The organism is Paraburkholderia sp. BL17N1, from assembly GCF_003634175.1.
In the GTDB taxonomy this organism is placed as follows: domain Bacteria; phylum Pseudomonadota; class Gammaproteobacteria; order Burkholderiales; family Burkholderiaceae; genus Paraburkholderia.
In genome coordinates this window covers 1553256-1609885 of sequence record NZ_RBIW01000001.1, presented here as the reverse complement: position 1 = coordinate 1609885, position 56630 = coordinate 1553256, and the positions used below count along the sequence as shown (strand labels likewise).

55 protein-coding genes and 1 riboswitch (2 of these 56 cut by a window edge) are annotated in these 56630 nt (G+C 64.0%); of the genes, 24 read left to right on the top strand and 31 right to left on the bottom strand.

Translation table 11 applies throughout. The annotated features are described in order from the left end of the window. Both B0G82_RS07025 and B0G82_RS07020 read right to left on the bottom strand, forming a co-directional pair. Window positions 1-858, bottom strand: partial view of an ABC transporter substrate-binding protein gene (locus B0G82_RS07025; protein ID WP_121307039.1) — the 5' portion only. The gene continues 771 nt to the left of window position 1, outside the view; 858 of the gene's 1629 nt are visible here — the first part of the coding sequence; the start codon lies at window positions 856-858; its stop codon lies beyond the left edge, outside the window. 240 nt (window positions 859-1098) lie between these two features. Further along, window positions 1099-2742: an ABC transporter substrate-binding protein gene (locus B0G82_RS07020; protein ID WP_116143748.1), complete on the bottom strand. Its 1644-nt coding sequence runs from the start codon at window positions 2740-2742 to the stop codon at window positions 1099-1101. 35 nt (window positions 2743-2777) lie between these two features. Here B0G82_RS07020 and B0G82_RS39365 point away from each other — a divergent pair, with 35 nt between their 5' ends. Continuing rightward, window positions 2778-3044: a hypothetical protein gene (locus B0G82_RS39365; RefSeq protein WP_147439461.1), complete on the top strand. Its 267-nt coding sequence runs from the start codon at window positions 2778-2780 to the stop codon at window positions 3042-3044. Here B0G82_RS39365 and metF read toward each other — a convergent pair. The 4 genes from metF to B0G82_RS06995 form a co-directional block, all read right to left on the bottom strand. After that, window positions 3041-3871 carry a methylenetetrahydrofolate reductase [NAD(P)H] gene (gene metF / locus B0G82_RS07010; RefSeq protein ID WP_121307037.1) on the bottom strand — a complete coding sequence of 277 codons (831 nt, stop codon included), beginning with the start codon at window positions 3869-3871 and terminating at the stop codon, window positions 3041-3043. The genes B0G82_RS39365 and metF overlap by 4 nt on opposite strands. Before the next feature lie 11 nt (window positions 3872-3882). Then, a complete protein-coding gene (locus tag B0G82_RS07005; RefSeq protein ID WP_106284835.1) occupies window positions 3883-4236 on the bottom strand; it encodes a phage holin family protein in 354 nt (117 codons plus the stop codon). Window positions 4237-4365: 129 nt separating this feature from the next. Next, a complete protein-coding gene (gene ahcY, locus B0G82_RS07000; RefSeq protein WP_106284834.1) occupies window positions 4366-5787 on the bottom strand; it encodes an adenosylhomocysteinase in 1422 nt (473 codons plus the stop codon). A gap of 32 nt (window positions 5788-5819) precedes the next feature. Then, a riboswitch (S-adenosyl-L-homocysteine riboswitch) is annotated at window positions 5820-5956 on the bottom strand. Window positions 5957-6085: 129 nt separating this feature from the next. Then, entirely contained in the window at window positions 6086-6859 is a 774-nt protein-coding gene (locus B0G82_RS06995; RefSeq protein WP_121307036.1) for a glycosyltransferase family A protein, read from the bottom strand. Window positions 6860-7036: 177 nt separating this feature from the next. On the opposite strand from B0G82_RS06995, the gene B0G82_RS06990 reads away from it, so the two are divergent. Next, window positions 7037-7999: a LysR family transcriptional regulator gene (locus tag B0G82_RS06990; protein ID WP_116143742.1), complete on the top strand. Its 963-nt coding sequence runs from the start codon at window positions 7037-7039 to the stop codon at window positions 7997-7999. A gap of 59 nt (window positions 8000-8058) precedes the next feature. Here B0G82_RS06990 and B0G82_RS06985 read toward each other — a convergent pair whose 3' ends face one another. Together B0G82_RS06985 and B0G82_RS06980 are read right to left on the bottom strand one after the other, a co-directional pair. Next, complete coding sequence (locus B0G82_RS06985; protein ID WP_121307035.1) at window positions 8059-9813, bottom strand: OmpA family protein; 1755 nt, start codon at window positions 9811-9813, stop codon at window positions 8059-8061. Window positions 9814-10012: 199 nt separating this feature from the next. After that, complete coding sequence (locus tag B0G82_RS06980) at window positions 10013-11644, bottom strand: GMC family oxidoreductase N-terminal domain-containing protein (RefSeq protein WP_121307034.1); 1632 nt, start codon at window positions 11642-11644, stop codon at window positions 10013-10015. Between the two features lie 307 nt (window positions 11645-11951). Between B0G82_RS06980 and B0G82_RS06975 the strand changes: the two genes are divergently transcribed. Together B0G82_RS06975 and B0G82_RS06970 are read left to right on the top strand one after the other, a co-directional pair. Continuing rightward, entirely contained in the window at window positions 11952-13637 is a 1686-nt protein-coding gene (locus B0G82_RS06975; RefSeq protein ID WP_121307033.1) for an isovaleryl-CoA dehydrogenase, read from the top strand. A 108-nt stretch (window positions 13638-13745) separates the two neighbouring features. Then, the gene (locus tag B0G82_RS06970; protein ID WP_121307032.1) at window positions 13746-15164 is read left to right on the top strand and encodes a coniferyl aldehyde dehydrogenase; all 1419 of its coding nucleotides are present in this window, start codon (window positions 13746-13748) and stop codon (window positions 15162-15164) included. Window positions 15165-15167: 3 nt separating this feature from the next. Here the strand turns inward: B0G82_RS06970 and B0G82_RS06965 are convergent, their stop codons facing one another. The 5 genes from B0G82_RS06965 to fliE form a co-directional block, all read right to left on the bottom strand. After that, on the bottom strand, window positions 15168-15527 hold the full coding sequence (locus B0G82_RS06965) for an EscU/YscU/HrcU family type III secretion system export apparatus switch protein (protein ID WP_121307031.1): 360 nt from the start codon (window positions 15525-15527) through the stop codon (window positions 15168-15170). After that, on the bottom strand, window positions 15527-16969 hold the full coding sequence (locus tag B0G82_RS06960) for a flagellar hook-length control protein FliK (protein WP_121307030.1): 1443 nt from the start codon (window positions 16967-16969) through the stop codon (window positions 15527-15529). The genes B0G82_RS06965 and B0G82_RS06960 overlap by 1 nt, the downstream gene beginning before the upstream one ends. Before the next feature lie 91 nt (window positions 16970-17060). Beyond that, window positions 17061-17387, bottom strand: coding sequence for a flagellar protein FliT (locus B0G82_RS06955; RefSeq protein ID WP_106284825.1), 327 nt, complete (start codon window positions 17385-17387; stop codon window positions 17061-17063). Then, on the bottom strand, window positions 17384-17818 hold the full coding sequence (gene fliS, locus B0G82_RS06950; RefSeq protein ID WP_106284824.1) for a flagellar export chaperone FliS: 435 nt from the start codon (window positions 17816-17818) through the stop codon (window positions 17384-17386). Before fliS ends, B0G82_RS06955 begins: the two co-directional genes overlap by 4 nt. Window positions 17819-18034: 216 nt before the next feature. Next, complete coding sequence (gene fliE / locus B0G82_RS06945) at window positions 18035-18370, bottom strand: flagellar hook-basal body complex protein FliE (RefSeq protein ID WP_106284823.1); 336 nt, start codon at window positions 18368-18370, stop codon at window positions 18035-18037. Between the two features lie 235 nt (window positions 18371-18605). Between fliE and fliF the strand changes: the two genes are divergently transcribed. The 15 genes from fliF to B0G82_RS06870 all read left to right on the top strand — a co-directional run bounded on the left by fliF (window position 18606) and on the right by B0G82_RS06870 (window position 32469). After that, the gene (gene fliF, locus B0G82_RS06940; protein ID WP_121307029.1) at window positions 18606-20417 is read left to right on the top strand and encodes a flagellar basal-body MS-ring/collar protein FliF; all 1812 of its coding nucleotides are present in this window, start codon (window positions 18606-18608) and stop codon (window positions 20415-20417) included. Beyond that, window positions 20407-21402 carry a flagellar motor switch protein FliG gene (gene fliG / locus B0G82_RS06935; protein WP_007179928.1) on the top strand — a complete coding sequence of 332 codons (996 nt, stop codon included), beginning with the start codon at window positions 20407-20409 and terminating at the stop codon, window positions 21400-21402. The genes fliF and fliG overlap by 11 nt, the downstream gene beginning before the upstream one ends. Beyond that, on the top strand, window positions 21389-22072 hold the full coding sequence (fliH, locus tag B0G82_RS06930; RefSeq protein WP_199730066.1) for a flagellar assembly protein FliH: 684 nt from the start codon (window positions 21389-21391) through the stop codon (window positions 22070-22072). Before fliG ends, fliH begins: the two co-directional genes overlap by 14 nt. Beyond that, on the top strand, window positions 22066-23715 hold the full coding sequence (gene fliI / locus B0G82_RS06925) for a flagellar protein export ATPase FliI (protein WP_121307028.1): 1650 nt from the start codon (window positions 22066-22068) through the stop codon (window positions 23713-23715). The genes fliH and fliI overlap by 7 nt, the downstream gene beginning before the upstream one ends. 2 nt (window positions 23716-23717) lie before the next feature. Beyond that, complete coding sequence (gene fliJ, locus B0G82_RS06920; RefSeq protein ID WP_106284820.1) at window positions 23718-24167, top strand: flagellar export protein FliJ; 450 nt, start codon at window positions 23718-23720, stop codon at window positions 24165-24167. Window positions 24168-24237: 70 nt separating this feature from the next. Then, entirely contained in the window at window positions 24238-25731 is a 1494-nt protein-coding gene (locus B0G82_RS06915; protein ID WP_121307027.1) for a flagellar hook-length control protein FliK, read from the top strand. Between the two features lie 470 nt (window positions 25732-26201). Continuing rightward, complete coding sequence (gene fliL, locus B0G82_RS06910) at window positions 26202-26699, top strand: flagellar basal body-associated protein FliL (protein ID WP_121307026.1); 498 nt, start codon at window positions 26202-26204, stop codon at window positions 26697-26699. A gap of 65 nt (window positions 26700-26764) precedes the next feature. After that, window positions 26765-27763, top strand: coding sequence for a flagellar motor switch protein FliM (fliM, locus tag B0G82_RS06905; RefSeq protein WP_116143718.1), 999 nt, complete (start codon window positions 26765-26767; stop codon window positions 27761-27763). Further along, on the top strand, window positions 27756-28220 hold the full coding sequence (fliN, locus tag B0G82_RS06900; RefSeq protein ID WP_116143716.1) for a flagellar motor switch protein FliN: 465 nt from the start codon (window positions 27756-27758) through the stop codon (window positions 28218-28220). Before fliM ends, fliN begins: the two co-directional genes overlap by 8 nt. Then, window positions 28217-28831, top strand: coding sequence for a flagellar biosynthetic protein FliO (gene fliO, locus B0G82_RS06895; protein ID WP_116143714.1), 615 nt, complete (start codon window positions 28217-28219; stop codon window positions 28829-28831). Before fliN ends, fliO begins: the two co-directional genes overlap by 4 nt. A gap of 44 nt (window positions 28832-28875) precedes the next feature. Continuing rightward, the gene (gene fliP, locus B0G82_RS06890; RefSeq protein ID WP_106284855.1) at window positions 28876-29664 is read left to right on the top strand and encodes a flagellar type III secretion system pore protein FliP; all 789 of its coding nucleotides are present in this window, start codon (window positions 28876-28878) and stop codon (window positions 29662-29664) included. Window positions 29665-29713: 49 nt separating this feature from the next. Beyond that, on the top strand, window positions 29714-29983 hold the full coding sequence (gene fliQ, locus B0G82_RS06885) for a flagellar biosynthesis protein FliQ (RefSeq protein ID WP_116118502.1): 270 nt from the start codon (window positions 29714-29716) through the stop codon (window positions 29981-29983). 37 nt (window positions 29984-30020) lie between these two features. Then, window positions 30021-30803, top strand: coding sequence for a flagellar biosynthetic protein FliR (fliR, locus tag B0G82_RS06880; protein ID WP_116118503.1), 783 nt, complete (start codon window positions 30021-30023; stop codon window positions 30801-30803). 487 nt (window positions 30804-31290) lie between these two features. Beyond that, window positions 31291-31836 (top strand): PAAR domain-containing protein, encoded by a 546-nt coding sequence (locus B0G82_RS06875; RefSeq protein WP_121307025.1) that lies wholly within the window; start codon window positions 31291-31293, stop codon window positions 31834-31836. Between the two features lie 3 nt (window positions 31837-31839). Continuing rightward, a complete protein-coding gene (locus B0G82_RS06870; RefSeq protein WP_121307024.1) occupies window positions 31840-32469 on the top strand; it encodes a type VI secretion system amidase effector protein Tae4 in 630 nt (209 codons plus the stop codon). Window positions 32470-32989: 520 nt separating this feature from the next. Here B0G82_RS06870 and flgL read toward each other — a convergent pair. The 12 genes from flgL to flgB all read right to left on the bottom strand — a co-directional run bounded on the left by flgL (window position 32990) and on the right by flgB (window position 45251). Next, a complete protein-coding gene (gene flgL, locus B0G82_RS06865) occupies window positions 32990-34213 on the bottom strand; it encodes a flagellar hook-associated protein FlgL (protein ID WP_121307023.1) in 1224 nt (407 codons plus the stop codon). Window positions 34214-34223: 10 nt separating this feature from the next. After that, entirely contained in the window at window positions 34224-36197 is a 1974-nt protein-coding gene (gene flgK / locus B0G82_RS06860) for a flagellar hook-associated protein FlgK (RefSeq protein WP_121307022.1), read from the bottom strand. A 108-nt stretch (window positions 36198-36305) separates the two neighbouring features. Further along, on the bottom strand, window positions 36306-37079 hold the full coding sequence (locus B0G82_RS06855; RefSeq protein WP_121307021.1) for a flagellar brake protein: 774 nt from the start codon (window positions 37077-37079) through the stop codon (window positions 36306-36308). Between the two features lie 337 nt (window positions 37080-37416). Next, the gene (gene flgJ, locus B0G82_RS06850; protein ID WP_106284807.1) at window positions 37417-38424 is read right to left on the bottom strand and encodes a flagellar assembly peptidoglycan hydrolase FlgJ; all 1008 of its coding nucleotides are present in this window, start codon (window positions 38422-38424) and stop codon (window positions 37417-37419) included. Between the two features lie 12 nt (window positions 38425-38436). After that, the gene (locus tag B0G82_RS06845; protein WP_106284806.1) at window positions 38437-39621 is read right to left on the bottom strand and encodes a flagellar basal body P-ring protein FlgI; all 1185 of its coding nucleotides are present in this window, start codon (window positions 39619-39621) and stop codon (window positions 38437-38439) included. Window positions 39622-39623: 2 nt separating this feature from the next. Next, a complete protein-coding gene (flgH, locus tag B0G82_RS06840; protein WP_116143698.1) occupies window positions 39624-40322 on the bottom strand; it encodes a flagellar basal body L-ring protein FlgH in 699 nt (232 codons plus the stop codon). Window positions 40323-40361: 39 nt separating this feature from the next. Continuing rightward, complete coding sequence (gene flgG, locus B0G82_RS06835; RefSeq protein WP_012434703.1) at window positions 40362-41150, bottom strand: flagellar basal-body rod protein FlgG; 789 nt, start codon at window positions 41148-41150, stop codon at window positions 40362-40364. Between the two features lie 30 nt (window positions 41151-41180). Beyond that, complete coding sequence (flgF, locus tag B0G82_RS06830) at window positions 41181-41939, bottom strand: flagellar basal-body rod protein FlgF (RefSeq protein WP_106284804.1); 759 nt, start codon at window positions 41937-41939, stop codon at window positions 41181-41183. Window positions 41940-41959: 20 nt separating this feature from the next. Next, window positions 41960-43471, bottom strand: a complete 1512-nt coding sequence (locus B0G82_RS06825) for a flagellar hook protein FlgE (RefSeq protein WP_121307020.1) — start codon at window positions 43469-43471, stop codon at window positions 41960-41962. A gap of 43 nt (window positions 43472-43514) precedes the next feature. Continuing rightward, complete coding sequence (gene flgD / locus B0G82_RS06820; protein WP_116143692.1) at window positions 43515-44228, bottom strand: flagellar hook assembly protein FlgD; 714 nt, start codon at window positions 44226-44228, stop codon at window positions 43515-43517. Window positions 44229-44238: 10 nt separating this feature from the next. After that, complete coding sequence (flgC, locus tag B0G82_RS06815) at window positions 44239-44664, bottom strand: flagellar basal body rod protein FlgC (RefSeq protein WP_012434707.1); 426 nt, start codon at window positions 44662-44664, stop codon at window positions 44239-44241. A gap of 92 nt (window positions 44665-44756) precedes the next feature. Then, window positions 44757-45251, bottom strand: a complete 495-nt coding sequence (flgB, locus tag B0G82_RS06810; RefSeq protein WP_012434708.1) for a flagellar basal body rod protein FlgB — start codon at window positions 45249-45251, stop codon at window positions 44757-44759. A gap of 217 nt (window positions 45252-45468) precedes the next feature. On the opposite strand from flgB, the gene flgA reads away from it, so the two are divergent. The 5 genes from flgA (at window position 45469) to B0G82_RS06785 (ending at window position 48985) form a co-directional block, all read left to right on the top strand. After that, window positions 45469-46989, top strand: a complete 1521-nt coding sequence (flgA, locus tag B0G82_RS06805; RefSeq protein ID WP_121307019.1) for a flagellar basal body P-ring formation chaperone FlgA — start codon at window positions 45469-45471, stop codon at window positions 46987-46989. Between the two features lie 201 nt (window positions 46990-47190). Next, window positions 47191-47544 (top strand): flagellar biosynthesis anti-sigma factor FlgM, encoded by a 354-nt coding sequence (gene flgM, locus B0G82_RS06800; protein WP_121307018.1) that lies wholly within the window; start codon window positions 47191-47193, stop codon window positions 47542-47544. Between the two features lie 94 nt (window positions 47545-47638). Beyond that, on the top strand, window positions 47639-48085 hold the full coding sequence (locus tag B0G82_RS06795; protein WP_121307017.1) for a flagellar protein FlgN: 447 nt from the start codon (window positions 47639-47641) through the stop codon (window positions 48083-48085). A 310-nt stretch (window positions 48086-48395) separates the two neighbouring features. Further along, the gene (locus B0G82_RS06790; protein WP_106284797.1) at window positions 48396-48578 is read left to right on the top strand and encodes a type II toxin-antitoxin system HicA family toxin; all 183 of its coding nucleotides are present in this window, start codon (window positions 48396-48398) and stop codon (window positions 48576-48578) included. Next, a complete protein-coding gene (locus B0G82_RS06785) occupies window positions 48575-48985 on the top strand; it encodes a type II toxin-antitoxin system HicB family antitoxin (RefSeq protein WP_116143681.1) in 411 nt (136 codons plus the stop codon). Before B0G82_RS06790 ends, B0G82_RS06785 begins: the two co-directional genes overlap by 4 nt. Window positions 48986-49045: 60 nt before the next feature. On the opposite strand, the gene B0G82_RS06780 is transcribed toward B0G82_RS06785, so the two are convergent. From B0G82_RS06780 to B0G82_RS06755, 6 genes are all read right to left on the bottom strand, one after another. After that, window positions 49046-49780 carry an RNA polymerase sigma factor FliA gene (locus tag B0G82_RS06780; protein ID WP_012434714.1) on the bottom strand — a complete coding sequence of 245 codons (735 nt, stop codon included), beginning with the start codon at window positions 49778-49780 and terminating at the stop codon, window positions 49046-49048. A gap of 28 nt (window positions 49781-49808) precedes the next feature. Continuing rightward, window positions 49809-50678, bottom strand: a complete 870-nt coding sequence (locus tag B0G82_RS06775) for an AAA family ATPase (RefSeq protein ID WP_106284795.1) — start codon at window positions 50676-50678, stop codon at window positions 49809-49811. Next, entirely contained in the window at window positions 50671-52584 is a 1914-nt protein-coding gene (gene flhF, locus B0G82_RS06770; RefSeq protein ID WP_121307016.1) for a flagellar biosynthesis protein FlhF, read from the bottom strand. Before flhF ends, B0G82_RS06775 begins: the two co-directional genes overlap by 8 nt. Before the next feature lie 328 nt (window positions 52585-52912). Further along, entirely contained in the window at window positions 52913-55015 is a 2103-nt protein-coding gene (flhA, locus tag B0G82_RS06765; RefSeq protein ID WP_121307015.1) for a flagellar biosynthesis protein FlhA, read from the bottom strand. Beyond that, entirely contained in the window at window positions 55012-56223 is a 1212-nt protein-coding gene (flhB, locus tag B0G82_RS06760) for a flagellar biosynthesis protein FlhB (protein ID WP_121307014.1), read from the bottom strand. Before flhB ends, flhA begins: the two co-directional genes overlap by 4 nt. A 250-nt stretch (window positions 56224-56473) precedes the next feature. Beyond that, window positions 56474-56630, bottom strand: partial view of a DUF3443 domain-containing protein gene (locus B0G82_RS06755; RefSeq protein ID WP_121307013.1) — the final stretch only. 1139 nt of this gene lie beyond the right edge of the window; the window shows 157 of its 1296 coding nt (coding positions 1140-1296); its start codon lies off the right edge, out of view; the stop codon is at window positions 56474-56476.

Here is a 56630-nt window from a genome sequence, read left to right as displayed (position 1 = left end):
AGCCTTCAGCGGCGCAATGTCGGCCGGACGGGGATAGCTCATCACCTGGCATTCGTCGCGCTTGATCTTCTGCACGCGCACGCCGGCGTCCGGCGTGATCGAGAAGATCAGCTTCGAGATCTTCACCGTGTTCGGCTTCCAGTAATCCGGATTGCCGTCGAAGCGGATCGTCGCGTCTTTCGTGTAGCTCTTGAAAATGAACGGGCCCGTGCCGACCGGGAACTGGTTGATGTCGGCGGCCTTGCCGGCTTTCATCAACTGGTCGCCGTATTCACCCGACAGGATCGACGCGTACTCCATTGCCAGATTCTGGATGAACGGCGCGTTGACTTCCTTCAGCGTGAACTTGACCGTGTACGGATCGACCTTTTCGACGCTGGTGATCAGCTTGTCGAGGCCCATGTCCGTGAAGTACGGGAACTGGACCGGGTAAGCCTTATGAAAGGCCGAGTTCGGGTCCAGCATGCGCTGGAACGTGAACACGACGTCGTCCGCATTGAATTCGCGCGTCGGCTTGAAGAACGACGTGGTCTGGAACTTCACGCCATGACGCAGATGGAACGTATACGTCTTGCCGTCCGCGGAGACATCCCACTTTTCGGCGAGGCCCGGTTCGACCTTGGTGCCGCCGCGTTCGAATTCGACGAGACGGTTGTAGACGGTGAACGTGTTTGCCGTGAAATCGGTGCCCGTGGTGTATTGGGCAGGATCGAAACCCGCGGGGCTGCCTTCTGAGCAGTAGACCAGGGTTTTGTTCGGGATCTCGGCGCGCGCGACACTTGCGCCCACCATCGATGCCGCTGCAGCTGCGACGAGCGTCGTAACACGCGCGGCGCGCAACAGATTGTTTTGCTTCATGTTTCCTCCAGGTTCGTGGCCGGCTCCCGCCGGCGTAGCGCGATATTACTTGAGCTTGGCTCACAGCACCAAGCGGAGGAAATTCCCTCCGTCGATCGGAGTTACCGCTTTAGCGGTTACTCCGATCCCACGCAGCACGGACAATTGGAAACCATTCGGGCATAAGCGGCAGCCGCACGCCGGCGCTGGCCGGGTATACGGCTCTAGAGGGGCGTCTCAGCAAAAAACGGCCCGCCGTCCTTATTTCAGACCTACGTTCATGAATTGCGTCGGGCCGAACGGGTCGATCTTGAAGCCGGTGACGTCTTTGCTGATCGGCTGATAGACCGTCGAGTGAGCGATCGGCGTGAACGGAACTTGATCCTTGAAAATTTCCTGAGCTTGCGTGTAGTCCTTGGTGCGCTCCGCCAGATCCGTCGTGCCGCGCCCCTTTTTGATCAGATCGTCATACGGTTTGTAGCACCATTTGGAAAAGTTACTGCCGTTCACCGCGTCGCACCCGAGCAGCACGCCGAGCCAGTTATCCGGATCGCCGTAATCGCCAGTCCAGCCGATCAGCATGGCTTCATGCTCGCCGGCATGGCCGCGGCGAATATATTCACCCCACTCGTAAGTGGTGATCTTCACCTTGACGCCGATCTTCGCCCAATCGGATTGCAGCATTTCCGCCATCAGGCGCGCGTTCGGGTTATAAGGCCTTTGAACCGGCATAGCCCAAAGCGTCAAATCGAAGCCGTCCGGATAACCCGCCTGTTTCAAGAGTGCCTTGGCTTTTTCCGTGTCGTATGGTGCATCCTTCAGATTCTTGTCATAGCCCCACTGGGTCGGTGGCATGGGGTTGGTCGCCGCCTGTCCGGCACCCTGATACACCGACTCGATAATCGCTTTCTTATTGATCGACATATCGAGCGCGCGGCGCACCAGCACGTTGTCGAGCGGCTTCTTGGTAGTGTTGTAGGCAATAAAGCCGAGATTGAAACCGACCTGATTGGGGACCACGAGCGACGCGTCGGCTTTGGCTTGCGGAATATCGGCGGGACGCGGATACGACATGACCTGGCATTCGCCGCGCTTCAGTTTCTGCAGACGCACGGCCGGATCGACGGTAATCGCAAATATCAGTTTGCCGACTTTGACGACGCCCGGCTTCCAGTAATCCGGATTACCGTCGAAGCGAATCGTGTCGTCTTTCGTATAGCTTCGGAAAATAAATGGACCCGTGCCGACCGGATATTGGTTGATATCCGACGCCTTACCCGCTTTCAATAACTGATCGCCGTACTCAGCCGAGATAATCGATGCGAACGGCATGGCGATCTGCTGTAAAAACGGCGCATCGACTTCTTTCAGCGTGAATTTCACGGTGTAAGGATCGACCGCTTCGACCTTCGCGATGTTCTTGGCGAGGCCGAGATCGGTGAAATACGGGAACGGCACCGAGTACGCCTTGCGGAACGGCTGCTCGGGATCGAGCATGCGCTGATAGGTGAAGACGACGTCGTCGGCGTTGAATTCGCGCGTCGGCTTGAAGAACGCCGTGGTCTGGAACTTCACGCCGTGGCGCAAATGAAACGTATAGGTGAGCCCGTCAGGCGATACATCCCATTTTTCGGCGAGGCCCGGTTCGATATCCGTGCTGCCGTGCGCGAACTCGATCAGCCGGTTGTAGACCGTGTACGACGCCGCGCTGAACTCGACGCTGGTGGTGTATTGCGCACTGTCGAAGCCCGCCGGACTGCCCTCGGAGCAGAACACGAGAGTCTTGTCGGGCAGCTTGGCCGCGTCGGCGACGGCGGGCAGCAGCGCGGCGCTCAGAACCGCACAGGCGCTCAGCACTGGAAGGCAGGTTTGGCGAACTGCAAACAGCAACTTGGGTACCGTCATCACGTTCTCCGCACAGCAGCCACGTCAGCTGCGCTTTGATCATAGACAGCACAAAAATCGGGTTCAATGAGGGCTTACGCGCCGCAAGTTTCATTCGCGCGGGCGTGTTTATTGCGGCGCAGCAGCCGCCGCTGCGGTCGTGCAAGCACGGAATCTCCGGTTTCGGCTTCGTTCGCGTAGCGCTCGGCCGGCACCCCTATGAGGCTCGCGCCGCCCGCCGCCGCGCCATTCGTCGCGCGAAAAAAAACCGCGCGGCCAAACGCGCCGCGCGGTTTCGTCTCCACGACGTGATGCGAGCTTAAACGGCCAGCCGTTCGCAGATCGCTTTAGTCGCCGCCGCACCGTTCAGCGTGTAGAAGTGCAGGCCGGGCACTTTGGCGTCGATCAGACGCCGACACAGGTCCGTCACCACGTCCAGCCCAAACGCGCGAATCGACTCGCGATCGTCGCCGAAACTTTCCAGCCGTCGCGCGATCCAGCGCGGCACTTCAGCGCCGCACATCTCCGAAAAACGCATCAGTTGGGAGAAGTTCGTGATCGGCATGATGCCCGGCACGATCGGCACATCCACGCCGAGCTTCCTTGCGTCGTCGACGAAACGGAAGTACGCGTCCGCGTTGAAGAAGTACTGCGTGATAGCCGAATTGGCGCCGGCCTTCACCTTGCGGGCGAAGTTGTCCAGATCGTGACGCGGCGAGCGCGACTGCGGATGGTATTCCGGATAGCCGGCCACCTCGATCCAGAACCAGTCGCCAAACTCGGCGCGGATAAAGCTCACCAGTTCCGACGCATAGCGCAACTCGCCGACTTCGCCCATGCCGGACGGCAGATCGCCGCGCAGCGCGACGATATGGCGGATGCCATGCGCGCGGTATTCGTTGAGAATGGCACGCAGGCTCTCTTTCGACGAGCCGATGCACGACACGTGCGGTGCCGCTTCGAGCCCTTCCTTCGCCATTTCGACGACAGTATCGAGCGTGCCCTGTTGCGTCGAGCCGCCGGCGCCGAACGTGACGGACACGAACTTGGGCTTGAGCGTGGCGAGCTGGGCGCGCGTGGCGCGCAGCTTGTCGACGCCTTCCTGCGTTTTCGGCGGGAAGAATTCGAATGATAGTTCGATCGGGTTCATGATTCAGTGGGTCAACCGAGACTGCGGTTGCCGAAAATAAGCGCGGACAGCAGCCAGGAAACGATGCTGTACAGAATCGAGCCGATGAACGCCGACCAGAAACCCGACACTTCGAAGCCCTTCAGCAGCGACGCGCACAACCAGAAGCACAGCGCATTGACCACCAGAATGAAGAGTCCGAGCGTGAGAATCGTGACGGGCAGCGTCAGCAGGATCAGAACCGGCCGCAGGATCGTGTTGATCAACCCGAGCACCACCGCGACGATCAATGCGGTGCCGAAACTGCGGATATGAATCGACGGAACGAGGTAGGTGATGATCAGGAGCGCAAGCGCGTTGATCAGCCAGGTCAGCAGCAAGGTCATGTAGAGCTCCTTTGGCAGGATGTCCGATAACGAAAAAAGCGCGCAAAGCGGCAGGCATGGCGGACAAAGCGGCGCATCATGCGCCGCCCTGTCGTCAAGCTGTCATGCGGTCAAACCGCCGCGACGCGCTTAATAGCGGTAGTGGTTCGGCTTGAACGGACCGTTCTTGTCGACGCCGATGTAGCCGGCCTGATCGTCCGACAGCACGGTCAGGTTCGCGCCGATGCGCGCCAGATGCAGGCGTGCGACCTTCTCGTCCAGATGCTTCGGCAACACGTACACCTTGTTCTCGTACTTCTTGCCTTGCGTGAACAGTTCGATCTGCGCAAGCGTCTGGTTCGTGAACGAGTTCGACATCACGAACGACGGGTGGCCCGTCGCACAACCCAGGTTCACGAGGCGGCCTTCAGCCAGCAGGATCACGCGCTTGCCGTCCGGGAAAATGATGTGGTCGACTTGCGGCTTGATGTTGTCCCACTCGTACTGACGGGTCGACGCCACGTCGATTTCCGAATCGAAGTGACCGATGTTGCAGACGATCGCATTGTGACGCATCGCCTTCATATGGTCGTGGCCGATCACGTGGTAGTTGCCGGTTGCCGTCACGAAGATGTCGGCCTTGTCCGCCGCGTATTCCATCGTCACGACGCGGTAGCCTTCCATTGCCGCTTGCAGCGCGCAAATCGGATCGATTTCGGTGACCCACACGGTCGCGCCCAGACCGCGCAGCGATTGCGCGCAGCCCTTGCCCACGTCGCCGTAACCGGCCACCACGGCGATCTTGCCCGCGATCATCACATCGGTCGCGCGCTTGATGCCGTCGACCAGCGACTCACGGCAGCCATACAAATTGTCGAACTTCGACTTGGTGACCGAGTCGTTGACGTTGATCGCCGGGAACGGCAGACGGCCTTCTTTTTCCATCTGATACAGACGGTGCACGCCGGTCGTGGTCTCTTCCGTCACGCCCTGGATGTGCGCGAGGCGCGTGGAGTACCACGTCGGGTCAGCGTCGAGGTGCGAAGCGATCGATTTGTACAGCGCGACTTCTTCTTCGTTCGTCGGTTTCGAGATCACTGAGCGGTCTTTTTCTGCTTTCGAGCCCAGGATCAGCAGCAACGTGGCGTCGCCGCCGTCGTCGAGGATCATGTTGGCGAATTCGCCGTTCGGCCATTCGAAAATGCGGTGCGAGAATTCCCAGTACTCGTCGAGCGATTCGCCCTTGAATGCGAACACCGGCGTGCCGGCCTTGGCGATTGCCGCGGCAGCGTGATCCTGCGTCGAGAAGATGTTGCACGAGGCCCAGCGCACGTCGGCGCCGAGCGCCGTCAGCGTCTCGATCAGCACGCCGGTCTGGATCGTCATGTGCAGCGAACCCGCAATGCGCGCGCCCTTCAGCGGCTGCTGCGCCTTGTACTCTTCGCGCGTTTGCACGAGGCCGGGCATTTCTGTCTCGGCAATGTTGAGTTCCTTGCGGCCCCAGTCGGCAAGCGACATGTCGGCAACAACGAAGTCCTGGGAATTTTTGGAATCGATAACTGCGGCGTTCATCACGCCCTCCTTTCTAAGTTGTGACTAGAAATTTGACGTGAGCGCGGTTCGATGCGGTGGCCAGGAAAGCGCAATGCGCATCCGAGCCCTCCGATTGAAGTCTCCGAGCCTGGCGGGCGGCCGGCGAATAGGCTGATTCGCGGTACCCGTCGCAACGCTCCTCGAAGACGAACGGCGATTGTAGCAAAACGAGATGGCTTCGGGGCGTGGATCCGGTTTTCAGGCGATGCGGGTTTCTCGCGCTTCGAGCGTGTGCGCGAGCGCCCTTATGGACGCCTCGCAGACGTCGCGCGGCCTGTCAGGCGGCGGCCCCGGTCGTCACGTTCGCCGTGCGCAATTGCGCGATGCCGGCGCGCGCGGTCTCGAGAAACTGCCTGGAAACGCGGAACGCTTCGGCGACATCGGCGGGATCCGGAATCTGCAATCCGAGCGCGACGCGAAAGTAACGCTCGGCGTGAATGCCCGCGTGGTAATGCATGCGCACGCGCTTCGCGTCGCTCAACCGTGGGTTGCCGAATATATCGCGCAACGCCCACGAAAACGCGCCGTCTTCGCCGCCGATCCGGCGAAACGCATCGTCCATTGGAAAGCCGCCGAGGGCGAGATAAGCCGCCCGGCGAATAAACAGGCCACTCGGCACCGTATTGCTAAGCGTCGCGGCATGCGCGGCGAAGTCAGGGTGAGCCGTGAGGTCGCGCGGAAAATCCGCGTACTCGACGTCAAGCCGCACGGACACTTGCGTGGGATTTTCCGCGAGGAATGCGCTCGCCGCGGCGAGGGCGCCGGGCAGGTATTCGTCGTCGGCATCGAGGAACGCAATCAGGTCGTGCGACGCGTGCATCGCGCCCCAGTTGCGCGCTCGGGCCGGCCCGCCGTTGTACGGCATCGGCAACAGCCCCACGCGCGCGTCGACGCGGCCGCATTGCGCCACGATGTCCGTGGAGGCGTCGGCCGAGCCGTCATCTACCACGATAATCTGCGTGGTCTCAGGCTGGGTCTGGCAACTTCGCAGAGCACGCGCCAGCGTCGCCGCGCCGTTATAGCAGGGAATGATGATCGAAATAGGCGTCATGATGAACCGGGGTGATGGGCGGGTCGGCGGTTGAAAATCCATTGATGTTATTCCGCTTGCCGCCGGGCGTATCTTGAATTGGCGGCCGCGTCCCCGCATCCGCGCTCTCTGCAATATAAATATATTGACTTACAATCATCCGGATCATTCCAATTTGGAATTCTGGAGCCAGAGATCGTGGAACTACGTGCGCTGCGGTATTTCGTCGAAGTGGTGCGTCAGCAGAGTTTCACCGTCGCGGCCGAGCAGATGTTCGTCACGCAGCCGACCATCAGCAAAATGGTCAAGTCGCTGGAAGATGAAATCGGCTCGCCGCTGCTGCTGCGCGACGGGCGCCAGATGGTGCTGACCGATGCCGGCCGGATCGTCTATCAGCGCGGCCAGGACGTGCTGGCGGCGCACGCGCAACTGCAGGCTGAACTGAACGATCTCGACACGCTCGGCCGCGGCCAACTCACCATCGGCATTCCGCCCATGGGCGGCTCGCTCTTCACGCCGGCCATCGCGATGTTTCGCCAGCGCTATCCGAAAATCGAACTCAAGCTGTTCGAACAGGGTTCGCGCGCCATTGAAACCGCGCTGATCAACGGCGAACTGGAATTAGGCGGCGTGCTGCAGCCGGTCGACCCGGAAAATATCGACGTGCTGCCCATGACGCGTCAGTTGCTGTGGCTCGTCGCACGCACGGGCTCGAGCTGGGACGAGCTGCATGAGGTGCCGCTCGCGCAACTGGCCAACGAGCCGTTCGTGTTCTACGGCGAAAGTCTGGCTCTCAACGATGTCGTCCTGAACGCATGCCGCACCGCCGGCTTTGCGCCGACCATTGTCGGACGCAGCGGGCATTGGGATTTTATGGCGGCGCTGGTGCTGGCCGGAGTCGGCATTGCGCTGTTGCCGGCGCCGTACTGCCGGCGTCTCGACCCCGCCCAATTCACCTGCCGACCGGTGGTGGAACCGGAGATTCCATGGGAAATGGCGATCGGCTGGCGTCGCGACGGCTATCTGTCACACGCCGCGCGCGCGTGGCTCGAAGTCGCGCGGGAGGCGCTGCCCGGCCAGGCCGCCGACGATTTCATGCTCGGGCCGGGTATCGGCGTGACCGGTATCACGACACCGTTTACGGCACGTCCCGCCGAGTGAGGCAGTGCCGCCCGGCGCAAACCGGGCGGCATGTCTTACGCGATGGGTTCAGCCCGCAATCACTGCTGCGCGACGAACTCGATGCGGCGATTGGCAAAGCGGCCGCTCGCCGTGTCGTTGCTCGCCACCGGACGCGCCTGGCCATAGCCTTGCGCCAACAGCGAATCAGCCGGCACGCCTGTCTTGACGAGGTACGCGCGCACCGCTTCGGCACGTTGCTTCGACAACTGCAGATTCGCGCCTTCGCCGCCGACGTTGTCCGAATAGCCTGCCACTTCCAGACGCGCAGTCTTGCCGTTGCCGGCGCAGGCGTTCAGCACGCGCGCCGACTGCTTCAGATCATCCACCGCCGAAGCCGGTACATGCGCGCTGGCGCTCGCGAAGTTGATCACCTGCAGGTTCAGCACCTTGACCACATCCGCTGCGGCGCACGAGCTATCCGGCGTGAGCAGGTTCTTGATCGCGCTGCGGAAGTTATCGTTGGCATCGGCGACGGCGTGCGCGACGTCGAACGAACCGATCTGATACGACGTGCCGAACAGCGACTTCAGCTTGTCGAGCCAGCCGAGCTTCTTGTCCGCGGCAGCGCCGCTCAGTTCGATGTGCGTGCCGACCACTTTCACTTCCGCGCCGGGCAGCGAAAGCAACGGCAACAGACTGTCGAAATGCGCCAGCCAGTCGGCCGGTTTCGTGGCCGGATCGACCGTGATGTTGGGCACGAAGTTGTATTGACCGAGGCGCTTCGTCAACTGATCGATCAGCAGCGTCTTTTCAGCTTCGCTGCCCACCGTGGCGGTCAGCGTGGGTTTGCCGGCTGAGTCGACGGTGAAGCTGAGCTGGCTGTCCTGAGTCGGCGCGAGTGCGGCGGCGGGTTGCTGCGCGTCGCTCGCCGAACTGGCGGGCGCTGCGGCGCTGGCGGCGGGAGCCGACGCCGCCACGTCGCTGGCGGCCGCCGCAGCGGCCGACGCCTGAACAGGCGCCGAAGCCGGTTGCACGCTAACCGCTGCTTCGGAACTGTTGTGCCCTGCGGCGCGGCTGGCGTTCTGCTCACTCTGGCAGCCACGCAAAAACAGAAACGCCAGCACCGCCGCGATTGCCGCGAGCAGCCACCACAGCCACGTGTGCGAACGGCGTTCTTCGCGCACCACGGCGCCCGCGGGCACGTGAATGGTCGACAAGGCGTCCGCGACCGGCTTCGCCGCGGGCGTCGGATGATCGATGTGTGACGAAACAGCCTTCAGTTGCGCCAGAATGTTGCCGGCAAACGCGCCGACGCCGCCCAGACCGAGCGCGGCCATCAGGCGGTCGTTCAGATAAGGTGCAATGACCGGCAACTGATGGCCCAGCAGCGTGGGCAGTTGTCCGGCGTTGCCCTGACCTTCGAGACAATGGCGCTTCAGCAAGCCAAGCAGCGTTGCCCCGACGATGCCCGTCATGGCATGCGTGGCGTGCGCCGGCACGCCGGTTTGCGAGGCGACTTCGTCGCTCAGCGCGTCGACGCGGCGGTCCAGTGTTCTTTCGAGCAACTGCCGCCCGGTCATTTCCAGTCGGCTCAAGCCATTCGTGCTGTCGATCAGATGCGGCAGTTGTTCGGCGATATGGCCGTTCACTTCCGGCGAGAGGATCGTGGCGAACAGCGAACGCGCACCGTCGAGCGTCGCACCCTTTTGCATCAGACCGGCGACAAGCGTCGGCGCCGCGACGGACAGCACCTTTTGAGTCGCGTCCGCCGGTAGCCCCAGCCGCCCCGCTAGCTGCCGCACCACACCGTCCGTCATGGCGGACTGAATCAATTGAATTGCGTTGATGCTCATCGCTTCGCTTCCTTGAGTTCCCGAACGCGTCACCTGACGCGCTCCTTTTTGCGGCGCGATTATAGGTTTCGGGAAATCTCATAAACGAAACGGCACAATTTATGACGAATTGGCAGACGTTCGCTCAAGTTGTCTTATATTTGGCGGCAAAATCTGACATCTCGCCGAGCGCACAGGCGGCCTTCGCCGCCATGCCAGTTCAACTGATCGGCGCCATCTGCAACTCCGCTTGCGGCTCGCAACGGGCCGCCGCGATCAGATCCGCCGCACGCTCGCCGATCATCACCGTCGGCGCATTGGTGTTGCCGCCGATCAGCGTCGGCATCACCGAAGCGTCGACGATCCGCAGCCCCGTGACGCCGCGCACCCGCAACTGCGGATCGACCACCGAGCGCGCGTCGCCGCCCATCCGGCATGTGGCCACCGGGTGATAGATCGTGTCGGCATGCTCAGCGATCGTGCTACGCAACTCCTCGTCCGACTGGCCAGGATGCGTGTACAACTCGCTGCCGCCGTGCAACGCAAGCGAGGGCGCGTCGAGAATACGCCGCGCCATCCGCGCGCCGTCCACCAATAAATCGAGATCGCGCGGGTCGCTGAAGAAACGCGGGTCGATCACCGGCGCGGTGCGCGCATCGGCGCTCGCGAGCGTCACGGTGCCGCGGCTGTGCGGCCGCAACACGCACACGTGCAGCGAGTAGCCGTGACCCCAGTGCATGTGACGGTTGTGATCGTCGACGATGGCCGCGCAGAAATGCAATTGCAGATCCGGCCGCTCGAGCGTCGGCTTGCTCTTCAGAAAACCGCCCGCCTCGGCGACATTGCTCGACAGCATGCCACGCCCGTGCCGCATGAACGTGACGAACTGCGGCAGCATTCGCGCGATGCCGCGAATCGAAAAGCCGGTCGGCTCGATCGACGAAACCCGTTTGTTGATGGTGAAATCGACGTGGTCGATCAGATTCTGGCCGACCTCCGGCGCGTCGTGCAGCACCGAAATGCCAAGCGACTGCAGATGCGCAGCCGGTCCGATCCCCGAGCACATCAGCAGTTGCGGCGAATTGAATGCGCCTGCGGCAAGCACCACTTCCCCGCCTGCCTCGAGCGTTTCCGTGCGGCCGCCGCGCACGATCTCCACGCCGCTCGCGCGCTTGCCGTTGAAAGTGACGCGCAGCGCCGTCGCGTCGGCGATCGTATGCAGATTGGGACGCGCGCGGTCGTAGATATAGGCGTGCGCGACGCTGCAGCGGCGTCCGTCGCGCTGCGTCACCTGGTAGAAACCGATCCCTTCCTGATCCGCGCCGTTGAAATCGGTATTCGGCTTGTGGCCGGCTTCCATCGCTGCCTGCACGAAGCGCCGCGAAAACGGATTTTGATAGCGCAGATCGGCGACGGTCAGCGGGCCGCTGTCGCCATGCCATGCATCGGCGCCGCGCTGGTTGCCTTCGGCGCGGCGGAAATACGGCAGCACCTCCGCCCACGACCAGCCTTCGCAGCCCAGTTCCGCCCACTCGTCGTAATCGAGCGCATGGCCACGCGTGTAAATCATCGCGTTGATCGCACTCGATCCGCCGAAGCCGCGCCCGCGCGGCTGATACCCTTGCCGTCCGCCGAGCCCAGGTTGCGGCGTGGTCAGATAACCGTAATTGGTCTTGAGCTTGTGCGGTACCACCGCCGCCACGCCGACCGGCATATTGACCAACAGATTGCGGTCCGTGTGCGGTCCGGCTTCAATCAGCGCGATCGTGGCGTCCGGGCAGCTGTCCGCGAGACGGCTCGCCAGCGCGCAGCCGCCCGAGCCTGCACCGACGATGATGTAGTCGTATTGCATCCGCTCCTCCTGATGGGCCGCGTTGCTCGCACGCCCTGTCTCGTGCACACTTGTCTACGTGTGTTTCATCGGCATTGTAGGGAGCCTTCGGACGGTGCGGCGCCTCTACGGCAGAGCGATTCCTCTAAACGGAAGGGCCGCCGCGCCCCTATGATGAAAGACGCGCTAACGCCCGCCGGGCGGCTGCGCCCAGCATTCAAACGCGGCGTTGCACGCGCCGTCCTCTCAGCGCGCGGCATGACACGCGGCGATCAAACAGCGCGCTGCCGGCCGACGCCGGCGAGCATGCGTTGAACGGAGACAGCAGATGGAAAAGCACAGCTTCGGCCAGACTCACGAGGTGACCAATCAGGTCGCGCCGCTGGCGGACTACAACCTCTTTTCCAGCGACGCCGCGTTGTCCGCCGCCCTCGAACGTGACGGCGCCGGTTGGCATCGCGGTGCATTGCTGCGGCACGGCGCGGCGCTCACCACGCCCGAGACGCTCGCGCTCGCCGAACTGGCCAACCGTCACGAGCCCGAGCTTTTCACGCACAGTCCGCGCGGCGAGCGCATCGACGCGCTGGAGTTTCATCCTTCGTGGCACACGCTGCTCTCGCTGCTGCGTCGCGAAGGCCTGCACGCGCTGCCATTTTCCGATCCGCAACGCGGCGCGATGGTGGCGCGCTGCGCCGGTTACTTCCTGCATGCGCAAATCGAATCCGGTTCGCTCTGCCCGCTGACGATGACCTTCGCGAGCATCCCCGTGTTGCAACGCGAACCCGCGCTATTCGCGACGCTGCGCGACAAGCTCTACGCGCGCGAGCACGATTCGCGCGATCTGCCGCTCAAGCAGAAAACCTCCGCGATGATCGGCATGGGCATGACCGAAAAACAGGGCGGGTCGGACGTGCGCAGCAATCAGACGCGCGCCTACGCCACCGCCGGCAGCGGCTGCGGCGGCGCCTACCGGCTCGTCGGCCACAAATGGTTTTTCTCCGCGCCGCAGTGCGATGCGCATCTCGTGCTCGGCCGCACCGACGAACACGAAGGCCTGTCGTGCTTCTACGTCCCACGCTTCGCGCCGGACGGCCGCAAGAACAATGTGCAGATCCAGAGTCTGAAAGACAAGCTCGGCAATCGCTCGAATGCGAGCAGCGAAGTCGAATTCCTCGACGCGTTCGGCATCATGATCGGCGACGAGGGACGCGGCGTGCCGACCATCATCGAAATGGCGAATTACACGCGGCTCGATTGCGTGATCGGCAGTGCGGCGCTGATGCGCGCGGCGCTCGTGCAGGCAATTCACCACGCGCGTCATCGCAGTGCGTTCGGCCGCCATCTCGCCGATCAGCCGCTGATGCGCAACGTGCTCGCCGATCTGGCTCTGGAATCGGAAGCGGCGACGGTGCTGTTCATGCGTCTCGCGCGCGCGTTCGAGGAGTCCACCGACGCCGCTTCCACTTCGCTTGCCGAGCGCGCGTGGCGCCGTATCGTCACGCCCGCGGCGAAATACTGGGTCTGCAAGCGCGCGCTGGAATTCACCGGCGAGGCGATGGAAGTCTGGGGCGGCAATGGCTACGTCGAGACCGGTCCGATGGCGCGCTTCTACCGCGAAGCGCCGGTGAATTCGATCTGGGAAGGTTCCGGCAACGTCATGTGCCTCGACGTGTTACGCGCGATGGAGCGCGAGCCGGAAGCGGCGCAGGCGCTGTTCGCCGCGTGGCAAGCGGACGCGCAAGCGCATCCGGCATTGAGCGCCGCACTCGGCAAACTCGCCGCCACGCTCAACGGACCGGCCGAGCATCGCGAAGCTTCAGCGCGGCGGATCGCGCAGCAAGTCGTGCTGATCGCGCAGGCCACCTTGCTGCTCAAACACGCGCCTGGCGAAGTGGCCGAGGCGTTTATTGCCACGCGCCTCGCCGATGGCTGCGGCGAAAGCGGCCGCGTGTACGGCACGCTGCCGGCCACGTTCAATCACGCGGCGATCATCGAACGGGCCTTTCCCGCCTGACGCTAAACACGCACGCTTGCAAACACACCGCTAAGCAAAGGCTGCGGAAGCACATCCAATTAAAGCGCGATTCGACGCGCAACGCTATCCATCAGGGAGTGGACACACATGAAAAATGATCTGCCGGAGGTCGCCGCGCTCGAAGCGCTGCTGCGCGACCAGCGCCACGCTTATCTGCGCGCGCCGTATCCGTCGTGGGAGACGCGCGCCGCGCATCTGAAAACGCTGCGCAAAGTCATGCTCGACAATCGCGACGCGCTTGCCGAGGCGATGAACGCCGACTTCGGCAATCGCTCGAAACAGGAAGTGTTGCTCGCCGAATTCCTGCTGGTGAAGGAGGAAATCGACGGCGCGCTTAGACACGGCAAGCGCTGGATGAGATCGCAACGACGCAGCACCAACAAATGGCTGCTGCCCGCGCGAGCGAAGGTCGTGCCGCAGCCGCTCGGGGTGGTCGGCATCATCGTGCCGTGGAATTATCCGGTGCTGCTCGCCGTGGGACCGCTTGTCAGCGCGCTGACTGCCGGCAATCGCGCGATCATCAAGATGTCCGAACTGACGCCTCGCACCTCGGCGCTGTTCGAACAGTTGATCGGACAAACCTTCGCGCGCGATCACGTCGCGGTGGTGAACGGCGACGCCGCGCTCGCCGCCGCGTTCAGCGCGCAGCCCTTCGACCACCTGCTGTTCACCGGCTCGACCAAGGTCGGTCACGAGGTGATGCGCGCCGCCGCCGAGCATCTGACGCCGGTCACGCTCGAACTGGGCGGCAAGTCGCCCGCCATCATCGGCGCGCATGCGCGTTTCGACAACGCGGTGGACAACCTGGTCGCCGGCAAAACGCTCAACGCGGGGCAAACCTGTATCGCGCCGGATTACGTGCTGGTGCCGCGCGGCAAGGAGCAGGCGTTCGTCGAACGGGCACGCGCGCGGATGGCGAAGATGTACCCGAACTTCGCCGGCAATCCGGATTACACCTCGATCATTTCGGCGCGCCACTTCGCGCGGCTGGAGCGTCTCGCCGACGAAGCCCAGGCCGCCGGCGCGCAGCTGCACTCGCTCACCGACAGTTCGCCCGATGCAACGAGCCGCCGCTTTCCGTTGATCGCCGTCACCGACGCTCCGGACGAATGCGCGCTGATGCAGGAGGAAATCTTCGGGCCGCTGCTGCCTATCGTGTCCTACGACACGCTCGACGACGCGATCGCGTGGATCAACGCCCGGCCGCGTCCGCTCGCGCTATATCTGTATGCCGACGACGCCGCCACCATCGAACGCGTGACGCACGAAACCATCGCCGGCGGCATGGCGATCAACGAGACGCTAATGCATCTTGCGTGCGAGAGTCTGCCGTTCGGTGGAGTCGGCGCGAGCGGCATGGGCGCGTATCACGGCTACGAAGGCTTCGTGACGTTCTCGAAGATGAAGCCGGTGCTGACGCAGGCGCGTCTGAACGCCCGCGGATGGATTTCGCCGCCGTACGGCAAACGGGTCAACGCGCTGCTGAAACTGATGATGCGGTTCTGACGCTCAACGCGTCGCCGGGCCGCCTTCGATTTCGGTGGCCACCACGTCGATGACATCCGGCGCGTTGGTGCTCGCGGCTGCCGGCGGCTCATTCTCGGCGCCGCTTTCCAGCCGATGCAGCCACGCGAGCATTTCCGCCACTGCCTGATAAAGCTGCGGCGGAATGCGCGCGTCGAGATCCACCTGCATCAGCAGGGAGACCATTTCGGGCGCTTCATGCACGTACAGGCCGGCTTCCTTGGCCCGCTGCACGATCATCTCGGCCAGCATGCCGTAGCCTTTGGCAATCACGCGCGGTGCCGGATCACTGGCTTGGGCGTCGTAGACGAGCGCGGCCGCGCTGCGGCGATGTTTGCGGCTCATCACATGTCCCAATCGAAATCGTCGAGGGGCGTGGCCGCGGTGCGACGGCGTCCGCCTGCGGTGCGGTTCGTTGCCGGGCCGGCCGCGCTGTTTGCACTGCCCGCATCGGCCGGACTGGCCGCCGAAGCCGACCGCGCATACGCCGACGCCGCCGCCTGAGCGGCTGCCGCGCCCGCGCCATTCGCGGCGGTGGCGGGCGCGCCGCCGCCGATCTCGCGAATCGTCAAGCCATTCAACTGGATGCCCGCCGCCGCGAGCCGCTGGCGGAAGCTCTCGCCCTGCATCGCAAGACGCGCGGCGCCGCCGGGACTCGCCTGCACGCGCGCGACGAGCCGCGTGCCGGTCAGCGTCAACTCCGCATCGACGGTACCGAGCGTCGGCAGCGACAGCGTCAGGCGCGTGCGCCACGGCTGGTCGTCCTCGCTCGCCGTGCCGCCGCCGCTGCGGTCCCATTCGTCGCCTTCCTGTTCGATGGTCCAGTCGAGCTTGGCACCCGGCCATGCTTCGCCGGTCCAGCGAAACTGCCCGGTCGCGAGCAGATCGAGCTGCTGACGCACCAACGGCACCGTCGCGGGATGAACCGCGGCGGCCATCGACTGAGCATTCTGCGAGGCGCCGCCGTCGACGGTTTGCGCTGTCGCGCCGTGCAGGCTCGCATGCGCGGGCTGGCCGTTCAGATCGGACAGGGAACTGGCCAGCACCTCGCCGGCCACAAAACGCGCGGTTTGCGCGTTGGGGATCGAAGGCATCCCGCGAGCGGCAGCGCCCGCGTCTTGCGCGCCACCGTTCGAGAACCCTTTCGGCGCCGCACCCATGCCCTGCCGGTCGGACGGATTAGCGGGCGACGTTTCGCCGCTGTCGTTCACCCAATCGAGCGGCAGTTGCGCGGCAGCCGCGACGAGTTTGTTTTGCGCCTCGCCGGCGAGCGAAGCGGGCGAACGCTGGCCCGCCAGCCATTGCGCGAGATGCGCTTCATAAAAGAGTCCGCTATCGCCGACGGTCTGTTCGAGCGCGGCCGCAAGCGCCGCGACCGGCACCTGGGCCGCCGCGACATTGGCGCTGGCCGCGGTGGCAGCGGCATTGGGATTGTCGGCGGATGGAGTAGCAGCCGTTGCAGCAGAGGACGTGGCGAAAAGCGGCAACGCGTCGACTTCCACATCGAGCGCGGGCGCGGCCGGCCAGATCGGCGTCTGGCCGATCACGGCGGGCGTCGCCTCGCCGCCCGAGCGCACGATCGCATTGAGCGTGAGCGCGACGGCGGACAGCGCGGTCTGGGCGGAGGCCTGCGGCGCGGGCGTCTCAATGAGCGCCGGCATGGTCGGCGCGGTTTCGACGCCCGCCGTGCCGGCCTGCGAAGCCGCCGCACTGCCCGGCGCGATATTGAGCAGACTATCGATCCGGCTCGCGAGCACCGAAGCGACAGTCGTGTCGATCCCCTTCATGCCGATTCCTTGGTCACATTGGCGGCGTCGCGCTCAAATAAAGTCAGTCAGCCGGATAAATAGAGGCGCCTCTGAACGCGCGCGGCGCAACTCAGCGCGCGCCGTACAGTTCCTTGAGCACGCGTGTCGGCCGTCCGGCGAACAGCGCGGACAGATTGGCCATGCGCGGATTCGCCAGATCGCGGATCGCGGCGTCGTCGGCGAGTATCTGACGGATCAGCGCGTATTTGCGCAGACGCTCCGCTTCGTCGAGCTTCACGCCCGTTTCCGCGTCGCTCAACGCCTCGACCAGATGGCGGTATTCCTCCTGCAGGTGGACCAGATCGTTCCACAGCGCGCGCCGGGCAGCTATCAGCATGCGGCAGGAAATCGCTGCAATCGCCTCGTAACGGGCGAAGTATTCTGCGTTCGATGTCATCTCATGCTTTCCGCGGCGGGCTGGGCTGCCATCCGCGCGATCTCCGGGGCAATCCCGATCCATGCCTCTTCGAGTGTGGCCAGAAGACCATCCACCTCGACCAGCATCGCCTCGCTTTGTTTTATATTGGCTTCGAGCAGCCGGCGCGACATATAGCTATACAGCGCGTTCAACCGCTCCGCAATCTCACCGCCCGCCTCGAGGTTGAGCGACTGCTGCAGCCCGCTTTCGACGATCTGAATCGCCTTGCCGACCGCCTCTCCGCGCGCCGACACATTGCCCTGCTGCAAATGCATGCGCGCCTGCGCGATCGCTTGCCTTGCGCCCTGATACAGCATCACGATCAGACGATGCGGACTCGCGCCCATCACCCCTGTCTCGACGCCGACGCGTGCGTACGCATTGGCTCCAGAGTGTCCTGGGGAAAACATCGGCGCTCCTCCTGTCTTGCACTGCGGTTGGTCGTGGCACCCCATCCGGGCACGTTGCGGCACCCGATTTTTGCCTGTACCTGGTTATCGGATAGGCAGCGGGAAAGCTTTAGGCCAGTGTAAGGAGGATTAAGGGGCCAAACGCCACAGCCCGCGCCGGGCACACGGTTCGCACGCGTTCGGGCGGCCGGATCAGCGTTGCCGCCCGACTCGCGTTCACACGGACATCTGCATGATGTCGTTATAGGCGGACACCAGCTTGTTGCGCACCTGCAGACCGAACTGGAAGCCCACGTTGGCCTTTTGCATGTCGACCATCACGTCGTTCAGCGACACGTTCGACGAGCCGAGCTCGAACGCCTGCGATTCACCGACCGCCTTGGTCTGATCGCCGCTGATCTTATCCAGCGAGGCTTTCAGTGCCGACGCAAAACCGGTGGGCGTCGCCGCGCCCGACGTGTCAGCGACCGAATTACTGCCGCCGGCCGCTTGCGCCGCCATCGACTGCATCTGTTGCAGCGCCGACGAAAGCGCGTTCACGGGGAAAGTCATGTTTTCTCCAGGGAAGGACGACCGGCATGCCAAACCGTACCGATCTGGATGAAAGCATAGCAGCGGGCCATACGGGAAAGCCCCGAAACTAGGGGGGAAACCCGGCTCTATTCAAGCAATCGGGTTGGGCCGCGCTGCGGATAATTTCAAGGGTGAAAGTCTCTGTCCGTGCGCCCGCCGACCCTCGGTGCGGTAGCGGGCAGAACGCAAAAGGCATCCCGGAGAAACCCGACGCATGGATTCGTCAGCCAACTCTTTGATCAACCCCGACGCCCGCATGGGCCTCGCTGGCGCGCAGCCTGGCGCCGGCGCGGCCGGTGCCGGCCAGGCCGGCGGCGCAGCAGACCTCGGCGGCCTGGGGAGCAACCTCGGCGGCAACTTCGGTCAGCGCCTGTCAGGCCTCGCGCAAATGCGCGGCAACCCGCGCGCTCCGCTGATATTCGCGGTGGCGCTGCTGGTCGCCGTGGTGGCGGGGCTGTTCCTGTGGTCGCGGGCGCCGGACTACAAGGTGCTGTACAGCAACCTGTCGGACCGCGACGGCGGCGCCATCATCACCGCGCTCCAGGCGGCCAACATTCCCTACAAGTTCTCCGACGCCGGCGGCGCGATCCTCGTGCCGGCCGAACAAGTGCATGAAATGCGTCTGCGTCTGGCCTCGCAAGGCTTGCCCAAGAGCGGCTCGGTCGGCTTCGAACTGATGGACAACCAGAAGTTCGGCATCAGCCAGTTCGCCGAGCAGATCAACTATCAGCGCGCGCTGGAAGGCGAACTGGAGCGCACGGTCGAATCGATTTCGTCGGTGAAGTCGGCGCGCGTGCATCTGGCGATTCCGAAGCCTTCCGTGTTCGTGCGCGACAAGGAAGCGCCGTCCGCCTCCGTGCTGGTGAACCTCTACCCTGGCCGCGCGCTCGACGAAGGCCAGGTGATGGCGATCACGCACATGGTGTCGTCGGCGGTGCCGGATATGCCGGTGAAGGGCGTGACCATCCTCGATCAGGACGGCAACCTGTTGACGCAACCGTCCGCCGGCAGCGGGCTCGACGCCTCGCAACTGAAGTATCGCCAGCAGATCGAGCGCAGCACCCAGCAGCGCATCGACGCGATCCTGGCGCCCCTGTTCGGCTCGGGCAACGCGCATTCACAGGTCAGCGCCGATATCGATTTCTCGCACAGCGAGCAGACCTCGGAAAACTACGGCCCGAACGGCAACCCGCAACAGGCGGCGATCCGCAGCCAGCAATCGAGCACCGCCACGGAAATGTCGCAAGGCGCGGCCTCGGGCGTGCCGGGCGCGCTGTCGAACCAGCCGCCGCAGCCCGCGTCGGCGCCGATCAACGCGCCCAACGGCGCGAGCAGTGTGACGACCACGCCGGTCAGCGATCGCAAGGACTCGACCACCAACTACGAACTCGACAAGACAGTGCGTCACCTCGAACAACCGATGGGCGGCATCAAGCGTCTGTCGGTGGCGGTGGTGGTGAACTATCTGCGTGTGGTCGACGCCAAGGGCCACGCCACGATGCAGCCGGTCACCGCCGACAAGCTCGCGCAGGTCAACCAACTGGTGAAGGACGCGATGGGCTTCGACCAGGCACGCGGCGACTCGGTCAACGTGGTCAACAGCCCGTTCAGTGCCGAAGTCGATCCGAACGCCGACCTGCCGTGGTGGCGCACGCCGGACATGATTGCGCTCGCCAAGCAGATCGCGACTTACCTCGGCATCGGCGCGGTCGCCCTGTTCCTCTACTTCGTGATGGTGAAGCCGGCGCTGCGCCGCGCCTTCCCGCCGCCGGAGCCGGCCGCCGTCGCGGCGCTGGCGTCGCCGGACGAACCGATCCTGCTGGACGGCATTCCCGCCGCCGAGCGCATGGGCGCAAATGGCACCAGCAGCAACGTCGCCGAACTGGAAACCGACAGCGAACTGCTCGCGCTCGAAAGCTCCAAGCACAAATATGAGCGGAACCTGGAATTCGCGCGCAACATCGCGCGCCAGGATCCGAAGATCGTTGCAACCGTCGTGAAAAATTGGGTGTCCGATGAGCGCTGAAGGCGTAATGAAGAGCGCGCTCCTGCTGATGTCGATCGGCGAGGAAGAAGCCGCGCAGGTGTTCAAGTTCCTCGGGCCGCGTGAAGTCCAGAAGATCGGCGTCGCGATGGCCGCACTGAAGAGCGTGACCCGCGAGCAGGTCGACGAAGTCCTGCAGGAGTTCGTGCGCGAGGCCGAGCAGCACACCGGCATGTCGCTGGATTCGAACGAGTACATCCGTTCGGTGCTGACCAAGGCGCTCGGCGACGACAAGGCCGGCGCGATCATCGACCGCATTCTGCAAGGCAGCGATACCAGCGGTATCGAAGGCCTGAAGTGGATGGATTCCGCGGCGGTCGCCGAACTCATCAAGAACGAGCATCCGCAGATCATCGCGACGATTCTTGTTCACCTGGACCGCGATCAGGCGTCGGAAATCGTCGCCTGCTTCACGGAACGGCTGCGCAACGACGTGTTGCTGCGGATCGCGACGCTCGACGGCATCCAGCCGGCTGCGCTGCGCGAACTCGACGATGTGCTGACCGGCCTCCTGTCCGGCAGCGACAACCTCAAGCGCAGCCCGATGGGCGGCATCCGCACCGCTGCGGAAATCCTCAACTTCATGTCGAGCAACCATGAAGAAGGCGTTATCGAGAACGTTCGTCAGTACGACGCGGAACTTGCGCAGAAGATCATTGATCAGATGTTTGTGTTCGAGAACCTGCTCGATCTGGAAGACCGCGCGATCCAGCTGTTGCTGAAGGAAGTCGAGTCCGAGGCGTTGATCATCTCGCTGAAGGGCGCGCCGCCCGCGCTGCGCCAGAAGTTCCTGTCGAACATGTCGCAGCGTGCGGCCGAACTGCTCGCCGAAGACCTCGACGCGCGCGGTCCGGTACGCGTCTCCGAAGTCGAGACGCAGCAACGCCGCATCCTGCAGATCGTGCGCAACCTGGCCGAAGGCGGCCAGATCGTTCTAGGCGGCAAGGCCGAAGATGCATATGTCTGATCAGAACTCCGCAGCGAAGGAACGCCTCTCGGCCTACCAGCGCTGGGAGATGGCCTCGTTCGATCCGGTGCCGCCGGCACCGCCCGAACCCGAAGTCGACGACGGCGCGTTCGAAGCCGAACTCGAACGCCTGCGCGACGCTGCACATGCACAGGGCATCGCATCCGGTCACGTGGCCGGTCAGGCTCTCGGCTATCAGGCCGGTTACGAGCAGGGTCACGCGCAAGGTTTCGAGCAAGGCCAGAGCGAAGCGCGCGAAGAAGCCGCACGGCTCGCAGCGCTGGCCGAAACCTTCAAGGCAGCGCTCGACGGCGCTCAAGGTGCGATTTCGGAGACGCTGGTCGCGCTCGCACTCGACATCGCGCAACAGGTGGTGCGCCAGCATGTACAGCACGATCCGACCGCACTGATCGCCGCCGCGCGTGAGGTGCTGGCCGCCGAGCCTACGCTGGTCGGCGCGCCGGCCTTGATCGTCAGTCCCGCCGATCTGCCGGTGGTCGAAGCCTATCTGATGGAAGAACTGCAAACGCGCGGCTGGACCGTGCGTACTGACCCGGCGGTGGAGCGCGGCGGCTGCCGCGCGCAAGCCAACACCGGCGAAGTGGACGCCGGCATCGACACCCGCTGGGAGCGCGTGGCTGCCGCCCTCGGCAAGGTGAGCACATGGTGAAGCCGACGCTCGAAGAAATCCGCGCCAGCGACCTGACGCCGCTAGAACGTGAACTGGCGCTGGCGTCGTTCGGCGCTGAAGCGCTCGCGGAAGAACCGGCGGCGGTGACGCCCGCTGCCGCTGCGGTCGCGGCAATCGAAGCCGCCTTGCGCGATCCGGCGCATGCCCATCCGACTACGGGCGCCGCAGCGAGCCGCGTTGCCGCCTCCGCGAGCCCCGCTTCCGCCGCGATCGCTCACCCGCCTTACGACCCCGCGCTCGACAGCAATCCGCACATGCAAGCGTGGCGCGGCCGCCTCGACGCATTGCGCGCACGCAACGCGATCGCCAAGCCGATGCGCGCCTGCGGACGTCTCACACGCGCCGCCGGCCTCGTGCTCGAAGCCGTGGGCCTGCGCCTCTCCGTGGGCGCCGAAGTGATGATCGAGCTGCCGCAAGGCAGCTCGCTGCCGATGGCCGAAGCCGAAGTGGTCGGCTTCTCCGGCGACAAGCTGTTTCTGATGCCGACCACCGAAGTGATCGGCCTGCTCCCCGGCGCGCGCGTTTTTCCGCTCGAAAGCGCGCCGATCGCCGATCCGATGGCGGGCGCCAAGCGCCTCCCGGTCGGTTGGGAATTGCTCGGCCGCGTGCTGGATGCGTCCGGCCGTCCGCTCGACGGACTCGGCCCACTCGGCGCGCACGCCGACGCCCCGCTGTCCGCGCCGGTCATCAATCCGCTGAACCGCGAGCCGATTCACAAGGTGCTCGACGTCGGCGTGCGCGCGATCAACGCGTTGCTGACCGTGGGCCGTGGCCAGCGCATGGGGCTGTTCGCCGGTTCGGGCGTCGGTAAATCGGTCCTGCTCGGCACGATGGCGCGCTACACCAGCGCCGAAGTGATCGTGATCGGCCTGATCGGCGAACGCGGCCGCGAAGTGAAGGAATTCATCGAACAGATTCTCGGCGAGGAAGGCCTGGCGCGCTCCGTGGTGATCGCCGCGCCGGCCGACGTCTCGCCGCTGCTGCGCATGCAGGCCGCATCGTATTCGACCTCGCTCGCCGAATATTTCCGCGACCAGGGCAAGCACGTGCTGCTGCTGATGGATTCGCTGACCCGTTACGCAATGGCGCAGCGCGAGATCGCGCTCGCCGTGGGCGAGCCGCCGGCCACCAAGGGTTATCCGCCTTCGGTGTTCGCCAAGCTGCCGGCGCTCGTCGAGCGGACCGGCAACGGCCCGGCGGGCGGCGGCTCGATCACCGCGTTCTATACGGTGCTGACCGAAGGCGACGACCAGCAGGACCCGATCGCCGACTCCGCGCGGGCGATTCTGGACGGCCATATCGTGCTGTCGCGCTCGCTGGCTGAAGCCGGTCACTATCCGGCCATCGACATCGAAGCGTCGATTAGCCGGGCAATGACCGCGCTGATCGACGATAACCATCTGGACAAGACGCGTATGTTCAAGCAGATGCTGTCGCGCTACCAGCGCAACCGCGATCTGATCAACGTCGGCGCGTATTCGAGCGGGCGCGACGCGCTGCTCGACCGCGCCATCGCGCTGTATCCGCGGATGGAAGCATTTTTGCAGCAAGGTTTTCGCGAGTGCGCGAACTTTGAACCGAGTCTCGAGATGCTGGACGCGCTGTTTGCCCAAGGAGGCTGACGATGGCGAAACACTTTCCGATCAAGACACTTATCGGCCTTGCGCAGGACGATGTGGATGCCGCCGCGCAACGTCTGGGTCGCGCGCAACGCGAGCGCAACGACGTGCAGTCGCAGCTCGACGCGCTCGTCCAGTACCGCGACGAATATCACGCGCGCTTCACGGCAACGGCCCAGACCGGCATGCCTGCGGGCAACATGCGCAATTTCCAGGCATTCATCGACACGCTCGACGCCGCCATCGAGCAACAGCGCAACCTGCTGGTGACGGCCAATGCGCGCGTCGAGGCCGCCAAGCCCGACTGGCAGCGTCAGAAGCAGAAGCTCGGCTCGTACGAAGTGCTGCAGGCGCGCGGCGAAGCAGCCGAAGCCAAAACCACGGCGCGGCGCGATCAGCGCGACGCCGACGAACACGCCGCCCGGATTCTGAGGATGCGCGCCGAAGGCGCCTGACGTGCATCAGGCGCACGGGCGCCGTCTCGATTGACTGAACACCTCGTTTGACCGATTGACAGGATTCCCTATGTCGCTTCTTTCTCAGATTGGCTCGCTGCTCGGCTCCGTCAGCAGCACGTCGACCAGCGCGGCCATGGCCGCTGCGGCGAACGCCAAACCGTTCTCCCAAACCTTGCAGCAGAGCATCGACCAGCAGAACAGCGCGGCTGCACTGAGCGCAAGCCAGCAGCAGGCCGCGGCGTCTTCTGGATCGTCGTCGTCGAGCGTACACGACGCGCCGCCGCCGGCCGACCCCGCGCCGAAGAGCGCGGACGACGCCAGCAGCATGGACACCGGCACGCCGACGAACTCGGCATCGTCCGCGGCTTCGTCGGGCAACACGCAACAAGCTTCGACCGACAAGACGAACGCCACGCCGGCGAAAACCGGCAACACGACGAGCCAGACCGACGCGGGCACCGCAGCGGCAGCGGCAGCGGCTGCCGCTCAAGCCCAGGCTCAGGCACAGGCCCAAGCTCAAGCCGACGCGAACAGTGCCAATACGCCGTCAATAACCGACCCGGCTACGGCCCTGACCGATGCTGCGACCGCGCAGCCTGGCACGACCACCGACGCCACGACTGGCAGCACGCCGGGCAAGAAAACCGCCGCCACCGATCCAAAGTCATTGCAAGACGCGTTGCAGGCGGCGTTGGCCGCGTTGGCGAACGGCCAGGGCGTTCCCGCGCAAGCATTGGCGAGCGGCGCGGCCGCGAACGCCGCGACCTCGGCAAACGGCTTGGCCGGCACGAACGCAGGGCTGAAGGAAACCGCCGACGGCAAGGCCTTGGCAGCCGGGCTGTTCGGCGACGGCAAGGGCTCGAGCGCATCGAAAACTGCCATGACGACGGCGACGACCGTAGCCGACCCATCCGCTGCGGCAAAAGCGGCGGTCGACACATTGACGGCGACGGCAGCCGCAGGCACGCAAGCCGGCGATATGGCGTCCTTCAAGAGCGCAACGGATGCCGCAACAGCGGCGCTAGCCGCCTCGCAGGCCGCGGCGAGCGCAGCGAGCACGACGGCGGCCGTCCAGACCACGGGCAACGCCGGCGCGGCGGAGGCGGCGAATACATTGTCACCGCAGGTCGGCACGACCGACTGGGAAGACGCGTTGAGTCAGAAGGTGGTGTTCTTATCGAATGCGCATTCACAGAGTGCCGAGTTGACGTTGAACCCGAAGGATCTGGGGCCGCTACAGGTTGTCTTGCAGGTTGCCGATAACCATGCACATGCGTTGTTCGTATCGCAGCACCAGTCCGTGCGCGAAGCTGTCGAAGCCGCGCTGCCGAAGTTACGCGAGGCGATGGAATCCAACGGCATTGGCTTGGGAAGCGCGAGCGTCAGCGACGGCTTTGCGCGCCAGAGCGGCCAGCAGCAGAACGCCGACACCGGCCGTTCCGGCGGCCGCTCGAGCGGCGCGAGCGGATCATTCGGTGGCGGCGGCAGCACGGACGCGATCGACACGACGGTCAACGTTCCGGTGCGCCGCACGGTAGGCCTGGTCGACACATTCGCGTGATCTTCACGCCAAGTCAGCGGCGTCGCCGCGCCCGGCGCGCACAAGCGGCACCTTGATTTGCAGACGATTTGAGATCGGCGCCCTCCAGAGGGCGCCGATTTGCGTCTAGCGGCGGGCAAATACCGCGACGGCGCGCGAAGCGCCGCCGGAAGAATGACTGCCTTGTCACTCACGTCGAGTGTGCGAGAGCACCGATTCCAGATGCACCACAAGCGCGACTGCGCGAGGGTCCCGCTTATGAGCTAGCGGTGTGAAGCGGCTTTCTTTGCCTACTTTCTTTGCCGCGGCAAAGAAAGTAGGTGCCGCCCCGCACAGGGGCAACGCTAATAGACCACAAAGAAATCAAGGAAAGGCCACCAAAGCAAAAACAAGAGATAACCAACAATCCCCCTTCTTTTCGACCCATCGCGCCGCGACCAAATCAACAACAATTACCATCACCAGCACTAACGGCAGGAAAAGCAAACCTCATGGCAACCACGACCGCACCTCAACAAGCCGCGCCGGCATCCCCCGGCCCGATGAAGCGCATCATCCTGATCGTGCTGATCGCGATCATTGCCGCGGGCGCAGCAGGCGCGGGCGTCTGGTTCTTCATGTCGAAGCGCGCCCCGACAGCAGCGTCGGCTGAAGCAGCACCGCCGCCTCCAGCACCGCTATTCTTCCCGCTGGAATCAATGACCGTGAACCTGCAATCAGACGACGGCCAGCAACATTTCCTGCGCATCGGCCTGACACTAAAACTCGCCGACGCAAAAACCCAGCAAGAGCTGACAGACCACATGCCCGAAGTGCGCAGCCGCATCCTGCTCGCACTCTCGAACAAGCACCCTGACGAACTCGCGCCGCTCGAAGGCAAGCGCGCCCTCGCCACGGAACTGCGCACGCTGATCGAGCAACCGACCGACAAGGGCGCCGCGCCGATCCATGTCCAGGACGTGCTGTTCACCGAATTCGTCGTGCAGTGACGCCGGTCGTGACGTTAATCAGCGCTGCCATCATCAACCGCCACGGGACGCACGAGGAATAAGGAATGGGCCACGAAGAGTTCATGTCCCAGGAGGAGGTCGATGCCCTCCTCAAGGGCGTAACCGGCGAGTCCGATTCGGAAGCCGAGCAGACCGATCGTGTGGGTGTTCGCCCATACAACATCGCGACGCAGGAACGCATCGTCCGCGGCCGGATGCCCGGCCTGGAAATCATCAACGACCGCTTCGCGCGCCTCTTGCGTGTGGGTATTTTCAACTTCATGCGGCGCTCGGCGGAAATCTCCGTCGGCCCGGTGAAGGTGCAGAAGTACAGCGAATTCACCCGCAACCTGCCGATCCCGACCAACCTGAACCTGGTCCATGTGAAGCCGTTGCGCGGCACCTCGCTGTTCGTGTTCGATCCGAACCTGGTGTTCTTCGTGGTCGACAACCTGTTCGGCGGCGACGGACGTTTCCATACCCGCGTCGAAGGGCGCGACTTCACGCAGACCGAGCAGCGCATCATCAACAAGCTGCTGAACCTGGTGTTCGACAACTACACGGCGTCGTGGAAAAGCGTGCGTCCGCTGCAGTTCGAATACGTGCGCTCGGAAATGCACACGCAGTTCGCCAACGTGGCGACGCCGAACGAAATCGTCATCGTCACGCAGTTCTCGATCGAGTTCGGCACGACGGGCGGCACGCTGCATATTTGCATGCCGTACTCGATGATCGAACCGATCCGCGACATTCTCTCGTCGCCGATCCAGGGCGAAGCACTCGAAGTCGACCGCCGCTGGGTCCGCGTGCTGTCGCAGCAGGTGCAGGCAGCCGAAGTGGAACTGACGGCCGACCTCGCGCAGGTGCCGATCACGTTCGAACAGATCCTGAACATGCGCAAAGGCGATGTTCTGCCGATCAACATTCCCGAACACATCACGGCGAAAGTCGATGGTGTGCCGGTGATGGAATGCGGCTACGGAATTTTCAATGGTCAGTATGCGTTGCGGGTCCAGAAGATGATCAGCGCAGCCGAAACGATGAAGGAAGGTGGATATGAGTGACCTGAACGCAAAGACTGAGGCCGAACTGGCCGCTGCCGCGCCGCAATTCGCGGCCGACGCCGCCGCTGCCGAAGACGAAGCGGCGATGGCGGACTGGGCCAGCGCACTGGCCGAGCAGAACGACAATTCGGAAGTCAGCGCGACGACGGCGGGCGTGTTCCAGCCGCTGTCGAAAGTCGAGCCGACCACGACGCGCAACGACATCGACATGATCCTGGACATTCCTGTTCAGATGACCGTCGAGCTCGGCCGCACCAAGATCGCGATCCGCAACCTGCTGCAACTGGCGCAGGGTTCGGTGGTGGAACTGGACGGCATGGCCGGCGAACCGATGGACGTGCTGGTGAACGGCTGCCTGATCGCACAGGGCGAAGTGGTGGTGGTGAACGACAAGTTCGGCATCCGTCTGACCGACATCATTACGCCGTCCGAACGTATCCGGAAGTTGAATCGATGAAATGCGTTGCTGGCCGCGCCGTGTCGCGCACTGTTCTGAATCGCGCTGCACGGGTGGCGAACGTTGCGGCTGCCGCCTTATGGGCGTCAGCTTCGCTGGTCGCGCTGCTCGCAACGCCCGTTGCTCAGGCAGCAGACATGAATGCGGTCAACAACGCCGCGAAGATCGCCTCGGGCGTCGGTGCGGGTTCTGCTGTTCCGGCGCTCGGCGTCGGTGCGGTGCTGCAAACCATCGTCGGGCTGCTGGTTGTGATCGGGCTGGTATTCGGTTGTGCATGGCTCGCTCGCCGCTTCGGCTTGCAGCCGGCGAACCGCGGCGGTCTCGTGAAGACTATCGGCGGCGCTTCGCTCGGCGGCAAGGAGCGGGTCGCGGTGGTCGAGATCGGCGATACGTGGCTCGTACTCGGCACGGCGCCCGGCAACGTCCGTCTGCTTCACACGATGCCGGCAGGTACGGCTGCCCTCGATCCGCTCGGCGCCACGCACCCCGCTCCGGCAAGCACGCCGGCGCCGGGCACGGCACTGCCGGGCACCTTCGGCCAACGGTTTCGCGACGCTTTGAAAGGCGAAGTCGGCAAACGTTTCAACGGGCAAGGCGGCGGGGTTCGGTAATGCAGTTCAGTCTTTCTTCGGCGCGTCACGCGCAATCCGCTCGTATGTCCAGCACCACTTCGAAAGTGATTTCGGCCGTGCGCCGCGCGGCACCTGTCGCCCCGATCGCACTAGCGGCGCTGATGCTCGCGCTGCCGACGCTGTCGTTCGCGCAGACCGCCGGCTTGCCGGCCTTCAACACGAGCCCTGGCCCGAACGGCGGCACGACCTACTCGCTGAGCGTGCAGACGATGCTGCTGCTCACGATGCTGTCGTTCCTGCCGGCCATGGTGTTGATGATGACCAGCTTCACGCGCATCATCATCGTGCTCTCGCTGCTGCGCCAGGCGCTCGGCACGAGCACGACGCCGCCTAACCAGGTGCTGGTCGGACTCGCGCTGTTCCTCACGTTGTTCGTGATGTCGCCTGTGCTCGACAAGGCCTATACCGACGGCTACAAACCGTTCTCCGATGGCACGATGCCGATGGAGACCGCCGTCAACCGCGGCCTCGCTCCGTTCAAGACATTCATGCTGCGCCAGACCCGCGAAAGCGATCTCGCGCTGTTCGCCCGCATCTCGCACGCCGCGCCGATGCAAGGTCCGGAAGACGTGCCCCTCTCGCTGCTGGTGCCCTCGTTCGTGACGAGCGAGTTGAAAACCGGCTTCCAGATCGGCTTCACGATTTTTATCCCGTTCCTCATCATCGACATGGTGGTGGCGAGCGTGCTGATGTCGATGGGTATGATGATGGTGTCGCCCGCGACCATCTCGCTGCCGTTCAAATTGATGTTGTTCGTGCTGGTGGATGGCTGGCAGTTGCTGCTCGGCTCGCTTGCACAGAGCTTCGTTTAGCGCGCGCTCCAACCGCGCCCATGCCCTTCACGCTTCCGGTCCCAACGCCATGAATCAAGAATCCGTCATGACGCTCGCGCACCAGGCCATGTATATCGGCCTGCTGCTCGCCGCGCCGTTGCTGCTGGTTGCGCTGGTGGTCGGTCTGGTGGTGAGCCTGTTTCAGGCCGCCACGCAGATCAACGAAAGCACGCTATCGTTCATTCCGAAACTGCTCGCGATCGCCGTCACGATGGTGATCGCCGGTCCGTGGATGCTGACGACCATGCTCGACTATCTGCGCCAGACGCTCACCAACATTCCGACGCTCGTCAACTGAGCGGCGCACCGGTTCTCACCTTTCCGTCCGGCCCACGATGTTCTCCGTCACCTACGCGCAACTGAACGCCTGGCTCACTGCGTTCCTGTGGCCGTTCGTGCGCATCCTCGCGCTGGTCGCCACCGCGCCGGTGCTCGGCAACCGCTCGCTGCCGATCCGCGTGAAGATCGGCCTCGCGGCGTTCATCACGATCATCGTCGCGCCCACGCTCGGCGCGCTGCCGCAAGTCACGGTGTTTTCCGCCGAAGGCGTGTGGATCATCGTCAACCAGTTCCTGATCGGCATCGCGCTCGGCATGACCATGCAGATCGTGTTTCAGGCGATCAGCGCGACCGGCGACTTTGTCGGCCTTGGCATGGGACTCGGCTTTGCGACCTTCTTCGATTCGCAGGCGGCCAGTTCGAGCCAGGTGCTGTCGAGCTACATGAACACCATCGCCATGCTGGTGTTTCTGGTGATCGACGGCCATTTGCAGATGATTAGCGCGCTACTCGCCACGTTCCAGTCGGTGCCGGTGTCGGCGAACATACTCGGCGCGCCCGGCTGGCGCACGCTGGCGAACTTCGGCAGTACGGTGTTTTCCGCGGGGCTGCTGTTGTCGCTGCCGGTGGTCGCCGCGCTCCTCATCACCAACCTCTCGCTCGGCATTCTGAATCGCGCCGCGCCGCAGATCGGCGTGTTCCAGATAGGCTTCCCGCTGACCATGCTGATCGGCATGCTGCTTCTGCAACTGATGGTCCCGAACATGATTCCGTTCTTCGTACGGCTCTTCGACGTCGGCCTCGATCAGATGGGGCGCGTCGCGGCGGGGTTCAGGTAGCTAGGTATTGGCTATGGACGCTACGTGGCGTTTGCGTCGATACATTCCAGCGAGTGGTGGATCTTTATGGCCGTCCCGAGCCGGCATTTCTTCGCGCGCAATCCGAAGGGAAGTGACTCGCTTTGCGCGTGGTACTGCATTCGCGCCCGCACTAGCGGTATAGGTAGCCGCCTCAGGTCGCGACTTCCACGCCTCCGGCAAAAATCGACTGTCTACGACGCCTGTTTGGCCCACATCAGACATCGACAAATCATTACAAGAATATCCATCTTTTCGGACTTGTCGGATACCTAATCTCTCTGCTATTCGCCGAAATGGATTCCGGAATAGGTGTGCTCAGCCTCGGCACACAATTCCGTACATGTTGCTCATTCCATACGGGAGACATTGAGAATGCCGGCACACGAGAAGAACAAAACGACGTATCTTTTTGCAAACATCAGTGAGCCAGGGTACGGGCGCGCTTGCATCGACGGAGACGAGATCCATGCGTAAGGCTCTCGTGGTGCAAGGCAGCCCGACAACCACAGGCGGCCTTGTCATTGGCGGTTCGGCCACTCACATGACGGACCACGGCAAACCGTTCGCGCTAGACGGCGACGAAGCAACGTGCGGCAAGTGCGAAGGCGTGTTCAGGATAGTCGGCACGGCGACGCGCCGGCGCTACAGAGGACAGCCCGGCGTTGTCGAAGGCGATCCGGTGTTGTGTCCATGCGGACTCAACTATGTGATGGCCGGCCTTAATCCGGGCTGTTTCTACTGGACCGACGACATCGCTGTAGCGGCGAGCGCTGTCGCATCCACTATCGACAATGCGTCGCGGGGGACAGGCATCTATGACGAACAGGTGTGCGGCGCAACGACGGTGGCGAACCTCGAAGGCTATCCGTACTTCATCGAGTCGGCTGAGGGCCGGACTTTTTCAGGGCGACTTGGTAAAGACGGCCTCCTGCCACGTGTCCGCACCGATGCGGCCGCCCACTACAAAGTGTATTGGGGCGACGATGCCCTTGCGAGACAGGAAGGAGTCTGAACAATGCCGAATAAAATGACCGTGGTAAAAACCAATTCGACGCCGAATTCGGTCATGGAAGTGCAATTGAAGGCACTGACTTTTCAGGAGTTATGGGATAACTATCCATCGGGCAACCCTTACGATAACCCGGCCTATCGCGATCAATGCGCTATTCGGATGAGCGTGACATTTCATCGGAGCGGCATCGATATGAAGTCATTCTCACAGAAATTGGTTAAGCCGCTCTCCGGGCAGTCATCCATTGGCCGGATAATGCTTGATGGCAGAGCCACTGCGACGCGGGCCGACGAATTGGGCGAGTGGTTGCAACTACGTCCGTTTGCAGGACTTCCGAGGGCGGAAGATATAACGGGTGCCAATTGGGAATCAAAGGTCAAGGGTCGCACCGGCATCATCCAATTTTCGCGGTACTGGACCCGCAGCGGCGAAAGCGCAGGCAACGCAAGCGGTGGACACATTGATTTATGGAACGGTTCACGACTGACGATCAGCGGCTTTTTCGACGGCGTAGCGACTATTGGGCGTTACGCGGGTATTCAGTCATTTCGGCAGGGGGCAGCCGTAGCCTCGGAGCTGAGTTACTCCGATCTACGGGGCTCAAAATCAATCCTGTTCTGGGAGATTAAGTGAAGCGCTTTGGTGTCGCCTTGATCGGTTCTTTTTGCGGTCTGTTCCTGACATGGGCATGTTTATATGCGCTCAGTCACGCTCAATGGTTACATCGTTCCAATGAGTCCATAGCTGGATGCCACGAACTTGGTAAATGTGCTGTCCCGTGGCGGGACGCGGTGCTTCTTCTCGCATACCTGTTGGGGCCGGCAGTGCTCCTGGGTCTTGTCAATGCAGTCGCATGGAAGCGCTGGTCCGCCTTGAAATGGGCCGGTTGGTTTTTTGGCATAACAATCTTGACGGTCGCGCTATATGCGACCGATTACAGCTCGGCGGCCTTTTAACCTCTTTTCATAGCTTGGGCCGGCGCAAGCCCGATCGACTCAGCTTGAGGCGCAGTATGTTGCCGAAGATGTCTACGCGATAGCACATCGCTTCTGCGTTCGGTATGGCGTAGTGGCGGCTGCGCACGCAAAAACAAGAAGGGCGGAACCGGCTCACACCGGCTTCCGCCCTTCTCCGTTTCAGACTGCTCGTGCTATCAGTTCAGGTACTGGAACAGCGAGATGTTCTGAATCTTCGCGAACGCCTGCTGCGCCGCCTGCAGTGCGGCCTGCGTCATCGTGTACTTGCCGATCGTCTTGACCATGTCGGTCTGCGTCAGATCCGCGAGGTTGCTCGAGGTCTGCAACGTGTTGGTCTGCGTGACCGTCTGCAGTGCCTGCACTTCCTGCTCGCGGCCGCCCACGGCCGCCTGCGCCGTCACGACGTTGTTCATCGTGTTCTCGAGCTGGGTCATGCTGGTGGTCAGCGCGCTCTGGAAGCTCGCCGTCGACGCGCCGCCCGACACCGGCGTTTGCAGCGTGGTGATCAACTGGCTCAGGTTGGCGAACACGTCCATGCTGCCTTGTGTGGCCGGCGTCACCGTGAAGCTGTCGCCCGCGTTCGGCGCGCCGGTGATCGACACCGACTGGCCGCCAAGCGTGATCGCCGACCCGGCCGTGAACGCCTGCGGCGCGCTCGTGGTCACCGCGCCGGTAGCCGGATCGGTCTGGCTCACGGTATAGGTCGTCGCCGACGAGAAGTTGATCGAAAACTTGTCGGCGTTGGTCGGATTGGTCGGATTGGTCAGGCTCACCTGACTGATCACGCCCGTGCCGGTGTTGCCGGTCGTCGCAGCCGGCACGGCGCTGGTGCCAATCGGCGCAACGCTGCCGAAGATCGCAATGCCGTTGTCGCCGGTCTGCACCACGTGCGAATCCGTAACCTGCACGCCCGGCGTGCCGGTGTCGCCCGAATAGGTCACAACGCCGGCCGAATTCGTGGTGTACGGCTGCGCGCTGCTTTGATAACCGGCGAACAGGTAGTTGCCTTGCGGATCGGTCGAATTCGCGAGCGTCATCAGTTGGCTGCGCAAGCTTTGCAGTTGCGTCGCGATCGAACCGCGGTCGCCATCGTTCAGCGAACCGTCGCCGGCGCGCAGCACCAGCGTATGAATGGTTTGCAGCACGGTATTGACGCTGCCGAGCGTGGTGTCTTCCTGTTGCAGCGAAGCGAGCGCGGTGCCCTGATTGCTCGTGTATTGCGACAGGGTCGTCGCCGTCGAGCTCAACTGCACGGCCTGCGCCGCGCCAAGCGGATTGTCCGACGGCGTGGAAAGGCTCACGCCGCTCGAAATTTCGGCATACAACTGCGACAACTGAGCTTGCTGATCGCTCATGGTCGCAACGTTCATGTTGAAGTACTGCGTGCTGGAGATGCGCATTGTCAACGCCTCACTGGAAGATGCCGAGTATCGTCTGGAACAGGGTCTGCGCGGTCTGGATGACCTTGCTGTTGGCCTGATACAGCTGCTGATACTGAAGCAGGTTGGCTGCTTCTTCGTTGATATTCACGCCCGAAACCGACTGCTGCGCGGTGGTGATCTGCGTCACCAGCGAGCTTTGCGCGGTGCTCGACGTCTGAATCTGGTTGGTCTGGTTGCCGATATTGTTGACGTAGTTCGCGTACGCGCCCGTAAGCGTGACCGTGCCGCCCGCCAGCGCCTTCGCGGTGGACAGATTCGACAGCGCCAGCGCGTTGCGGCCGTCGTTGGTCGCGCCGGTGTTCGGGCCGATGGTGAACTTGTCGCCGGCCGCCGGCGCGCCGCTGATCGTGACCGACACGTTGTTCATCTGGCCGGCAGTCACGTTGTTGATCGTGAGCGCAGCGCCGGTGGCCGACGAATACGGCACCACGGTCGCCGCGCTGGCGATCGCGTACGTCGTGGCGGGCGAACCCGCCACGGTCACCGTCGAGCCGGCCGGAAAGCCGGACAGCCCCACGCCGTCGTACGAGAGCGTGGTGGTCGAACTCGGCATGGTGTAGCCGGCCGTCACTGTGCCCGGCGTGATCGAGCCGGTGCCGGTGTTGCTCGACGCGGCGGCGCCCAGCACGGGCGCGGCCGCGGCGATCGCCGATGCGTCGGTGGTGGCGGTCGCGAAGCTATTCAGCGCGCCGCGGGTCGGCTCGACCGTGAACGAGTCGCCGGCGTTCATCGTGCCGGTGGTCGAGAAATTCAGGCCGTTGATCGGCTGGCTCAGGTTGGTCGCCGAGCCGACCACGCTGCCCGTCGAATTGTCAGTCAGCGTGTAGGTGGTGCCGTTGTAGGCGAGCGTGTAGTCGCCGGTAGTCGGTTGCGCGGCGTTCGCGAACGACACGTTCAGCGACGCATTGCCGGTGTTCTGCGTGTTCGCATAGACGGTCGGGCCGCCCACCGAGAACAGCGCGCCACCATTGGCGCCGGCGAGCGTGATGCCCAGCCCGTTTTGCGCGTTGACCTGCGCGGAGAAGCTCACGGCGATCGCGCCGAGTTGCGCCTCGCCCGGATCGAGCGTCTGGCTGCGGAACGCGAGCAGGCCGCCGAGCGTGCCGCCGTCGATCTTGCTGTCGGGCAGGTTCTGCGGCGCGGCCGCCGGATTCGCACCCGCCTGGCCGAGATACTGAACGGACAATTCGCTGGTGTCGCCGGTCGAAGGCGCCGTGCCCAGGTTGTAACTGTTGTTGGAGGACACCAGCGGCTGGCCGTTGCTCATGAAGACGCTGTAGCTGCCGTTGCTGTTCACCACGTTCACGCCGATCAGTTGCGACAGATTCGACACGGCGAGATCGCGCTGATCCATCAACTGGTTCGGCGGCTGACCTTGGGTACTGGCCTGGGCGATCTGACCGTTCAACTGCGCGATCTGCTGCGTGTAGCTGTTGATCTGCGAAACGGTGTTGGTGAGCTGCGTGTTGACGCTCTGGCGCAACGCGTCGTATTGCTGACCCGCCGCGTTGATCTGGTTCGCCAGCGTCTGCGCGCCGCTCATCGCGGTCTGACGCGTGGCCAGGCTCGACGCATTGTTCGAGACGTTCTGCAAGCCGGTGAAGTAGCTGGTGATCGCGCTCGCAATCCCGGCGGTCGGGCTGCCGATCAGATTGTTCAGTTGCGAGATCAACGTGTTGTACGTCGACAGCGAGCTGCCCGAACTCTGCGCGTTGTTCAGCTCAGTGGTCAGATACTGGCTGTACTGGCGCGTCACGGTCGTGGTCGAGACGCCTTGCGGCAGATACCCCGAGCCCGTGTACTGGCCGCCGCTTTCCGCATACACCGGTGTTTCGATGGTGTAGCCGGGCGTCGACGCGTTGCTGATGTTCTGGCCGGTCGTCGTGAGTCCCCACTGGGCTGCGTTCAGTCCACTGAGGCCGAGATTGATGAGATTGGACATGCGTCATCCTGAAGGGCGACACCGTACACGTGCCGCCGCGTTACTTGAACATCCTGTTTAACGGCCTCAACAAGGAAAAATTGAGGTCATTCCGACGCGCGTCGGGCATCAGCGGACCAGCGAACGACGCTTCATCTCGAGTTGCGTGATCAGGCGTTGCAGCGTGTTTTCCGCGCTGCCCGGCAGCGTCAGGAAGCGGAAGCCGAGCTGAAAACGCTGCGTGCCGTTCGGCAGCGCGGTGGAGCGATGCGACACGAGCTGCAGATCGAGCGAGAGCCGGCCGAGCCCGCCGAGCGCCAGTTCGCAATCGAGCAGGCGCGTGCCCATCGGCAATTCGGCCACGCGTTCGTCCGACGTGCGCATGCCGACGCCGCCGAGCGACAGGTCGTGCACCTCGAAGCGAAACGTGTCGCCTTCGGGCAAACGGCCGGAGCACATGTACGGATCGAGAATCGGCGCATCGACGCGGAAGTACTCGCGGCGCTGCACGTAGAACAGCACCTCGGGGAAATCGGCCTCGAATGCGGGCAGTCCTTCGAAACGGGTCTCGCGCGGCGTGCTCGTCGCGAATTCGACGCGCACGCCGTCCGGCTGCGCGTGGAACTGGCAGCGCGGTGCGCCCAGCAAGCCTCTGTTCTGATCGGACAAGGCGCCCCAATCGAACGTGAAGGTGCGGCCGCGCACGTCGACGTCGAGTAGCCGTGTTACGAGCTGTCCGCCTGCGTATTGAACCGTGAGGAAATCGCCGCGATTGACGAGATTGCGCAACTGAACGCCGATCTCCAGCGGATTGCGACGGCCGAAGTCGTTGCCGGCTTCGTCTGTCGCGGCGTGCAGCTGGCCGTGTGTGTCGGTCTGGCCGTTCGACTGGGTAGTATCCATGGGCTTGCCGGTATGCTTGTTCTTGCGGGCGCGTGCCAGAGCTCCTGCCGGGGCTTTCGCGCGGTCTTCATCGAAGCCGCAGCACGCGCATCCCAACCAGACATTACAACGCTTTCCGGTATTGGGTCTAACTGATTAGCGGCAGCGCCTGGTCAAAATTTAGGGGCCTGTCATGAATTATTTGCCGCAAACGTTAAAACGCGTCGTCCCTTTTCGCGGGTGGGCCGGCCGCCCGTGGGCGGCCGGCCTCGTCCGTCTTGTTATGCACCTGGCCCCGTCGCGTGCATCGTTTTGATTCGATTAACGATCAGGTGACTCGAACCGCGGTCACGGCAGATCAGCCCATCTTCTGCATGATCGACATCAGTTTTTTTGCGTAATGCGGGTCGGTCGCGTAACCGGCGCGCTGCATGCCGTTGGCAAAACCGTTCACGTCGTGCGCCGAATTGATCACCTGCGCGTAACGCGGATTGCCCTTGAGCAGGCTCGCGTAGTCGGTCATGGCTTCCTGATACGAGTCGTAAGCGCGGAATTTTTCGACCACGCGCTGCGGCTTGCCGTTTATGTATTCGGTCGTGACCGTCGACACGGTCTTGCCGGTCCAGTCCCTGGTCGCTTTGATGCCGAACACGTTGTGGCTGGTCGAGCCGTCCGTCTTCTTAATCTCGCTCTTGCCCCAGCCGGATTCGAGCGCCGCCTGGCCGATGATGAAGCGCGCCGGAATGCCGGTCGCCGCGCTGGCCGCCTGGGCCGGTTGGGCGAGCTTGTCGACGAAAGCGTCGACCTTCGGTGAAGTGCCGTCGCCTTTCAATGGCGGAGTCAAAGCGCTGTTGGCCGAGTAGCCCTTGCCCATCGCCAGCTGGCCGTTGGCTTGCGCATTGCCGTACGCTTTGGCGAGCGCGTTCAGCGCCGCGGTCTGACCTTCATCGCCACCGCTGCCGCCGCCCAACGCGTTGGCCATGCCGGCCAGGCCACCGGCGGCGCCTGCGCCGCCCGCACCGCCGCCCACCTGCATGCCCTGATTGCGCATCAACTGCTTGAGCATGGCGTCAGCCACGCCAATGCCCTTTTGCGACATCTGTTGCGACAACTGCTGGTCCATCATCGACGTGAAGGTGGCGCTGTCGTGTGAATCGAACGGGCTGTCTTGCGGGGTCGCGTCGCGCATGCTCTTCAACATCATCTGCGTGAACACCGCGTCGAACTGCTGCGCGGCCATCTTCATGCCGGCTTGCGGCGATGCCTTGGCCTGCGCGCTCAGCTTCGCGAACCCCTGCACGTCGAGGGCAAAGCGGTTGCTCAGGTCGTTCGCCGCGCCGGCGGAATTGGTCGTATCCGAATTCATCCTGTGTCTTCCTTAGATGATTTCCAGGTCGGCGCGCAGAGCGCCCGCCGCTTTCATCGCCTGCAAGATCGACATCAGATCCGCGGGCGTCGCACCCAATGCGTTGAGCGCCTTCACCACTTCGGCGAGATTGGCGCCGGCGGTCACCAGCTTCAGTGCGCCGTTGTCCTGCTTCATCTGAATCTGCGACTGCTTGGCCACCACCGTCTGGCCGTTCGAGAACGCGCCAGGCTGGCTCACTACCGGCTGCGTATTGATCACGACCGAGAGGTTGCCGTGCGCGACCGCGCAGTTCTGCAGCGTGACCATCTGATTCATCACGATCGAGCCGGTGCGCGCGTTCAGGATCACCTTCGCGGCGGCTTGCGCGGGCTTGACGTCGAGATTCTGCAGTTGCGCCATGAAGGCGACCTGCTGCTCCGGATCGCTCGGCGCGCGCAACTGGATCGTGCGGCCGTCGAGCGCGGTGGCCGTGCCGCCGCCGAACGCGTTGTTCACCGCGGCCACGACGCGCTGCGTGGTGTCGTAGTCCATGTCGTTCAGGTCGAGTTGCATCGTGCCCGCTTGCGAGACCGATGTCGGCACCGCACGTTCGACGATCGCGCCACCGGCGATGCGGCCCGCGGCAAGCGTATTCACCTGCACCTTGCTGCCGTTGGCGCTCGCGCCGGCGCCGCCGACCGCGAGATTGCCCTGGCCGAGCGCATACACCTGGCCGTCGGCGCCCTTCAGCGGCGTGAGCAGCAGCGTGCCGCCGCGCAGGCTCTTGGCATTGCCGAGCGACGACACGGTCACGTCGATCGCTTCGCCCGGACGCGCGAACGGCGGCAGCACCGCCGTCACCATCACCGCGGCGACGTTCTTCAACTGGATGTTCGACAGCGACGACTGCGAATTGCTCGAACCCGCCGCCTGGTTGTTGATCGAGATGCCAAGGTTCGCCAGCATGTTGGCGAGCGTCTGCGTGGTGAACGGCGTCTGCGTGGTCTGGTCGCCGGTACCGTCGAGGCCGACGACGAGGCCGTAGCCGATCAGCGGATTGTCGCGCACGCCCTGGATCTGCACGAGGTCCTTCAAACGTTCGGCATGAGCAGGCGTGACCGCCGGCAGCGCCGCGCAGGCGAGCGCGACGAAGGCGAGCGCGCGGCCGAAACCGGCGAATCGCGCGAGGCGGGTGCGGGAGAAAACGGTACGCATGATCACCACGGCGACACGTTGAGGAAGAAGCGCTGCAGGAAGCCCATGTTCTGGGATTCGTCGATATAGCCCTTCGCGGAATATTCGATCTTCGCGTCGGCCACCTGGGTCGAGTACACGGCGTTCAGGTTGGAGATCGTATTGGGATTCACCACACCGGAAAAGCGCACGAATTCATTGCCCTGGTTGATCAGCATCTGCTTCTCGCCGCTGACCATCAAGTTGCCGTTCGGCAGCACGCCCGTCACCGTGACGGTGATCACGCCGCTGAACGTGTTCGACGCATTCGCACCGCCCGTCGCGGCAAACTTGTTGGCGCCGTTCGCACTCAGGTTGACTTTGCCGAACAGGCCGCCGAGAAAGCCAGCGGTCGGCACGTCGAAGTTGGTGTTGCCACTGCGGTTGATGCCCGCGCCCGAGGACTTGGTCGCATTGACGTTTTCCTGGATCACGATCGTCAGAATGTCGCCGACATTGCGCGGCCGCTGGTCTTCGAACAACGGACGGCCCGCGTAACCCGGGTTGAAGATCGAGCCGGGCGACTGCGCCGACGGCGGCATCGGCGGCAGCGCCGTCATCGGCTGCTGCGTGATCGGCTGCTTCGGCACGAGGCCGCAGCCACCCAGGGCCGCGAGCAGCGTGAGCTGCACGAGCGCCTGAGCGGTGCGCGAATGAACCGGATTACGAGTGAAGTGCGACATCTTGATTTACCGCCTTTTTGATTCCCAGTCCCTTGAGCCTTAAACCTGCATCTGGCTCAGGGTCTGCAGCATCTGGTCGGAAGTGGTCACGGCCTTGCTGTTGATTTCGTAAGCGCGTTGCGTCTGGATCATGTTCACCAGTTCCTGCACCACGTTCACGTTCGATGCTTCCACGTAGCCCTGATTCAGCGTACCGGCGCCGTTCAGGCCCGGTTGCGCGACGTTCGGCGCGCCCGACGAAGCGGTTTCCGCGAACAGGTTTTCACCCTTCGCATCCAGACCGGCCGGGTTGATGAACGTGGCAATCTGCATCGAGCCGAGTTGCTGGCTGTTGGTCGAGCCTGCCACGGTGATCGACACCACGCCGTCGCTGCCGATGGTGAGCGAAGTCGCGTTGTTCGGGATCGTGATCGCCGGGATCACCTGGTAGCCGCTCGACGTCACGAGCTGACCTTGCGCGTTGGTCTGGAACGAGCCGTCGCGGGTATAGGCGGTCGTGCCGTCGGGCATCTGCACCTGAAAAAAGCCTTGGCCGTTGATGGCGACGTCTTTCGAGTTGCCGGTCTGCTGCAGGTTGCCCTGCGTGTACAGACGCTCGGTGGCGACCTGCTGCACGCCCGTGCCGAGCTGGATGCCGGACGGCAGTTCGGTATTCTGTGTCGAGTTCGCGCCTGGCTGGCGGACGGTTTGATACAGCAGATCCTCGAACACCGCGCGCGAGCCCTTGAAGCCGTTGGTGCTGACGTTCGCGAGGTTGTTCGAGATCACGTCCATCTGCGCCTGTTGCGCATTCATGCCGGTCGCGGCGATGTAGAGTGAGCGATTCATGGTTCTTCTCCTGGGCGCCGAAGCGACCCGTTAGCTAAAGCTGAGCAACTGGTTGGCCGACTGATCGTTCTTGTCGGCGCTTTCCAGCAACTTCGTCTGCATCTGGAACTGGCGCGCGTTGGTGATCATCGAGACCATCGCGCTGACCGGATTCACGTTGCTGCCTTCGAGCGAGGCCGGCGCCAGCGTGACGGTCGGATCGGCGTCGGCGGCGTTGCCGTCGGCGGTGCGAAACAGACCGTCGTCGCCACGCGTCATGGTTTGCGGATCCGGATTCACCAGCTTTAGCTGATCGACCGTCACCACCGCTGTCGGCGGATCGCCCGGCGTCAGCGCGGACACCGTGCCGTCCTTGCCGATGGTGATTTCCGCGCCCGGCGGCACCGACACCGGGCCGCCGTTGCCGAGCACCACCTGATTGGTGGCGTTCACCAGCTGGCCGTTTTCATCGACATGCAGGTTGCCGGCGCGCGTATAAGCCTCGCCGCCGTCGGCGGTTTGCACCGCCAGCCAGCCCGGACCCTGAATCGCCACGTCGAGCGGGTTGCCCGTCTGCTGGATCGGCCCGGGCGTGTAGTCCGCGCCCGGCGTCGACGACAGCACGAAGGTGCGCGTGGTGTTGTCGTTGATCGAACTGCCGTCGCCGAACGACATCGGCACGGCGCGGAAAGTGGCCAGTTGCGCGCGAAAACCTGTGGTCGATGCGTTGGCCAGGTTGTTCGCGACGATTGCCTGCTGTTCGAGCGCCTGCGTGCTGCCCGACATCGCGGTATAGATCAGCCGATCCATGATGGGTTAGTCCCGGTCGCTTACAGGTTGATCAGGGTCTGGTCGACGGTCTGCTGGGTCTTGATCGTCTGCGCGTTCGCCTGATAGTTGCGTTGCGCGGTGATCAGGTTCACCAGTTCGCTCGTCAGATCGACGTTCGAGTTTTCCACCGCGCCGCCTTGCAGCACGCCGTGGTTGGTCGAGCCCGGCGCGGAAATCTGCGCGACGCCCGATTGCGAGGTCTGCTGGAACTCGTTGTTGCCGAGGTTCACCAGACCGTTCTGATTTGAGAAGTTCGCCAGCACGATCTGGCCGAGCGCGGCGGTTTGCTGGTTCGAATAGTTGCCGGTCAGCGTGCCGTCGGCGCCGATCGTGAAGCTCGTCAGCGTGCCGGCTGCGTAGCCGTCGGGCTGCAGCGAGTTCACGCCGTTCTTGCCGCCGTACTGCGTCGTGCCGGCAATGTTGAGCGTCAGGTTCTGAGGCGTCGACGAACCGTCGGTCGTCGGGATCGAGAAGTTGTAGGCGAACGGCGTGGTGGTGGCGACGCCGGCTGCGTCCGTCGTGCCGAGCAGCGTGCCCGACGAGTTGAAGTTCGCGTGGCCGACCAGGCTCGCCGTGCCGGTCGAGGTGCCCGCGTACACGTCCCACGTACCGGCCGACGTCTTGGCGAAGTACATGTTGACCGTCTGCGAGCCGCCGAGCGAGTCATAGACCGTCGTGCTGGTCGAGTAGTTGTACGTCGACGAGCTGTTCTGGTTGAACGCCACCGGGGTCGGCGCGATCGCGACGCTGTCGCCCGTCGCCGGTGTGCCGTTGAAGGTGATGGTCTGGCCATTGCCGAGCGCGACCGCCGTGCCCGCCGTATACGTCGCGGCGGCGGACGTCGTGCCGAGCGTGGTATCGGTGACGGTGTAGGTCGTCGGGCTCGTGAAGTTGACGGTGTAGCTGTCGTTGTTGGTGCCCGAAGCGGTGTTCGTGATGGTCGCGCCCGGCGTCGTGAGCGTGCTGCCGCCCGCGAGTGTCGGCGTCACGGTCGGCGTGCCGAGCATCAGCGGGTCCTGCGCGTTCAGGTTCAGACCGGCGGTGATCTTGGTGGTCGCCTGCGGCGCGATGTTCGCGGTCGGCACGGTGAGCGGCACGGTCTGCGCGGTGTTGATGATGCCCGAGCTGTTCGCGGCGTAGCCCATCAGTTGCAGGCCTTGCGCGTTGGTGATGAAGCCGTTCTTGTCCAGCTGGAACACACCGTTGCGCGAGTACACCAGCGATCCGTTATTCGACAGCTGGAAGAAGCCATTGCCGTTGATCGCGACGTCGAGCGCCTGATTGGTGCTCGTAATCGTGCCTTGCGAGAACTGCTGCTGCACTTCGGAGAGCTTGGTGCCGATGCCGACCTGGTTGCCCACCGCCGTCGCCACCGAATTGGCGTACATGTCGGCGAATTGCGCGGCGCCGCTCTTGAAGCCAACCGTATTCGCGTTGGCGATGTTGTTGCCGATCACGTCGAGGTCGCTCGACGATGCCGACAAACCACTCAAACCTTGTTGGTAACCCATGACGGTCTCCGTATCTGGAAAGTCGTAACTGACAGAATCTGAATCAGAGGATGGCGGCGACGCTGGTCAGGCCGACCGTCGAGCCGTTCGAGAGCACGAGGCCCGGCGTACCGTTGTTCTGCATGACGACGCTTTGCACCGTGGCGCCCGTGAGCGTGGTGGCCGTGGCCTGCTGACCGTTGATCGTGCCGACCGCGCTGATCGTGTAGTTGCCGTCCGGCAGCGCATTGCCCGCTGTGTCGGTCGGTGTCCAGCCCACCGGAATCGTGCCGGCCGACTGTTTGCCGAGGTCGATCGTGTTGACGATCTGGCCCGCCGAGTTCTTCACGACCACTTGCAGGTCGTTCACCGAGTTGGCGAGTTGCACGCCGAACGCGCCGGCCTTGCCGCTCGCGACCGCCACCGAGCTGCCGGGCGCGAGCACGGTCGAGCCGATCAGCAGTGCGGCCTGCGACTGCTGGCCCGCCGACATCTGCGTGGCGAGCGAGCTGAGCGTCGTGTTCAACTGGCTGATGCCCGAGACCGTGTTGATCTGCGCCAGCTGCGAAGTCATCTGCGAGCTGTCCATCGGGTTGGTCGGATCCTGGTTCTTCAGCTGCGCGACGAGCAGTGACAGGAAGGTGTTCTGCAGATCGGTCGCCGAGGTGCCGGACGTGCTGCCCGTCGAACTCGAGGCACTGTTCGTGCCGTTCATCGTATCGAGCAGCGTTTGCGACACTGTCGTGCCGCTGCCGCCGATGGTGGTGTTGGTGGTCAAGGAGCTCTCCTCAGGTTCCGATCGTGAGCGTTTTCAGCATCAGTGTCTTGGCGGTGTTCAAGGTCTCGACGTTGGCCTGGTACGAGCGCGAGGCCGAGATCATGTTGACCATCTCCTGCACCGGATCGACGTTCGGCAACGTGACGTAGCCGTCCGAATTGGCGGCCGGATTGCCGGGGTCGTAGGCGGTCTTCATCGGCGTCGGGTCGTCGACCACGCCGGTGACCTGCACGCCGCCGACCTGCTGGCCGGACGCCGTGCGCGCGCCGCCGAGCGGGCTGACCGCGAACACGACCTGCTTGGCCTTATACGGCTGGCCGTCCGGGCCGGTCGTGCTGTCCGCGTTGGCGAGATTCGACGCCGTCACGTTGAGCCGTTGCGACTGCGCGGACATCGCGGAGCCTGCAACACCAAAAATGTTCATCAGGGATGGCATGTTTCCTGACCTCTCCTGCCGGTAGAGCCGGCTTCCAAGTTAATCCCGTAGCGATTGTTCTTGCGTACTGCTGAGTCTGTCGGCGTGGCTTCTTACGAGCCCGACTGGATCGCCGACAGCATCGTTTTGATCTGGCTGGACAACACCGTCATGCCCGATTCGAAATGCAGCGTGTTGTCCGCGAACTGCACCCGCTCGGTATCGATGTCGACCGTGTTGCCGTCGAGCGCGGGTTGGGTCGGCACGCGGTATTGCAGATTGCCGTAGTCGTCGGACGGGCCGCCGGTCGGCGTCAGCGTCGACTTGCCGGCCATGTGGCCCGGCGCCGTCGACACCATCGACATGCCGCTCGTCACACCCGCGGGTTGCGTCATCGCCAGCGTCGCGTTGTTCGATGCGGCAGTGCCGGTGGCGCTGCCGCTCTTCTTCAGCGCGCCGGCGAGCGACGAGGCGAAGTCGACGTCGCGCGCCTTGTACCCAGGGGTATCGGCGTTGGCGATATTCGACGACAACAGCTCCTGCCGGTAGGCACGCACATCGAGCGCTTGACGGCCAAAGGCGAATTCGGCATCGAGTTTGTCCAGCATAAGAATCTCCGGAGAACGTTCCCGAGGCTTCCCATGCATGCCTCGCGTGAGGACTGCACCAGGCGGGAAGACCTTTTTGCATGAGGTGCATCTTATGGGCCGAACGCAAGCGGCAATCGGACGAATAACCGGGAAAGGGGGCTTCTATTCAACGTTTGCGCAAAGGGGGCGCTCACTAGAATGCAAGGCGTACCGATGCATTCGATGGAGAAACACGATGGACCAGCCCGCTTTCGATCCGACGCACCGCGCGAATTGCGCGGCGGCGCATCGCGTGGGTGCGGGTGCCGGCGTCGCACGGCGTGTTGCGCGTCCGGCCTCACGTCTCCTGACTCGCCTCGTCGTGAATCTGGCGGTGTGGGTCGCCGGCGGCATTGTGCTGCTGCCCACTACCACGCAGGCCCAGGAAGCCGGCGGCCCGATCGTGATTCCCGGTCCGGGAGAAAAGAACCCTGCCGCGCTCGCCGATCTGGCCGAGCACATGCAAGCCGCGCCGGCGAAACGCACCGGCTCCGCCGCCACACTGGCCGCTGCCACCGCGCAATCGCTGAGGTCGAATTCCGCGGCTCGCAACGCCGATTCATTCACGCGCGCCGCCAACGCTGGCGGCTCGATCGTCATTCCGGGCGCGGGCGAACCGCCCGCCGCGCCGCAAATGATCCGCACCAGCTTCAGGCCCGACGCCAACGGCGTCGTGACGATTCCCGCGCCGGGCAGCGCCAATGCCGCCGCCATGGACGGCGTTGCACGGGTCAATGTCATGCCGGGTTCGCGTCAGGTGGTTCCGGTCATGGTGACGCCCGCGCCGCAGGCCAACGGCGCTCGGCAAGCGGCAGGCGTTCAGCCGGTTGCCGCCAATGCGCCGCTCAATGCAGCCGCTGGGGCATCCGCGGCGGCAGGTTTCGATAGTTTGGCGTCGCGCGGCGAGCCGCCGCAGTTGGGCGCGAATGGCAAGCCGCTCGCGACCCGCGCCGCCGTGGCGCCGGTTGCAACGGCGGCGCCTTCGGCCGCGCCGGCCACCATCGCCCGCACGCCGGCCGCGCGGCAAGTCGCACCGGCTGTCGCGCAACAGAATCTGCGCCCCGCGACACTCGCGCCAGCCGCGCCGCTGCCCGGCCAGCAGGATCCGGAAGCGATCCGCCGCGCCGCGCTCGCATTCCTGCAGCAGCAGTCCGCCGGCTTGCCCGGCAAGGTCGACATCACCGTGGCGCCGGCGTTTCCGCGCGGTCTCGCGGACTGCACGATGCTCGAACCGTTCATGCCTAGCGGCGCGCGCCTGTGGGGCCGCATGACCGTCGGCGTGCGCTGTGCGGGCGAGCGTCCGTGGACCATTTATCTGCAGGCGCGCATCTCGCTGCACGCCACCTACTATCTGGCCGCCCGCGCCATGGCGCCCGGCGAAGTGCTCACCGCCGCCGACCTCGTCGCGCGTGACGGCGATCTCACCGGCTTGCCGCAAGCCATCGTCACGGACCCGTCGCAGGCGGTCGGCTCGGTCACGCTCACGCGCGTCGCCGGCGGCATGCCGCTGCGCCGCGACATGCTGAAAAGCGCGTCGGCGGTTTCGATCGGACAGACGGTGCGAGTCGTGGCAGCCGGCGAAGGTTTCGCGATTTCGGCGGAAGGCAGCGCGATGAACAATGCGTCGCCGGGCCAGCAGGTGCGGGTCAAGACGGCCAACGGCCAGATCATTTCCGGCATCGTGAAGGATGGCTCGACCGTGGAGATTCAGCTGTGAACCGCTACGGCGCGCACGCCATGACGAACTCCCGCGCCGCGCCCGTTCTGGCCGCCGCGAGCAGTGCGGCGGGCAGCGCCGAAATGAGGCCCGCCAACGGGCCGTGTGGAGATGTAAGGAAAGGTAACGCCTTGATCGATTGCGCTAAAGTTTTGATCAGCGGTAGCCGTTATAAGGATCAAATCGTTCAGGAAGCCAATCGTGAAAGTCGATTCCACAAACAATTCGAATCTGCCGACGTTGAAAGACGCCCTGTCCCGCTCGCAAGCAGGCGAAGCGACGACCGCGAACAGCAACGCGCAGAATGCGGGCACGGCCTCGCAGACCACCACCAGCGGTTCGGGCGACGCCAGCGTCAGCCTGTCGGGTTTGTCGCAGCATCTGCGCAGTCTCGCGGCGTCCGGCTCGGCCGATATCGACACGGCGCACGTCGAGTCGATCAAGCAGGCCATCAAGGACGGCTCGCTGAAGATCGATTCCGGCAAGATCGCCGACGGCGTGCTGAACACCGCACGCGAACTGTTGCAAAGCAAAACCTCGTCGACCGGCAACTGATCGACGCATCGAAGTACGGTGAAGTGCCGGGCGGCGTTCGACAAACCCGGCTCGCGGATCATGCGCGAGCCGTCGTGTTCAGCGAGTTGTTGAGATGAAAGACGCCCTGCTTGCCACCCTCATCGAAGAATATTCGGCCGTCGAGGCCTTTGCCTCGATTCTGACGCTCGAGACCAAGGCGCTCACTGCCTTGTCGCCGCTGGAATTGCTGCCACCGATCGTCGAGAAGAAAACCGAACTGATTGGCGCGCTCGCCAAGCTCGAAGCCACCCGTGACGGGCTGCTCGCCGAGATGGGCTTTCCCGCCGGCTGGCCCGGCATGGAGCTCGCGGCCAGCACCGACACGCGCGTCGCCGAGCAGTGGTCGTTGCTGCAGAAAGCCGCCGAACGCGCGCGACGCTGCAATACCAGCAACGGCGAACTGATCCGCGTGCGAATGGACTACAACCAGAGGGCGCTGAAGGCGCTTCAGGTAGCCGCGCCGCAGAAGGCCGGCTTCTATGGTCCGGATGGCCGGATTCCGGCGCGTCCCGCCGTGTAAAGATTGTCGCTGGATCGGCACGGCCTGACGCGTGGGCTTGGCTGAAACAGATGGATTGAAAGGGCTCGTCTTTTGATGAGCCCTTTTTGCTTTTCAGGCGCCCCGCTTCGAGCGCGCCTCACTCCTTCCCGCACACGTTAGCCATCCGGCCAGGTGGCGCGAAATCGCCAGCCGCGTTGAAATCACGACTTCCCCCTTACTGAGTTGGTCCGCCGTCCCGCGCTTTTTCAAGGCTATCCGGACGTGCATCAACGGAGTGCTAACCACTAGCGAGGTTGTGTAATGGTGTGTATGATTCGAGGAGTGCAGTATGAAAAGTGCCGAGGTCGTGAAACTCATTCAGGCGGCGGGTTGGCAGCTGGTCCGCACATCGGGCAGCCACCATCATTTTCGTCACGCGGCAAGAGCCGGTCTCGTGACCATCCCGCATCCGAAGAAAGATCTTCCGCCCGGCACATTGAACAGCATCCTGAAACAGGCGGGCCTGAAATGAAAAACCTGACTTTCCCTATCGCGATTGAACCGGGCAGCGCGGATCACGCGTTCGGCGTCATCGTGCCCGACATCCCGGGCTGTTTTGCGGCAGGCGATACGCTGGAGGAAGCCTACGCGAACGCCAAGGAGGCTATCGAGGCGCATCTGGAAGTGCTGCTCGACGAGGGCTTGCCGATTCCCGCGCGGCGCACGCTGCAAGAGCACCGCCGCAATCCCGACTATGCGGATTTCACGTGGGGACTTGTCGCCACCCGGAATATTCCCGCCTTGAAGAAGGCGGTACGAATCAATATCTCGCTGCCCGAAGCGCTGGTCCAGGAGATCGACACTTATGCCCAGGCGCGTGGCATGTCGCGCTCGGCCTTTCTGGCACTGGCCGCGGAACATGAAATGGCCGAGGCATGAGGTCAAGCGGAGGCGAGACACGCCGCTCACCGCTCATTTACATCACCGAATACCCGAACTTCAGGTCGCCTCGGCGTTCGCCCAAGCCATCTCGCGCAAGCGCGTACGCAAACGGGCCACGGCCTGGCTGTGCAACTGGCAGACTCGCGATTCGCTGACTTCCATCACCGCGCCGATTTCGCGCAGGTTCATGCCGCGTTCGTAGTACAGCGACATCAACAGCTTCTCGCGGTCCGGCAGGCGGTCGATCGCCTCCACCAGCGCCGAGCGCAGGCTGTCGTCGAGCAGCGCCGACAGCGGGTCCGAGTGATCGACGCAGTAGCGGTCGAGGAACGGCTCGTCGTCCGCCGAACGGTCGAAGTCTTCGTAATAGATCAGCTGGCTGCCGTGCAGATCCTGCAGCATCGACTGATACTCGTCGAGCGGCATTTGCAGGTGCTCGGCGATTTCCGTTTCGCTCGCCGAGCGGCCCAGATTCTGCTCCACCTTGTGCACCGCCGTCTCCACTTCACGCGAGGTGCGCCGCAAGCTGCGCGGCAACCAGTCGTTGCTGCGCAATTCGTCGAGCATCGCGCCGCGAATCCGCTGGCTCGCGTAAGTCTCGAACTGCGCGCCCTGGTCTTCCTTGTAGCGGCCTGCCGCGTCCAGCAGTCCGATCATGCCGGCCTGGATCAGATCGTCGAGATCGACGCTCGCCGGCATCTTGGCGACGAGCTGCAAGCCGAGGCGACGCACCAGCGGTGCGTACTTCGTCAGAACTTCGGCTTGGGAAATCTTTCCCTGAGCGTTATACATCGTGCTCCCCTTGTCCTTGTGCCGCCACTCAGGCGTGCTGCGCAGACGGTTGGTCGGCGTGTTGCGCCGCTGTAACTGCCGCAGGCGCCATCCACGGCGTTTGCGACGACATCGCTGGCCGCATCGGCCAGTACTGCAATTCGGCGGCGAGGTGCCGGAAGTCGCGCGCAGCCGGTGTCGATGGAAACGCATCGACGACACAACGCGACAACTCCAGGGCTCGCGCCATCCGCGCATCGGCGGCAATACAACCGGCGTCTTCCAGCGCCACCGTCAGGTAGCGCCCGGCCACGCCGGCCAGGTTTGCAAACGCGGTATGCGCGTCGTTCACGCTCTGCACGTGGTTCACCAGCACGCGGAACTGCGCGATGGCGTGCGCGTAGTGCAGGCGCTTCATGCATGCGTACGCGTCGGTGATCGCGTGCGCGGCCATGCGCGTGACGATCATCACGTCGTGCGCTTGCCTCGCGAGCGCCGAGAGATGCCCTTGCGCATCCAGTTCCGCGTCGATCAGCACGACGTCGGCGGAACCGCGCAACACCACGCCGAACTCCGCGGCCGTATGACCTTCCCGGTTCGGGCGCGAGGCGGCCAGCACCGAGAAGCCGAGCGCGTGCCTTGCAGCGGCGTCGTCGAGCGTCATCTCGCCGCGCATCACGGCGGCGAAATTGCCCGCCCCGCGCACGCCGCCGAGCATCGTGCTCACCGACTTCTCGCCGAGGCATTCGTCGATCACGAGCACGTCCTTGCCCTGCTGCGCCAGCGCGGCGGCGAGGTTCACCACCGTCGTCGTCGAGCCGACGCCGGCCGAGCCGCTCGTCACCGCAATCACACGCGAGCCGCTGCGGGCCAACATCCGCCGCAGTCCTTCTGCCTGATCGGAGATGACCTTATCCAAAGCGGACCTCGTGCAATTCGGCCGTGGAACGTGCGGACAATGCGGACAGCAACGCCGGAATGTCGTCGTCGTGCGGCACGAATGGCGAGTTATCGCGCGGTATGCAGAAGGTGCTCTTGATCAGGAATTTCTTTGTCGCCACGTACAAGTTCTCCGGCACCTTCTGACCGGTCGACACGTAATGCACCGGCAGCTTGTAACGGATCACCGTATCGAGCACGCCGCCGAGATTGGTGGCTTCGTCGAGCTTGGTCAGAATGCAGCCGGCGAGCGGCTGTTGATCCGGCGCGCGCTGATAGGCTTGCACGACTTCGTTGAGCGTGTCGCCATGGCTGGTGGCATTGAGCAGCAGCAGGCGTTGCACCGGCTGACCGGCGTGGCAAAGCATCGCGATCTGGTCGGAGACGAGGCGGTCGCGCTGGCTCATGCCGATCGTGTCGATCAGCACGATGTGCTTGTTGCGCAGTTCGGCGAGCGCGAGTTGCAGGTCGGCGCCGTCTTTTACCGCGTGCACCGACACGCCGAGAATCTTGCCGAAGATGCGCAGTTGTTCGTGGCCGCCGATCCGGTAGCTGTCGGTGGTGAGCAAGGCGACCTTGCTGGCGCCGAAGCGCATCACGCAACGCGCGGCGAGCTTGGCGGTGGTCGTCGTCTTGCCGACGCCCGTCGGGCCCATCAGCGCGAATACGCCGCCGCGCTCCATCAGCGCGTCTTCGTCTTCCATCACCGGCAGGTTCGAATCGAGCACCGAGCGGACCCAGTCCATGCCGCCATCCATGTTCTCGACGTCGGCCGGCAGGTTGTCGACCATCATCTGCACGAGCTGCGCGGAGAAACCGGCCGCGAACAGATGCTTGGTGAGCGAGGCGCGCACCGGGTTGCGGCGTTGGCGCTCGCCCCACAGCAGGCCGGCGAAATGCTCTTCCATCATTCCGCGCATCGACGACAGTTCGCTCATCACGGTGTCGTTGACGACTTGCTCCATACGCGCCTTGATTGCTTCGGCGACCGAAGCGGGCGTGCGGGCGTCGTCGTTCGAGGACGGCGCCGATGCGTTTTTCTGCGCGGCGCGGCGTGCGGCGGCTTGCGCGCCTTCGCGCGCCCAGTCGGGCGTATCGCCCCCCTGCGGCGCGGCGGCCTTGGCCGGTTCGACGGCGGCACCGAGGCCCTTGGCCATCGCGGCAGCCGGCGTCATCGCGGCGGGACGCGCGCTGTATGCGCCTTCCTGCTGCTGTTCGGCGGCGATGCGGCGAGCGTGGTCGATCAGCCAGGGATTCGATTCGGCCATCGTGCGCGGCGTTTGCACGTCGGCGCCCGGTGCGGTGGACGCAGCCGGCACGCCGGCCGCTTTGAGCAGATCGGCGCGGATGTCTTCGGTGAGGCGCGAGGCCGCGGCGCGGGCGCTCGGTTGCTCGGGGCTGGTCGGTTTCGACGGCACTTCCGCGGCTGCCTTGATCGGGGCGGCTGCCTTGACGGGGGCGGCGGTCGGTGCGTCGCTCGCGTCGTCGTCAATGTGCTCGGAGTATGAGACGTGGTTGCCAACGCCGTTGCCGAGACTCTCCGCGCCGGCTTCCGGGCTCGCGCCGAACACCGACGAGAACACATCGGGCATGCCGCTCGCATACGGGTTCGCCTGCATCGGCGCTGCCGCCGGCATGGCGCGCGGCGCGGCCAGCGCGGGCCGTCCAGCCATCGCATTCATCGATCCAGCCTGCGGTGCGCCGGCGCCTGCGCGCGGGACTTTCGGCGAGAGTGCGGCGAGGTCGCTGTCGGCCAGCGCGACGATCTCGACGCTGCCGTCGTCCATCGTGCGATTGGACAGTACGACCGCGTCCGCGCCCAACGCTTCGCGCACGAGACGCAGCGCATCACGACTGGTAGCACCGACGAATTTACGAATGTTCAAGCTGGACCCCCGATGAGGTAAACGGACTAACGGACCGGCAACATACCGCTTCCCATTGAGATCATTATTGCGAAACCCGTCGAGGCACGATCGATGGATAAAGACCGTTAAAGGTGGGCAATTCGGACGATGGAAACGTGCTTCGATTCACACGCACGCCGGTTTGAAACACGCCTGGCGGCGGCGTCGGACGGCGCTTTCGCGGACGCGGCGTGTACTCCGCCGTCCGCTTGCGACATGAAAAGTCAGGCGACGAAATGAAAACCGGCGCTCCACGAGCGCCGGCAAAAGACATCGGCCACAAACTGGCCTCGGTGAGCGATCCGCCTTACCCGTGCGCGCCGATCAGATTCACCACCTTGATATTGCGCGTGTCGGGCACTTCCGCATACGACAGCACCTTCAGCTGCGGCAGGCTGCGACGCAGGAAGCGCGCGAGCATCGGGCGCAACGCATGCTGCACCAGCAGCACAGGCGCAAGCCCGAGGTTCTGCTGACGCGTCATCGCCTTCTGGGTTTCGTTCAGCAGCGTGTGCGCGAGGCCCGGCTCGAGACCCGGATTGGAGCCGGTCGAGAGCGCCTGCGAGAGCACGCGTTCGAGATTCGAATCAAGGCCCATCACCTGCATATCGCCGACGCCCGGGAACCACTGCTGCGTGATCGCCCGACCGAGCGCGAGGCGCACGGCGGCGGTGAGATCGTGCGCGTCGGTGATCTTCGGCGTGTGTTCGGAGAGCGCTTCGAGAATCGTGCGCATGTCGCGAATCGGCACGCCTTCTTCCAGCAGATTTTGCAGCACCTTTTGCAGCGTGGTGAGCGGCAGCGCCTTCGGCACCAGATCGTCGACCAGCGACGGCGTGTCCTTCTGCATCCGTTCGAGCAATGCCTGCACTTCGCGGCGGCCGAGCAATTCCGACGCATGCGTGACCACGAGGTGATTCAGGTGCGTCGCCACCACCGTGCTCGAATCGACCACCGTGTAGCCGTACACCTGCGCCTGCTCACGCAGATTCGTATCGATCCAGATGGCCGGCAAGCCGAAGGCGGGATCTTGCGTCGGCGTGCCCGGCAGCGCGGCGGACACCTGGCCCGGGTTGATCGCCAGCCACTGGCCCGGATACGCTTCGCCGACGCCCACTTCGACGCCCTTGAGCGCGATGCGATAGCCGTTCGGCCGCAATTCCAGGTTGTCGCGGATGTGAATGACCGGCGGCAGAAAGCCGATTTCCTGCGCGAACTTCTTGCGGATGCTCTTGATCCGCTTGAGCAGTTCGCCGTCCGAGTTCTTGTCGACGAGCGGAATCAGCCGATAGCCGACTTCGAGGCCGAGCGTGTCGATCATCGTCACGTCGTCCCAGCTCGCTTCGGTGTTTTCGACCGGCGCCAGCGCGGCCGGTGCGACATCGACGAGCGCCGTGGTGTTCTTGCGCTCCTCGGCGCGCTTTTTCATCGTGCGGCCGAGCTGGATCAGACCGCCGCCGAGAATCAGAAACGCGAAGTGCGGCATGCCCGGAATCAGGCCCATCAGCACGAGAATGCAGCCGGTGATCATCAGCACGCGCGGATTAGTGAAGAGCTGTCCCGTGAGCTGCGTGCCGATGTCTTCGTTGGTCGCCACACGCGAGACGATCACACCGGCGGCGGTCGAAATCACCAGCGACGGAATCTGCGCGACGAGACCGTCACCGATGGTGAGCAGCGTGTAGTTCTTGCCCGCCGCCGCGAAGCTCATGTCGTGCTGCACGATACCGACGATCAGTCCGCCAATGATGTTGATCACCATGATCAGCAAACCGGCGATCGCATCGCCGCGCACGAACTTGCTCGCGCCGTCCATCGAGCCGTAGAACTCGGCTTCCTGCGAGACTTCCGAGCGGCGCTTGCGGGCCTGTTCTTCGTTGATGAGGCCGGCATTCAGGTCGGCGTCGATCGCCATCTGCTTGCCGGGCATCGCGTCGAGCGTGAAGCGCGCGGACACTTCCGCGATCCGCCCCGCGCCCTTGGTGATCACCATGAAGTTGATCACCATCAGGATGATGAAGACGACGATACCGACCGCGAAGTTGCCGCCCACGAGGAAGTGGCCGAACGACTCGATCACCTGGCCGGCCGCGTCGGGGCCGGTATGGCCCTCGAGCAGCACGACCCGCGTGGACGCCACGTTCAGCGAAAGGCGCAGCAAGGTCGAGAACAGCAGCACGCTCGGGAATGCCGCGAAATCGAGCGGCTTCATCGTGTACATGCTGACGAGCAGCACCATCACGGACAGCGCGATGTTGAAGGTGAACAGCAGATCCAGCAGGAACGGCGGCAACGGCAAAATCATCATGCCGAGGATCATGCAGATCAGCACCGGCCCGGCGAGGGCGCGCAAATTGGTGCTGCTCAAGGCGTCTGGCCGTCGGGCGAGGAAACCGGCGCGAGCGTTCATGCGGAGGCTCCTGAAGCGTCTTCGTTATCTGGGTTGAGCGTGTCGGCGGCTTCCTGATCGGCTTCGTCGTCCGATACGCCGCCCTTGTCGAGTTCCGCGGGCACGTCGAGTTCGGTCGGTGCGAGCGGCACGTCGCCGCCCTCGGCCTTGAAGCGCCGCAACTGATACACCCACGCGAGCACTTCGGCGACCGCGCCGTACAGCGGGCCCGGAATCTCGCGATTGAGTTCGACGTTGTGGTACAGCGCCCGCGCGAGCGGCGGCGCTTCCAGCAGCGGCACATTGTTCTCGGCGGCAATTTCGCGAATTCGCGCCGCCACCAGATTGACGCCCTTGGCGACCACCTTCGGCGCGCGCATCTCGCCGTCGGTGTATTGCAGCGCCACGGCGAAGTGCGTCGGGTTGGTCACCACCACGTCGGCCTTCGGCACGTTGGTCATCATGCGGCGACGGGCAATCGCGCGCTGTTGCTGGCGAATCCGGCCTTTGACGTGCGGATCGCCTTCGCTTTCGCGGTGTTCGCGCTTCACTTCTTCCTTCGTCATGCGCAGCTTCTTGTGGAATTGCCACAGTTGATACGGCACATCCATCGCGGCGACGACGAACATGCCCGCGACCGTCATGCCGCAGCACACGGCGATCAGATGCACGGTGTTGGCGAGCGCGAGATGCAGCGGCTGGGTCGCCAGCGCGAGAATCTCTTCGCGGCGATTCCAGATCGCCGTGCCGCCGATCACGCCCACCACCAGCGTCTTCGCGAGCGACATGCCGAGCTGGATCGGTCCGTTGATCGAAAACATCTTGCCGAGGCCGGCGATCGGATTGAGGCGGTCGAACTTCGGCTCGAGGCCTTTCGCCGACAACTGCCAGCCGCCCAGCGCCATCGGCGCGAACAAGGCGGCGACGCCGGTGAAGGCGAGAATCGGCAGCAGCGCGTAGAGCCCTTCGCGGCTCGCCACGCCCGCGCCGATCATCATGCGGCGGGTCTCGAACGCGCCGGCGTGATCGAACGTGAAGGCCACGCGCAGCATGCCCTGCAAATGTTCGCCGATGCTGCCGGACATCCCCCACACGCCGAAGAACCCCGCCGCCAGCAGCGCAAACGTGGACAGCTCGCGCGAACGCACGATCTGCCCTTCCTCGCGCGCCTTCTGCAGGCGCCGGGGAGTGGCTGATTCGGTTTTTTCGAGGTCGCTATCCTCTGCCACAAACGCTCTCCGGTCGGCTGAGGCACGGCGCCTCTTTCCAGTGAGAGCGATTATTCCCGCTCGACGCAAGCACCGATCGGCGGATAAAGGCGGAGAAAGGGGGGTATTTCGACGGATGGAGACGGCCGGGAAGCCCGCCGGCCGGCCCTGCTGACGCGAAACGGCAATCGTGGCCAAGCCGGACACCCGCGTGTTTCGCGCGTGCGCCGGTTCGGCTTCAGCCCTCAGGCTTCACAGTGTGGCGCTTCGATCAGAACGCCACGAAAGGCGTTTGACCGCCATTCGCGGTCTGATCGATGCCGTAATACACATGGCGGCCGTAGAAGAACGGCAATCCGAGATCGAAGCTGCTGTTGCCGCCGATCTGCCCCGCCAGGTCGTTGAACGCGTAGTTGTTGCCGTTGCTG

What these genes read in the sequence shown, in the direction of transcription:
- B0G82_RS07020 (WP_116143748.1), bottom strand. Translation starts at nt 2,742, where the DNA reads ATGACGGTACCCAAGTTGCTGTTTGCAGTTCGCCAAACCTGCCTTCCA.
- metF (WP_121307037.1), bottom strand. Translation starts at nt 3,871, where the DNA reads ATGAACCCGATCGAACTATCATTCGAATTCTTCCCGCCGAAAACGCAG.
- B0G82_RS07005 (WP_106284835.1), bottom strand. Translation starts at nt 4,236, where the DNA reads ATGACCTTGCTGCTGACCTGGCTGATCAACGCGCTTGCGCTCCTGATC.
- ahcY (WP_106284834.1), bottom strand. Translation starts at nt 5,787, where the DNA reads ATGAACGCCGCAGTTATCGATTCCAAAAATTCCCAGGACTTCGTTGTT.
- B0G82_RS06995 (WP_121307036.1), bottom strand. Translation starts at nt 6,859, where the DNA reads ATGACGCCTATTTCGATCATCATTCCCTGCTATAACGGCGCGGCGACG.
- B0G82_RS06985 (WP_121307035.1), bottom strand. Translation starts at nt 9,813, where the DNA reads ATGAGCATCAACGCAATTCAATTGATTCAGTCCGCCATGACGGACGGT.
- B0G82_RS06980 (WP_121307034.1), bottom strand. Translation starts at nt 11,644, where the DNA reads ATGCAATACGACTACATCATCGTCGGTGCAGGCTCGGGCGGCTGCGCG.
- B0G82_RS06975 (WP_121307033.1), top strand. Translation starts at nt 11,952, where the DNA reads ATGGAAAAGCACAGCTTCGGCCAGACTCACGAGGTGACCAATCAGGTC.
- B0G82_RS06970 (WP_121307032.1), top strand. Translation starts at nt 13,746, where the DNA reads ATGAAAAATGATCTGCCGGAGGTCGCCGCGCTCGAAGCGCTGCTGCGC.
- B0G82_RS06965 (WP_121307031.1), bottom strand. Translation starts at nt 15,527, where the DNA reads ATGAGCCGCAAACATCGCCGCAGCGCGGCCGCGCTCGTCTACGACGCC.
- B0G82_RS06960 (WP_121307030.1), bottom strand. Translation starts at nt 16,969, where the DNA reads ATGAAGGGGATCGACACGACTGTCGCTTCGGTGCTCGCGAGCCGGATC.
- B0G82_RS06955 (WP_106284825.1), bottom strand. Translation starts at nt 17,387, where the DNA reads ATGACATCGAACGCAGAATACTTCGCCCGTTACGAGGCGATTGCAGCG.
- fliS (WP_106284824.1), bottom strand. Translation starts at nt 17,818, where the DNA reads ATGTTTTCCCCAGGACACTCTGGAGCCAATGCGTACGCACGCGTCGGC.
- fliE (WP_106284823.1), bottom strand. Translation starts at nt 18,370, where the DNA reads ATGACTTTCCCCGTGAACGCGCTTTCGTCGGCGCTGCAACAGATGCAG.
- fliF (WP_121307029.1), top strand. Translation starts at nt 18,606, where the DNA reads ATGGATTCGTCAGCCAACTCTTTGATCAACCCCGACGCCCGCATGGGC.
- fliG (WP_007179928.1), top strand. Translation starts at nt 20,407, where the DNA reads ATGAGCGCTGAAGGCGTAATGAAGAGCGCGCTCCTGCTGATGTCGATC.
- fliH (WP_199730066.1), top strand. Translation starts at nt 21,389, where the DNA reads ATGCATATGTCTGATCAGAACTCCGCAGCGAAGGAACGCCTCTCGGCC.
- fliI (WP_121307028.1), top strand. Translation starts at nt 22,066, where the DNA reads ATGGTGAAGCCGACGCTCGAAGAAATCCGCGCCAGCGACCTGACGCCG.
- fliJ (WP_106284820.1), top strand. Translation starts at nt 23,718, where the DNA reads ATGGCGAAACACTTTCCGATCAAGACACTTATCGGCCTTGCGCAGGAC.
- B0G82_RS06915 (WP_121307027.1), top strand. Translation starts at nt 24,238, where the DNA reads ATGTCGCTTCTTTCTCAGATTGGCTCGCTGCTCGGCTCCGTCAGCAGC.
- fliL (WP_121307026.1), top strand. Translation starts at nt 26,202, where the DNA reads ATGGCAACCACGACCGCACCTCAACAAGCCGCGCCGGCATCCCCCGGC.
- fliM (WP_116143718.1), top strand. Translation starts at nt 26,765, where the DNA reads ATGGGCCACGAAGAGTTCATGTCCCAGGAGGAGGTCGATGCCCTCCTC.
- fliN (WP_116143716.1), top strand. Translation starts at nt 27,756, where the DNA reads ATGAGTGACCTGAACGCAAAGACTGAGGCCGAACTGGCCGCTGCCGCG.
- fliO (WP_116143714.1), top strand. Translation starts at nt 28,217, where the DNA reads ATGAAATGCGTTGCTGGCCGCGCCGTGTCGCGCACTGTTCTGAATCGC.
- fliP (WP_106284855.1), top strand. Translation starts at nt 28,876, where the DNA reads ATGTCCAGCACCACTTCGAAAGTGATTTCGGCCGTGCGCCGCGCGGCA.
- fliQ (WP_116118502.1), top strand. Translation starts at nt 29,714, where the DNA reads ATGAATCAAGAATCCGTCATGACGCTCGCGCACCAGGCCATGTATATC.
- fliR (WP_116118503.1), top strand. Translation starts at nt 30,021, where the DNA reads ATGTTCTCCGTCACCTACGCGCAACTGAACGCCTGGCTCACTGCGTTC.
- B0G82_RS06875 (WP_121307025.1), top strand. Translation starts at nt 31,291, where the DNA reads ATGCGTAAGGCTCTCGTGGTGCAAGGCAGCCCGACAACCACAGGCGGC.
- B0G82_RS06870 (WP_121307024.1), top strand. Translation starts at nt 31,840, where the DNA reads ATGCCGAATAAAATGACCGTGGTAAAAACCAATTCGACGCCGAATTCG.
- flgL (WP_121307023.1), bottom strand. Translation starts at nt 34,213, where the DNA reads ATGCGCATCTCCAGCACGCAGTACTTCAACATGAACGTTGCGACCATG.
- flgK (WP_121307022.1), bottom strand. Translation starts at nt 36,197, where the DNA reads ATGTCCAATCTCATCAATCTCGGCCTCAGTGGACTGAACGCAGCCCAG.
- B0G82_RS06855 (WP_121307021.1), bottom strand. Translation starts at nt 37,079, where the DNA reads ATGGATACTACCCAGTCGAACGGCCAGACCGACACACACGGCCAGCTG.
- flgJ (WP_106284807.1), bottom strand. Translation starts at nt 38,424, where the DNA reads ATGAATTCGGATACGACCAATTCCGCCGGCGCGGCGAACGACCTGAGC.
- B0G82_RS06845 (WP_106284806.1), bottom strand. Translation starts at nt 39,621, where the DNA reads ATGCGTACCGTTTTCTCCCGCACCCGCCTCGCGCGATTCGCCGGTTTC.
- flgH (WP_116143698.1), bottom strand. Translation starts at nt 40,322, where the DNA reads ATGTCGCACTTCACTCGTAATCCGGTTCATTCGCGCACCGCTCAGGCG.
- flgG (WP_012434703.1), bottom strand. Translation starts at nt 41,150, where the DNA reads ATGAATCGCTCACTCTACATCGCCGCGACCGGCATGAATGCGCAACAG.
- flgF (WP_106284804.1), bottom strand. Translation starts at nt 41,939, where the DNA reads ATGGATCGGCTGATCTATACCGCGATGTCGGGCAGCACGCAGGCGCTC.
- B0G82_RS06825 (WP_121307020.1), bottom strand. Translation starts at nt 43,471, where the DNA reads ATGGGTTACCAACAAGGTTTGAGTGGTTTGTCGGCATCGTCGAGCGAC.
- flgC (WP_012434707.1), bottom strand. Translation starts at nt 44,664, where the DNA reads ATGCCATCCCTGATGAACATTTTTGGTGTTGCAGGCTCCGCGATGTCC.
- flgB (WP_012434708.1), bottom strand. Translation starts at nt 45,251, where the DNA reads ATGCTGGACAAACTCGATGCCGAATTCGCCTTTGGCCGTCAAGCGCTC.
- flgA (WP_121307019.1), top strand. Translation starts at nt 45,469, where the DNA reads ATGGACCAGCCCGCTTTCGATCCGACGCACCGCGCGAATTGCGCGGCG.
- B0G82_RS06795 (WP_121307017.1), top strand. Translation starts at nt 47,639, where the DNA reads ATGAAAGACGCCCTGCTTGCCACCCTCATCGAAGAATATTCGGCCGTC.
- B0G82_RS06790 (WP_106284797.1), top strand. Translation starts at nt 48,396, where the DNA reads ATGAAAAGTGCCGAGGTCGTGAAACTCATTCAGGCGGCGGGTTGGCAG.
- B0G82_RS06785 (WP_116143681.1), top strand. Translation starts at nt 48,575, where the DNA reads ATGAAAAACCTGACTTTCCCTATCGCGATTGAACCGGGCAGCGCGGAT.
- B0G82_RS06780 (WP_012434714.1), bottom strand. Translation starts at nt 49,780, where the DNA reads ATGTATAACGCTCAGGGAAAGATTTCCCAAGCCGAAGTTCTGACGAAG.
- flhA (WP_121307015.1), bottom strand. Translation starts at nt 55,015, where the DNA reads ATGAACGCTCGCGCCGGTTTCCTCGCCCGACGGCCAGACGCCTTGAGC.